Raw genomic sequence first — 57,671 nt, forward strand, 5'->3', positions numbered from 1 at the left:
ACGTATCCGCATCAAGCTCTGATTTAATCAGGTAATTTTCTGCTCCCCGTTTCATTGCTTCTACGGCAATCAGCTCATTACCCTGCCCCGTCATAATGATGATGGGAAGGTGCGGATAAACACTCAGAATTTGCGGAAGAAAGTCAACTCCGGTGGTACCGGGAAGTGAATGATCTAATATCACGCAGTCTGGCAAAAACGTTTCTATCAGTGACAGCCCTTCTTCACCTGAAGAGGCACTCTGATAACGATAACGTTTGGATTTGCGCTTAAGGCTGCGTACACAAAACTCTATGTCATCTGGGTTATCATCTATGATCAAAACATTACACTGAGTTCCCGGTAAAAGGTTTCTCGGAGACGCAGTCTGAACACGGGCAATGGCTTCAGATATCACCTCATGAAGGCGCTGGCCACTGATGCGGGCTTTATTAATGTAATCCTGTGCACCCGCCTTAATCAGGTTTGCAGCTTGTAACTCATTGGCTTGCCCGGTTAACACAACCACAGGCAAACAAACGAACTCCTTCCTGACACTTTTCAGAATTTCCAGGCCAGAGGTTGATGGCAGGTGGTAATCAATGAGAAGGCAATCATAGTGTGACTTTTTAAGGCACTGCCACAGCTCATCAGGTTGGGTTGCAGAGTCGATTTGATAACATAAATCTGCCACTTTCCCGAGTGACCTTTCTATCAGCTCAATATCATCAGGGCTGTCATCTATAATTAGGACATGGCGTTTATCCATTGTTCGCCTCATCACTTTTTGGCAACAGAGCAATACCAAACCAATAATCTTTCATTGTTTGTATGGCCTTTGTTAGCCCTTCAAACTCAACCGGTTTTTGAATAAAGGTGCTTGCACCCAGGGTATAACACTCTTCAATATCTTTTGGGTCGTTGGAAGTGGTTAGAATTATCGTGGGGATCGCGCACATATCCCGATCTGCTTTTAATTCCCTCAATAATTGCCTTCCATCTAACCCAGGCATATTGAGATCCAACAGCATCAGCGTTGGGCGACGCACAGAGTCATCATCTGTGTATTTACCCTGATGATATAAATAATCTCTGGCATCTCCCCCAGACTTGCACCAGTGAACAGGGTTCAGTAAATGGTTTTTACGTAAGCTGCGGAGTGTGGCTTCATAATCATCCTCATTGTCATCCACTAACAAGATCAATCCCAAATTCTGGCTCATTCTAGCGCTCCAGTTTTAATGTAAAGTAAAAGCAAGAGCCGCTACCCGGGGTAGACTCAAGCCACACATGACCGTTGTGCCGCTCCACAATTTTTTTAACATACGTCAGGCCAACCCCTGTGCCTCTTACTGAGTCATCTTCCTCATTTAAGCGCTTGAAAATACGAAATATGTCTTCAAAAAAACGAGATTCAATCCCTATTCCGTTATCCTTCACGTAAAAAATCAGGGGCTCGAAAGTACCTGTTAGCGGATTAATAGCCTGAGTTGCTCCCACTTCAATATGCTTTACTTCACTGTGGTTATATTTAATTGCATTTGAAATGAGGTTACGAAAAAGCTCAGTGACTCTGGGTACATCACAGGTGATTTGAGGCAACTCGGCAGGTAACGACAACACAACATGCTCGCCGATTTCTTCGGGCACGGTGAGCTCTTTAACTTTCGCAACGAGTGTGTTCAGATCTGTGACTTCAATCGCTAACTCTTGCCTGCCCAGGCGAGAGTAATAAAGCAAACTGTCAACGAGCTGCTCCATACGCCCACACAAAAATCGAATGCGCCCTAAGCGCTTTTTACCATCGTCGCCGAGTGTTTCCTCATAATCTTCCTGCAAAAACATGGCATTATTCGCCAGTCCACGAAGCGGCTCTTTCAGGTCATGAGAAGCAATATAGGCAAACTGATCTAATTCCTGGTTACTGATTTTTAGTTTACTGATATACTCTTGGATCTCACGCTCAGCCGCTTTACGTTCAGAAATATCGCGGATGGTGCCCACAAACATCTTTTTTCCTTGCACTACCATTTCGTTCACGCCCAGCTCCATCGGAAACACAGTGCCATCACGCTTCAGTGCTTTGATCTCGCGGCCCAGGCCGATGATCTTTTTTTCTCCCGTTTGATGGTAGTGATGCAAGTAAGCATCGTGCTCTGACTGATACGGCTCTGGCATCAGCATTCGAACATTCTGGCCAACCACCTGGGATTTGGAATAACCAAAAATAGTTTCTGCTGCTAGGTTAAAACTGTGAATGGTGCCTTCAGAGTCAATCGTTATTAACCCATCTAACACCGTATTCATCATGGTCTCAATGTACTCTAAGTAGTAACGGATCGATTGCTCTGCGCTTTTCCTTTCTGAGATATCGCGAATGGTCCCCAAAAACAGTCGACGGCCCTCAAGCTTCATTTCGTTGACGGCAAGCTCCATGGGAAAGCAACTCCCATCTTTACGCTGTGCGATGATTTCCCGGCCAGTACCAATGATCTTTGGCTGCCCAGTCTCGCGATAATTAACCAGATACTGGTCATGTTCATCCTGATACGGGGCAGGCATTAGCATTTTGACGTTTTGGCCCCTCACCTCAGCAGGTTCGTAGCCAAAAATTTTAACGGCCGCTTTGTTAAAACTCTGAATAACACCCTGTTCGTCAATGATGATGAATCCGTCCAGGACCGTATCCATGACGATTTCTAACTCAGGGCTGTGAAATGTCCCTACCATATTTTCTGTAAGCTCATACCTTTTGATTACTAAAAGCTAGTTCAAAACCTGCGAAAAGCAATGTGAAAGCGGCTACTGGTGAGGTTTCTACTAAGATGTGTACTTCAGATAGGTTGGGCTCGGAACCCTTGGTTAGTCTCTAAAATCCAGGACTTTTTCACAGTCAGTTAGTAGTTAACAGCTGATGAATGACTGAAATAAAGTGTCCACTTCCCATAAGCTGAGACACTAGAGTGGAAGTGGACGCTGGTAAAACCGGTTTGTTGTTTCTTCACCGGCTAAGGCTCAAAGGTGCTGAGGCGGACCCTCGAATCTCTACATCAATAGCGCCAACTTCAGTAACAATGGCTTTATTGGAGTAGCCATTTCGGCTGTTTAGAGAAGTCGGTTTACCATTTTTCGATAACTCAAATGCTCACCCAGTTCAGCATTGAGGGCAGCCTGTACCAATATAGTATTAATAACAGGCAGTTACACAGTTTTTATTACAGTATCATGTTTTAAAATAATGTCGTTGCCTTCACTTAAGCTCATTCGAAGTATACTACCTTCGATTAAAGTGCCCTAACTAACCAGCACCATTAAGGCTGAATGCAGAGCACTATCCTTTTATACAATACTTTGGTTTAACCACCAGCAATTTTGGACTTCACTTTTTTGATTAAGTTTTCCTTCGTTAATGAAGAGTCTAATCCGAAGTGAGCTTTTCGATGATCATTAGGACATAACGCAATCACATTTTCATAGGAATCATCACCGCCTTCACTTAAAGGTACAATATGATGTGTCTCTAGGTATTTATCACCACTTTTGGTGGTAAAACCATCTAATGAACAAACCTCACACTTCCCTTTGGCTCTTAGCAATACCTTTCTTCTTATAACGCTTGATCTGGTATATTCAAAACTATGCCTTTCAGTTTTGTGTGTTTTTTCGGCAATACCATCTACTTCAAATTGATCGAAATATCGTTCATCAGACTTGTTAAAACCTCTTTCTATAATACAAGCCCCTGTATCTTGATCATAACCGGTAACAGACCACTTCTCGTTGTCTAGTTCTCTTTTAAGAACCCCATTGGTATTTGCACTTCTTTGACATATTACAACGTTAAGGAGTAACTTCGTCTCATATGCCAGCCTTATTGCATAATCAATTTCAAGCGACCGTTTCTTTCTACCCTTTTCTTGCTCTTCTGCATATTGTCTAAAGCTGTGTTCTTGATAAATCCTACCATGGAGAGTTTCCATTTCTTCGTACCATAAAAAGAGTACGATCACTTTTTTATCATCGCGAACAAACGACCAATTATAGCAATACTTAGGGTTTGATGAGGGACTACGTTCTTTATCGGCAAGTGATTCCGTCCAGTCGGCCATATCAAATTTAAGCGCGTTTAATATATCGTAAACGCGCTGCTTGCTAGATGGCTTGAGTTCTTCCAGGCGAACCATAATACTTCTCTCCTTATTCCAAAAGGTTAGGTACTTCAAGGTCAGGACTTGAGCTTGGCAACATAATTGAGTATTAACATTCTCAAAGTAGCATCTCATCCTCTTCTTTATTTTTCCACTTATTAAGAGTCGGACTGTTGATCTAGGTAATTGCTTATCGATTTAACTGCGATTTCCAGCGCTTGATTAATCTAATTGTCACTTAGCTAAAATCAGGCTGAGTTTTACACACCTATTGTTGTAGTTTTCCCATAAGTGAATTCAAAGCGTATGCATAGCTACAATGCCTCCTACTAACGGAATATCGCTAGCACAGCTTGAAAGCAATCATTCCGGGGCTTCTAGACACTAAATCGCGCAGAGCTTGTTTAGTCTAGATGCTAACCGCACAATTGCCATTCGCAATAAGATGTTCACCGATTGATTCGATGTAAAACCTTACCAGATGGTATACAGGATTAAATTATTTAGAGAATGATTGAGTATCGTATTAAAAATCCGAATTGTAATCTGGATGATATATGAATTTTATGAAGTGAATTCTGACACCGCAAACTTTGGAGTTTGGGTGGCAGTCTTACCAGCCACATCCCGGCACACGAGTCATTCGCTGTGGCTGCTTCCTTCCGGACCTGACCAGGTTCACGAACTATCGTTGCGAGAGGACCAATAAGACTACCATTGAGGGCCTTGTTTGGCGCGGGAGGGATTATCGCGAGTTTCGCGTCTGGTTGCAAGGGGAAATGTTAAAAAGCCCGGCTAACTGCATAGTGAATATACAATTAGACGAGCTTTGCTGTTTTGGTTGGTTTTTTTCTTCGGTTTTAGCTTACTTTGCCAGCGCGACTTTTAGGTCTTGCAGACGTTTCTTCATCTTTTTCATGTTTTCCGGGCCCATGCGCAGGAAAAGTTTTTGCGCATCGGATAATTGCTCCCATTCTGCATAGGCATATTTGTAGGTCACAGACTCTTGTAGCAGCGGCAGGCTGGTTTCCGGGATTGGGGTTTCCAGCAGCTCTCCCAGCGCTTCTTGTAACGTCAGGTCGAATTCGCCGCTGTCGTAGCCTATTTCTTCATAGGCTTCCCCTATCAAGGGTCTGAATTTGTTGTACGTACGCACCAGTTGCGCAGTACTCATGGCATTAAGCATATTCACATAAGGCGTGTAACGTTCGAAGCTGTTTGGATCGGTGATGATGATGTCATCTTCAATAACCATAAAGCTGTCTTTGGGCTTGCTGACCGGGAAGTGCTTTTTAGCCACTTTACCCTGTGCCAGGTTATCGACAAACACCACGCTGCGGCGGATCATGTCTTCGGTTACCACTAAATCCATTGCGGTATCGTTCAGGTAATTCGAAATTTGCTCGCTCAGGGCCACGTCACTGTCGTCCAGTGATGGCAGCGGTGCAACAACAGGTTGCTCAGGCTCACGCTGTGGCAGCGGCTCTGGCTCGGGTTCAGGCATAGGTTCAGGCTCAACAACCGGCGCGGGTTCAATGGTCTCTTCGACTTCCTGCACAGGCTCCGGACGGGCGGTATTAACCACTTCCGTCGGGGTTTTCTCCGGTACGACGACATCCTGTTTAAATTTGGTGTTTTCCTGCTGATTATCCCGGTTTGAAAGCACAAATATGGCCACGATAACGAGGGCTATAACCACGCTCACGGCAAGCAATAAGTGGCTGTTAGACGGCTTGCTTTTCCTTGGTTCTGCTGAGTTGTGCTCTGACATGGAAGCTCCATTAATTTTTCTAAACGAATAAGTTGCACATACGGTGATTAAAATGCCATCAAGGCGTATCACCGCATAGTAAGACAACAAAAATAATCTATAATATACAAAAGATTATAGCTTATTGCTGGCCGTTATTACGACCTTTGCAGCTGCAACCTATGGCATTTTTAGTCTCTTTAAACGCGTATACTCACAAATGCATCCAATATTGGTGAGTATCCATTAAAAGATATCGCATCCGTGACAAGGTGCAATACCAATTCGTGCTTAGTGAGCATATGGACTCAATATGAATCGCCTATGAATTTGGTCACAAGCCGCGATGTATTGCTATTTTACTAAGTTAAACAAATCGTTATAGTAACAATATCCAGCCAGTGCAGGCTGGCAAATAATTCTCAAATCAACCCAAACCTAGTAAGCGGTTAAGGAAGCATATGAGTAAGCATCACAGTTCGCGTTCATGTCCTCGTTCGGCACTGCTGCTAACCGGTGGCGGGGCCCGTGCAGCCTACCAGATTGGGGTGTTGAAAGCGCTGGCACACAGCCTGCCCAGAACCGCCCCGCTGCCCTTTCGCATTATTAATGGTACATCGGCGGGCGCCATTAATTCCGCAGGCCTGGCCTGCTACGCCTCGAATATGCATCTGGCGATACGCAAAATTGAGTCAATCTGGAAGAACTTTCATACCGATATGGTCTACGAGAGCGGCTTTGTGGGAGCATTCGGTCATATTCTGGGTAATATGATGCGCAGCTTTCAGGCTGAATATATCAACCAGCCTCCCGCGAGCCTGCTGGACAACACGCCGCTACGTCAGCTGCTGAATGATGTACTCGACCTGTCCCGTATCGACCGCCACATTCAGCGTGGCTACCTGGATGCGCTGTCGGTGACGGTATCCAGCTACTCAACCGGCCGCTCGGTGGCATTTTATCAGGCGAAAGATGCACGCCCCTGGCAACGTGCCAAGCGCATTGGTGTGCCCGACCACATTACGCTGGACCACCTGATGGCCTCCAGTGCCATTCCCATGGTATTTCCCAGTGTGCGAGTTCGTCACCATTATTACGGCGATGGCTCTATCCACCAGCTGTCACCACTAAGTCCTTCAATCCACCTGGGCGCCGAGAAAATTTTTGTCATTGGTGTTGAGCAACCCAAGATCCCCACGCCCATTGGCTATGAGCCACACTTTCCCGGCATGTCCGTGGTTGCGGGTCATTTGCTCGATAGCGTGTTCAGCGATACGTTACAGTCAGATCTGGAGCGCATGGAGCGGGTTAACCGCACCGTGGGATTACTGCCGGCCAGAGACAAGCACAAAGAGCTTAAACACATCCAGACTCTGGTGGTTAACCCCACGCATAATTTCAATGAACTGGCGCTGCATTATTACGATGAACTGCCGCTGGCCATTAAGCTCTTATTGCGCTCCATCGGGGTTAAACGGCATTCTCCGTCGAGTTTAACCAGTTATCTGTTGTTCGAAAAAGCCTATACCCGGGAGCTGATCGAGTATGGTTATCAGGATGGACTGGCCCGACTGGATGAGATTCGGGCATTTCTGGAGCTGGATTAACTGTGGGCCTGCGTTATGGCAGGCCATCTAACAAAAATTGCTCCGCGCGTTCTACCCGGCGCGGCTTGCCTTTGAGCAGCAATACATCGCTGGCACACAGGGTGATCTCTTCATCGGGCATAGAAATTTCTTCACCGTTGCGCCGCAGCGCTTTCACCACCACCTTATGCCGTGCCAGATCCAGCTCAGCGATTGATTTGTCCACCGCAAAGGCCTCGTCCGGCAAGGCTATGGCGTGCAGGTATTCAAGCCGGTCTGAACTGTAACTTGATCCTTCAGCCCCCGAGTACTCTTTCATTTCCTGGCTGTCCCCGGTGAAAAAGCCGTGCAGATATTCGTAGCGATTTTGCCTTTCAATGCTTACCCGTTTGAGGATCCGCCGCATGGGTACGCCAGACATATACAATACATGCGATACCATCATCAAACTGGCCTCCAGTGACTCTGGCACCACCTCAGTGGCTCCTAGTTCTTTGAGCGCCTCAAGATGGGTATCGTCCTTCATTCTGACCAGAATTTTGACCTCGGGCGCAAAGCGTTTAACCGCATCTATCACCGCCTGCGCTTTATCAAAGTCATTTAATGACACAATTACCAGACGCGCCTCACTGACATTGGCCGACTTAAGCACTTCGTGCTGGGTCGGATCACCAAACACCACAGGCTCCCCGGCGGTCAGTGCCTCCTGAACAATGGCCGGATTACGCTCCACGGCAATATAAGGAATGGCTTCAGGGCGCAAAAAGCGGGCTATGGTCTGGCCGACGCGGGCATAGCCAAAGATGACCACATGATTTTTAATTTTACTGGAGGTAATAAAACCCTGTTCGTGTGGTTCTGGCCGACCTTCGCTGTCTATGCGTAGCAACTTAATGAGCCTGTCTGTTTCGCTGATCAAATACGGGGTTAACGCCATAGACAACACCCCCAACGCTATCAGGAACGACGCCACTTCTGCACTGAGCAATTGGTGCTTGCCGGCCAGAGCAACCAATACAAAACCGAACTCACCCATCTGCCATAGTAAGATCCCGGCTGCAAAAGCGTCTTTGCGACGCTCTCCCATCAATTGTGCCAACAGGAAAATAATGGCCAGTTTAAGAACAATGAGCAGCGCCAGCACCAGCACGATATAAATAAAGGACTGGATCACGTAAGACACATCCAGTTGCGTGCCAACGGTGACAAAAAACAGCCCCATCAAAATATCGCGAAATGGCCGGATCTCGGCTTCCAGCTGGTGCCTGAACTGGCTTTCGCCCAGCATCATTCCCGCCAGAAATGCCCCTAACGCCATAGACAAGCCAAATGCATAAGTCAGTGCACCCGCACACAGCGCCACCACTAAGGTGGTCAGTACGAATAGCTCATCGGTGCGTGCCATGGCCACTTCATTAAATACTTTGGGTAAGACCCATTTGCCGATGGCCCATAACAGCATACACACGAATGCGCCTTTGGCGAGTGCCAGGATCAGGGCACCCACCAGCACCTGGTTATCAGACTGACTTAATAAAGGAATGGTGATCAGCAAAGGTACCACGGCAATGTCCTGGAACAGTAACACCCCCACCGCCAGCTGGCCCCGACGAATATTCAGTATTCCCCGTTCTTTAAGCTCTTTAACCACCACAGCCGTTGAAGACAGCGCAATTAAGCTGGCGATGATCAGTGCCTCTATCCAGTTAAACCCCAGGTACTTTAATATCACCGCCAACACCACAGTGGTGACCAGCACCTGCAAGCTACCCAGACCAAAAACCACGCTGCGCATAGCCATTAATTTAGGAATAGAGAATTCCAGACCAAGACTGAACAGTAAAAAAACGATGCCCAATTCGGCAATCAGCTGGATCTCGTGACTGTTGCTGATCCAGCCAAAACCATAGCTGCCAGCCAGCAGGCCGGTTAGCAGATAAGCCAGGATAGGCGGCAGCCCAACCCGCTTAAATGACCACACCAACACTACGGCGCAGAGTAATAAGGCTATCAACCCGGCAAACTGACCTTCCAGGGCGGCAACTAGCGTACTGGTGACATCCTCACCTAAAAACCCGGCAAAATTTTGCTGCAAACCGCCTCCCAAGCGTCAATAAAATAGTGTTGAGCAATTTTTATTCACTATTAAATATAGCAAGCAGCTGTTTTTCAGCCAGTTTAAATTTTTGGCATGAAACTCGCTTAGAACAGTTCGAATGTTGTACTTTAGGGGAATACTAGATGGAAAATGTCCATATTTTGACTCAACGGGCGCCGACGCGCGGGGATTTTTTGCCGTTTAATGCGCAAATGCAAATGTCGCACGTCCCCGAAAACCCGATGAGTTTGACTGAAAAATTACAAACAACGCTGGATGTTAACGGGCTGCTCGACATCTTTGCAGGTTACATCAAGCGTATTATCAACCTGGCCGGATTACAGTTTCACTCCAGCGAAGGGGTGTTTCAGATGCAGCAGAGCAACAATCAGCTCAGCCCGTATACCTTTGATCTGGAGTTAAACAGCCAGCATCTGGGTCAGATTGTGTACTTCAGTAAATATCGTCTCAGCGAAGCATTGCAGGCCCGGCTTATACAGCTGCACACTTGTTTATTGTATCCGCTGAGAAATGCGCTGATGTATCAAAGGGTGCTAAAACTGGCAACCAAAGACTCACTGACTGGCCTGTCGAACCGTAGCCAGTTTAATGAGTTTCTGGCCAAAAAGCTGGAGCGCAGCCGCCGTCATCACAGCAATTTTAGCCTGATGCTACTGGATCTCGATAACTTTAAACAAGTTAACGACCTCTATGGCCACAAAATGGGCGACAATGTGTTGATTGAATTTGCCCGCATTCTGGAGTCTTCGGTACGTGCGACCGATACGGTCTTCCGCTTTGGTGGCGATGAGTTCGCGATATTGATAGACGACCCGGCGTTTACCACCAATAAGGTAATTGCAGAGCGCATTATGGCGTCCGTCAGAACCTGTACGATTATGAAGAATCATGACGTGACCACCAGTATCGGCTTTACACTGGCAACCAGCAAGGATTGCCCTAATGAAATTTTCTCGCGGGCAGATAAAGGCCTGTATCGCGCCAAGGACGCCGGTCGAAACTGCGCCCGTACAATCTAATCCAGACAACCTCGCCATATTGCGTCCCCTAACGCAATATGGCCTTTATCCTCTCCTGCTTCAGGGGATCAATTACCTTACTAACGATGTCAAAAACCACCTCACAAGGTTAGTAAAAGGATTTCTCCACCTGACATTTGGCGTGTATTGCGGGTAATTTTATTTACGCAGCAAAACCCATTTATACAGCAATAACAATACAGAGAAGCCGCAAAAGAAGCTGTTGATCACCCAGGCAAGTGATAAAAAGTTTGGCAGATCACTGAAAATGATTGCCAGCATGGGCGCACCCAGACCAAAGATAAAAAAGCTGCCACCTTTGCCGTGCCAGTACGCCAGCAGCAATGCAGCACTGAGCGCGCCGACACTCAGACTGAGCGCAACATTACCAATGTTCAAACCACCGTTCATCACCAAAATAAAAAACAAGGCACCACAACCCAGTACTGCCCAGATGGCCTTATTTGCCAGCGATTCACCGATTTTTTGTGTTTCTTGCATCTTCTAACTTCCAGCTAAGTCCCTGAGACGATGCATACGCCTCATTGACGAAAAACCCAACGACCTGCACCAGCTCGTCGTTATAATAAATCAAAGGCACGCGATTGCGCTCCCAGGTGGGCACATCATAGTCTTTGAGCCAATGTTTAAGCGTATTACGGCCACTGCGCCCGGGCGGTTTAACTTTTTCATTCAGGCAATTAAACCGCACTGACACCTGCTCATCTGCAGTCGGGTGACGAACTCCCTGACCTTCAATCACACTTAAGGTTGTATTGTCATCCAGCGCCACCTTTTTCAGGCCAACATTACACAGTACCTGTCGCGGCGGCTGTTCGGTCACCCAATGCAACTGCTCTCTGAAGCGCCGGACCTGCCCGCCAGACAACGAAACGGTCATTTGTGCGTCAGCCCGTGCGTTAAGTGCCTGGCTCAGGATCTGATCAAGTTGTTTCTGCGACGGCATCTGGACACCCTGCTCCGCCAACCAGGCCCGCACCAGATTTTTTTGCCGTAATGGGGCAAACTGTGCAAGGCGGCTGACAGATAAACTCAGCTCACTGCGACATTGCGCCAGATCGGCCTGGGTGATTTCGTCCAGTAAGGCCTGCTGCCCCTGCAACAACTCAACGGTGCGCATAACGCTGGGAATAAATCCCGAAAAACGGGATTTTAGCAAAGGCAGTACCTGATTACGCAAGAAATTGCGATCAAACTTGTCACTGAGATTTGATTCGTCTTCGATATGGTCAATGCCAAATGTTTGCGCATACGCCTCTATGTCGGCACGCTCTGATGACAACAAAGGCCTTAAACAGACGCGCCCAGATGGCAGCATACTGTGCGCGTGCATGGCACCAAGCCCCTGCAAACCTGAGCCCCGTTTCAGACGCAGTAAAAAGGTTTCAACCTGATCGTCACCATGCTGACCCAGCACCAGCGCATTTCCCTGATGCGCCCGTTTGTCCAGCGCGTCATACCGGGCTGCGCGGGCCTGAGCCTCCAGACTTTGGCGGCTTTGTGCCAAGACCTTGACGGAGACGGGGGTAAACTCAACCGCCAGTGCATCACACTGTGTCTGACAAAAGGCCTGCCACTGCAAAGAATTAGGCGACAAACCATGGTCAACATAAATCGCCTGCAGGGCCAGATGAGGATGGAATTGCACATAATGGTGACACAAGTGCAGCAGTACCATTGAATCGACACCACCCGAAAGCGCGACGGTGAGGCCACGTGGTGCCGTATGCGTTACCGTATGCGTTTCTTCACGTGCTACCTCGTTTGCCAATAAGGCGTCTAAGCTGGCAGAAAAACGTTTATAAAGCGGAGTCTGAGTCATAATCACGGACATTGTAGGTACTTAGGCAGTATTATCCCGATTTCGCAGGCACAAAAAAAGCCGCGATGCGGCTTTTTTCGGTGTAGCTGTGTCGCTCTGGTTTAGCAGTAACCAAATGACATCAGGCGCTGGTAGCGTTGTTCCAGCATTTCTTCTGTGCTGAGCGCTTCCAGCTCACCCAGGTCACGCTTAAGCTGCGCCTTAAGGTTTTTCGCCATCGTATCATAGTTACGATGTGCGCCGCCCATAGGCTCGTCAATAATAGTATTGATCAGGTCCAGCTCTTTCACGCGCGTTGCCGAAACACCCATAGCTTCTGCCGCTAATGGGGCTTTTTCAGCGCTCTTCCACAGGATAGACGCGCAGCCTTCCGGCGAGATAACTGAGTAAGTGCTGTATTGCAGCATGTTAACGCGGTCACCCACACCAATGGCCAGTGCACCGCCTGAACCACCTTCACCAATGACAGTACAAATGGTTGGTACTTTCAGCGCAGCCATCACTTTCAGGTTACGTGCGATTGCTTCACTCTGACCACGCTCTTCAGCGCCAACGCCCGGGTAAGCGCCCGGCGTGTCGATGAAGGTGATGATTGGCATTTTAAAACGCTCAGCCATTTCCATCAGGCGTAATGCTTTACGATAACCTTCTGGCTTAGGCATACCGAAGTTGCGTTTGATTTTTTCAGCGGTATCACGGCCTTTCTGCTGACCGATAATCATCACTGGCTTATCATCCAGACGTGCTACACCGCCCAGAATGGCCGGATCGTTTGCGAAGGTGCGATCACCCGCAAACTCATCAAATTCAGTGAAAATACGCTCGATATAATCGCGAGTATATGGACGAAGCGGATGACGCGCCAGCTGAGATACCTGCCAGGCACCCAGGTTGTCGAAGATCTTTTTCGTTTGCTCTACGCTTTTTTCCTTGAGGCGGCTGATCTCTTCTTCAAGGCTGAGATCAAGACTGCCAGAGCGGCTTACGTTTTGTAATTCATTGATTTTTGCTTCTAATTCTGCGATCGGAAGCTCAAATTCAAGATAATTGAGGCTCATGCTCTAAACTACCTGTTTAATTAAATTCTAGTTCTATTTCCTGCGCCGCCATCTTGGATAATCGTCTGAGGAGATCATCACTGGGCGTCACACACCATTGCATACCTAATGTCACTTCCGCTATCGCGTCTGGGCGCTGATATTGGATTTTTACCGGACACGTTCCGAATTTGTACGGTTCCAGTACTTTTTTCAGATTATCTATGAAATTCGCGTCTATTTGCACCATATTCAATGTCATTTTTATCGCACTGATCCGCTTTTCGCGGGCCTGAGCTATGGTACAGACTTCTCTGGCGGTCATTGTAATGCCGCCGGAGAAGTTATCAAAGCTGACCTGTCCGGATATTACCAAGATTTGGTTCATTTGCAGCATATCTTGGTACATTTCAAACTGTTCAGGGAATAAGCGTACATCAATTCGTGCGCTCTTGTCATCTAAAGTTATCAGACCCCAGCGTTTGCCCTTCTTATTGATCAGCACCCTTGCATTGATAACCAGTCCGGCAGCCGTCGATTGCACATCGCGATTCGTCGGCTGTAATTCTACTAGACGACCAGAAGTGTAATTTTTTAACTCTTTTCTGTACTGATTGATCGGGTGACCCGTCAGATACAAGCCTAAAGTATCTTTTTCACCCTGCAACCATTCATCGTCCGACAGCCCAATGGCTTTAACAAAAGCTTGTTCTACTTCGTCGGGTTCAACGGCCAGCAGACCGAACAAATCACTCTGCCCCAGCGATTCTGCCTTGTGATGCTGCTCGGCTGACTTCATGGCATCTTTAAGGCTCGCAAGTAAAGTGGCACGACCTGGCTGCGTCTTCTCTGGTCCCAGCTGATCCAGCGCGCCTGCGTAGATCAGTTTTTCAATGACTCTGCGATTGAGGCGTTTCAGGTCAACCCGGGCACAGAAATCAAATAAGTCTTTAAACGGACCGCCCTGTTCCCGGGCTTCCAGGATGGCTTCTACCGGGCCTTCACCCACCCCTTTGATGGCACCGATACCGTAAACTATCTCACCCTGACGGTTTACAGCAAACTTGTAGACACCCGCATTGACGTCTGGTGGGAGCAGCGTCAACTTCATGTTTTCGCATTCATCGACCAGGGTCACGATTTTGTCGGTGTTATCCATATCCGCCGACATTACCGCAGCCATAAACTCGGCCGGATAATGGGTCTTCATCCACAGCGTCTGATATGACACCAGTGCATAAGCCGCAGAGTGAGATTTGTTAAAGCCGTAACCTGCGAACTTCTCTACAAGATCGAAGATCTTCATTGCAAGTTCGCCATCAACTCCGTTGTCTTTCGCACCGTCTTCAAAGGTCGTTCGCTGCTTCGCCATTTCCTCGGGCTTTTTCTTACCCATGGCTCGACGAAGTAAGTCCGCACCACCCAGGCTGTATCCCGCCAGGACCTGGGCAATCTGCATTACCTGTTCCTGGTATAGGATGATCCCGTAGGTCGGTTCCAGGATGGGTTGCAGGCTCTCGTGCTGGTATTGCGCATCCGGATATGAGATGTCTTCGCGACCATGCTTACGGTCGATAAAGTTATCTACCATCCCCGATTGCAGCGGACCCGGACGGAACAAGGCTACCAGTGCGATCATATCTTCGAAACAGTCCGGCTTCAGACGGCGGATCAAATCTTTCATCCCCCGTGATTCCAGCTGGAATACCGCGGTGGTTTCGGCTCTGAGTAATACTTCAAAACTGGCCGGATCATCCAGTGGGATGGCTGCAATATCTACCGGCTCAATGCCGTCACGCGCCAGTCGCTCGTTGGTCATGTCCAACGCCCACTGCAAAATGGTTAAAGTACGCAGACCCAGGAAGTCGAACTTAACCAGACCGGCCGTTTCAACGTCGTTTTTATCAAACTGAGTGACCGGGAACTTACCTTCTTCATCACAATACAATGCAGCGAAGTCGGTAATGCTGGTCGGCGAGATAACCACCCCCCCTGCGTGCTTACCGGCGTTACGGGTACAGCCTTCGAGAATACGACACTTGTCGATCAGCTCGCGAACTTCCTCATCGCCGTCATACACTTCAGGCAGTCGAGGCTCAACCTCAAACGCCTTGGCCAATGTCATACCCGGGTCACCAGGGACCAGCTTAGAAATTCGGTCAACAAAACCGTAAGGGTGCCCAAGCACCCGGCCTACATCCCGGATAACCGCCTTGGCCGCCATCGTACCAAAGGTGATGATCTGAGATACCGCCTGACGACCATACAGTTTAGATACGTGGTCGATTACTTCATCCCGTCGGTCCATACAGAAGTCGACGTCGAAGTCAGGCATCGAGACACGCTCAGGGTTAAGGAAACGTTCGAATAGCAGGTCGAATTCAAGTGGGTCCAGATCGGTGATCTTCAACGCATAAGCAACCAAAGAACCCGCACCGGAGCCCCGCCCCGGTCCAACCGGAATATCATTATCCTTACTCCACTGGATGAACTCCATTACGATCAGGAAGTAGCCCGGGAATCCCATCTGGTTGATTACGTCGAGTTCAATTTGCAGACGTTCATCATAAGGGATACGCTTTTCGGCGCGATCCGCGTCATCCGGGAATAAGAATAGCAGTCGCTCTTCCAGGCCATCACGGGATACCTTGACCAGGAAGTCTTCAATCTTTAGCTCACCGGTTGGGTAATCAGGCAGGAAGTAGGTCCCCAGTTGCACCGTGACATTACAGCGTTTGGCTATCTCAACGGTATTTTGCAACGCCTCAGGAATATCACTGAATAATTCCTGCATTTGCTCAGGGGTTTTCAGATACTGCTCTTTGGAGAAACGTCTGGGCCGGTTTTTGTCTTCCAGTGTATAGCCGTCGTGGATGGCCACACGAATTTCATGCGGCTCAAAGTCCTGTTCATGCAGGAATACCACTTCGTTGGTTGCAACAACCGGCAAGCCTCTTTGTGTGGCCAGTGCGACTGCAGCATGCAGATATTCTTCTTCTTGCTCACGGCCGGTACGGTGTAGTTCAAGATAATAATGATTGGCGAAATGGGTCTCGTAAAACTCAACCGTATCGGCAACCAGCTGCGGATTACCCTTGAGCAGGGCTTTACCGACATCGCCATCTTTGGCACCAGAGAGTAAGATCAGGCCTTCTTTATACTTAGCAAGCCATGCCTTATCTATAACCGGCCGATGAAATACATGTCCGCGTAAATAAGCTTCGGAGATCAGTAACGTAAGGTTTTTATAGCCTTCATTATTTTTTGCCAGCACCACAATGCGACTCGGCTCATCGGGAAACTGATCGCTCTTCAGCCAAAAATCCGCCCCAACCAGAGGTTTAATGCCTGCGCCATGCGCAGTACCGTAAAAACGGACCAGGCCACACAAGTTCATCTGATCGGTAATTGCAAAGGCTGGCATGCCCAGTTCAGCAGCTCGCGCCACTATGGGTTTAGTTTTAGCCAGCCCGTCAACCATAGAAAAGTCGCTGTGTACTCTTAAATGAACAAACTCAGGTGCTGCCATAACTACTGCTTCTCCGCCAGAATGCGCTGTACAGGTTTAAAGCTGGTTCTGTGATGCGGTGTTGCACCAAACTCACTCAGTGCCGCAAAATGGGCTTTGGTCGGATAGCCTTTGTGTGCGGCAAAACCATACTGAGGATACTCTTTGTCCAGGTCGAGCATTTCCTGATCGCGCGTTACTTTGGCCAGTATAGACGCAGCACTGATCTCTGCAACCAGGCTGTCTCCTTTGACCACGGCCTGCGCAGGGACACTCAGTTCAGGCAAACGGTTGCCATCGACAAACACAAACTGTGCTTTAACGGCCAGGCCTTCAACAGCACGCGTCATAGCCAGCATAGTGGCATGCAGGATATTGAGCTCATCAATTTCACTCACAGTGGCCCGTGCAACATGATAGCACAGCGCTTTTTGCTTAATTTCTTCAGCCAGTAGCAGGCGTTTTTTTTCAGTGAGTTTCTTGGAATCTGCCAGCCCGGCTATCGGGTTGGCCGGATCTAAAATCACGGCTGCTGTTACCACGTCACCTACCAGAGGGCCACGGCCTACTTCATCTACGCCTGCAATATACTGCACATCAGGACGTTCAATTTGCATTCATTAACTCCACTACTGCCTGCGCAGCCTGTTTACTGGCGTCGCGGCGTATATTCTGGTGAATATCATAAAATCTTTGGATCAGGGCTGAGTTATCGCCTCTCAGCAGAGGTAGCAAGGCGTCCGTGAGTGCATCTGGATTACAATCCTGCTGTAAAAACTCTTCAACCAGCGCTTCATCTGCCAGCAAGTTTGGCAAAGAAAAGTGCTTAATGTTGAAAGTAAAAAAGGTATTAAATATCCAGTAGCTCATTGGCTTGAGCTTGTAGCCAACCACCATGGGCTTTTTGTATAGCATGGCTTCGAGTGTCGCTGTGCCAGATGCCAGTAACACCGCAGTGGCCGCGGTCATCGCTAAGGAAGACTGACCATCCAGCAGAATGGTTCTCAGCTCGGGGGCCACCTGCGCTTTGATGGCCAGAAACTGTGCCTTGCGCTTTTCGTTTACCAGGGGCACCAGAATTTTCAGGTTGGGGATCTTTTCTGCCAGTGCTTTGGCTGTGAGCAAATAGGTTTCACTTAGCTGGCTTACTTCGGAGCCACGACTACCGGGCAACAGGGCCAGCACGGTATCAGACTCCTTTAAGCCCAGCTGCGCTCGCGCGGCTGCGACATCCACATCCAGCGGGATCTCATCTGCCAGCGTATGCCCGACAAAGGTGCACGGTACTTCATGCTTATCGTAGAATGCTTTTTCGAATGGCAAAAGAGACAATACCAGGTTGGTCGCTTCTGCGATTTTAAAAATGCGCTTCTGCCGCCATGCCCATACTGAGGGGCTGACGTATTGAACGGTTTTAATCCCGGCTGCTTTAAGTGGTTTTTCCACGCGCAAGTTAAAGTCGGGTGCATCAATACCAATATAAATATCCGGCTTTTGAGCAATGAAGTGTTCGACCAGTTGTTTACGTATTTTCAGTAATCGTGGCAAACGCCCCAGGACTTCTACCAGGCCCATCACGGCCAGCTCTTCCATATCGAATAAGGTTTCACACCCGGCATCGAGCATTTTTGGACCGGCTATCCCGATAAACCGTGCATTAGGATAATGTTCACGCAGTGCATGGATCAGACCTGCACCTAAGATGTCACCAGACAGCTCGCCGGCAACAATCCCTATCGTAATTTCTTTTTCGTTGGCCATGTGATTCTTTTAGAATAAAAAAACGCCATACAGGCTGTATGGCGTTAGTATATCAGATACAGATATGTGATGTAGAAGGGTTATCGACCGTTATATAAATTTAACGTACCAACCCTCTTTCAGAAGTCGCAATAAAGTCGATCATTTGCTGTACGCCAGCAAATTTTGCCGCATCTTCACGCATGGCTTCCAGTGCTTCGTCCAGCTTGAGGCCTTTACGGAATAAGGTCTTGTAAGCACGACGGATAGCCATAATCTCATCTGACTCATAGCCACGGCGTTTTAACCCTTCTGAGTTAATTGCCGCAGGTCGTGCGGGTGTACCGGTCGTTGTAACAAATGGGGGTACATCCTGATTCACGCCGCTATACATGCCAACAAAGGCATGTGCACCAATTTTGCAGAACTGGTGTACACCAGAGTTACCTGCCAAAATCACAAAGTCACCGATGTGAACGTGCCCTGCAACGCTTGCGTTGTTGGCGAAAATCACGTTGTTACCTATGATGGCATCGTGCGCGACATGGGTGTATGCCATAAACAGGTTATTGCTGCCTATCTCGGTAATTCCTTTATCCTGGATGGTTCCACGGTGGATGGTGGCGCACTCCCGGATAATATTGTTGTCACCAATCACAAGCTTGGTTGGTTCATCCTTGTACTTTTTATCTTGGCAGGCCTCACCCACTGATGCGAACTGAAAAATATGGTTCCCGGAACCAATCACGCTAGGTCCTTTGATAACCACGTGAGATTCAATTTTACAGTTGTCTCCGATAACAACATCATTACCGATATAGCTATAAGGTCCAACCGATACGTTTTCGCCCAGCTGAGCACCTGACTCAATAATTGCAGTAGGATGGATCACGCTTAAAACTCTCTTCTTGCACACATTAATTCAGCGCTACAGACGACTTTACCGTCGACTTTTGCAACACCAGAAAATTTCCAGATATTACGGCGCTCTTTAACAAATTCAACGTGTAAATGCATGGTGTCACCAGGCACAACAGGTTGTTTAAAACGCGCATTATCAATCGCTGCAAACAAGTATAGTTCATTATCGCCGCGATTCTCGACGGTCTTGAAACCCAGCAGGCCGGTAGCCTGAGCCAGCGCTTCTAAAATCATCACACCCGGAAAAATAGGTTGATCAGGAAAGTGGCCTGTAAAAATAGGCTCGTTTGCAGTTACATTCTTAACTGCATGTAAGTATTCGCCAGGTTTATGATCAATGACCTTGTCTACCAGCAGCATCGGGTAACGATGCGGCAGTAGCTTGAGGATTTCTTGAATATCGAAGCTATTTAATTCGTTGGCCAAAATAACATCCTTTAGTTATCAGTATGTTTAAGCTGTTCTGTGAGGCTTTCCAGCGCTTTTAGTCGCGCTTTAAAATCCGAAAGGTTTCGTAGGTGAGCAATGTTCTTACGCCACTCTTTATTGGTGGTGTGAGGCATACCTGATGAGTAAATCCCCGGCTCGGAGATCCCTTTTGTCACCATGCTCATCCCAGTAATGACGACTCCGTCACACACTTCATTGTGTCCATTGACAGCCACCATACCGCCAATCTGGCAATATTTGCCGATTTTCACGCTACCGGCCATAACGCTACAGCCTGCAATCGCTGTACCGTAGCCAATTTCAACATTGTGTGCGATCTGAATTTGGTTATCCAAAATCACATTATCATGGATCACTGTGTCGTCTAACGCACCACGGTCTATCGTCGTGCTCGCCCCGACTTCTACGCGGTTACCGATAATGACGCTGCCAAGCTGAGGAATTTTAACCCATTCTCCACCTTCGTTGGCATAACCAAAGCCATCACTGCCGATCACAGCGCCAGACTGGAATAAACAGGATTCGCCAATCACGACTTCATGATAAATCGTGACATTTGCCCACAGCTTAGTTTTTGCGCCAATGCGCGTGTGTTTACCAACAAAACAACCTGGGCCAATCTGTACGTCATCACCCAGCTCAACGCCCGCTTCTATCACAGCATTGGCACCGATACTGACATTGTTGCCAAGCTTCACTGACTCATGGACTGAGGCGCGCTCATGGATCGCCTGAGCTGAGTCAGGTGTGGTATCCATGTATTGCGCAAGTTTAGCGTAAGCAACATAAGGGTTGTCACAGACTAGCTTATTGCCAGAGAAGTGTTCAGCCTCAGAAGGTGCCAGGATCACGGCACCCGCCTGCGTTGATGCAAGCTGGCTACGGTACTTTTTATTCGCCAGGAACGCGATGTCCTGACCACCCGCACTAAGCAAGGTGGCAATTTTCTCAATTGGCTGAGCCGGATCGCCTTGTAATTCGGCGCCCACAGCCTCAGCCAACTGCGACAAAGTGTAGTGTTTGGTCATTACTTTTTACTGACTACTTCAACAATTTTATCCGACAGGTCAGAAACTTTATCAGGGTTGAAGTAAATTGTCGTATCTTTTACGCGAACTTCGTCGTATTTTCCTTTTTTGGCAACTTCTTCAATCGCATCAACGATCAGTTTCTGTACTTTTGCCAACTCCTGATTTTGACGCACTTTGATTTCTTGCTCAAGAGGACGACCTTTTGTCGCTAATTCTTGCTGCATGCCCTGAATTTTTTCACGCAATGCAGCTTGCTGATCTTCACTCATTGTCGCGCTTTCACGCTTGAATTTTTCAGCTTCGAAACGAATGTCACCTTGTAGTTTTTCTAATTCTTGGCGACGCTCTGCGAATTCTGATTGTAAAGTTTGCTCAATCTTGGCCATTTGTGGCAATTTTGAGTAGATGTTTTGCATATCAACCAGGCCAACTTTGTGTGCAAACGCAGACGCAGAAGCCCCCATCATGAGTGTAGCCATCAGCGCCATGGCCGAAGTTTTAAAAAGGTTTTTCACAATTAGCTCCTTAGAACGTATTACTTATGTTAAAGCTGATGAAGTCAGTTTCATCATCTTCTTCTTTTTTCAGTGGGTAGGCAAAACTGATCAGCATAGGTCCCATAGGTGAGATCCACTGAACAGATAAGCCTGTAGATACCCTGAACCGGCTTGGATCAGAGTAATCAGATAATGTTTTATACACATCAGGCGACAAGTTCGTGTAACGATCGGCATCGAACTCAGTATCCCAGACGTTCGCAGCGTCAATGAAGAAGCTGGTACGTACTGAGCTGGTATTTTCTTCTTCCAGGAAAGGTGTTGGTACAATCATCTCAATACCTGCAAGCGCTTTTGCGTTACCACCGATACGACCACCCTGGATCAGGTTATCAAACTGTGGATCGCCGCCAATCGAGCCTGGTACTGTACCATCCGGTAGTGGCGTGCCGCCAATTGAGGAAGGTGAACGCTGCAACGCACGTGGCAGGATCGTATTACGATCAAAGCCGCGTAGTTCCATTTCTGTGATGCGATAAAATTCCTGGAACGGCAAGGTTTGCTCGAAGCCATTGACTTCACCGTAACCGTTACCATAAGCAAGACCGGTACGCGCTGAGAATACCCAACGATGGTCATTACTGATTGGCCAGTAGAAACGCGAGTCGTAATTCACTTTGAAGAAATTCAGATCTGAATTAGGTGTCGTGATCCTGAACGTGGCGCTTTGACGTGAACCGTCTGTCGGGAACATACCACGGTTAACTGTGATCCGTGACCAGCCCACGCTTAGCTCATACTTGGTAAAGTCAAAACCGGCATCCGGGTTTTCCGGGTCGGTAAAGGCCAGTCGCATCACCCGTGACTGTTCATAATCCGGGATACGATCCAGCTCTTCTTCAATCCAGCGTACACCAAAGTTAATGCGGTTAACCGCATCAATTGGGAAACCGAAGTTGGTACCAATACCATAGTTGGTCTGGTCATAATCAATCAGGCCCAGCTTAGAGCCATCAAAGTCGCTGTAGAAAATACTGCTGCCCTGTGACACACCATCTGGCGTAAAGTAAGGGTTTGTGTAAGAAACGGTGTAGCGCTTCGACCCCCGGCCTGTATTAATGTTAAACGCCAGCTGGTTACCTGTTCCGAGGAAGTTAGACTCACTCACGCCCACGTTAAATTGCAAACCACCATATGAACCATATGCCACACCGGCCTGGAAACTACCTGCTGGCTGCTCTTTAACTTTAAAGTCAACATCGACCTGATCGTCAACACCCGGAATTGGCTTGACTTCAAAGTCAACGCTTTCCATATAAGGCAGACGCTGGATCTGTAACTTTGAGCGCTCAAGGCTTTGGTTAGATAACCAGGCGCCTTCAAGCTGTGTCATTTCACGACGAACAACATGGTCAGCAGTCACCTGGTTACCATTGACCGCAATACGGCGCACATAAACACGTTTGCCAGGGTCAACTGCCAGGGTCAGTTTCACTTCTTTGCTTTCGTCATCAATGTCAGGCACGGTACGCACCTCGGCATTGGCATAACCAAAACGCGCGAGGTAACTTTTGATAAATTCTTCGGTGGCAGTCACAATTGAGCCGTTATAAAGCTCACCGCTTCTTAACGGCACTACGCTGCGGATCAATTCTTCCCGACCCAGCAGGTCCCCGATGAATTCAAAGTCTTTCACCATGTACTGCTCACCTTCGGTGAGGTTAGCGGTCACATAGACAGACTCTCGCTCCGGGCTTACAGACACCTGAGTCGAGTCAATATTGAAACGCAGGTAACCACGGTCCAGATAGTAACTGCGGATTTTTTCCAGATCGCCTTCAATGGTTTGTTTCTGGTAGCGGTCGCTCGACAGGAATTTCCACCAGGGTAAATCTTGCTGCGATTCAACCAGTTTCAACAACTCTTCATCGGAGAACAGTTCGTTACCAACCAGGTTGATCTGTCTGACCGACGCCGCGTCACCTTCATCGAAGTCCAGCTTCAGTCTTACCCGGTTACGTGGCAGCTCAACAATGGTCATCTCAATCTTAGCGTTGTACTTACCGATACTATGGAAGAACTCGATAAGGCCTTTCTCAACGCTATCAATAACCGTTCTGTCTAAGGTTTCACCGGCACGGATATTTTGCTGATCTAAGCTTTCCTGAAGCTGCTCATCTTTGATGTCTTTGTTACCATCAAATTCAATTGAGGCAATCGTCGGACGTTCTTTAACCTTGAAAATAACCTGATTACCATCACGATATGCAGCGATATCATCAAAGTGGCCTGATGCAAACAGCGCCTTAATCGTCTTCGACACCGTATAGTCATCAACTTGATCACCCACGTTGATAGGAATGTGTGTTAACGCAGCGCCCAGCGCAACGCGCTGCAGGCCTTCAACTTTCAAATCTTCTACGATAAAGGAGTTTTGCCCAAGAGCAGCAAAGCTCGCGCCCAGTAAACTCGTTACAGCTAAATGTTTTTTTATAGGCATTTTATTATCTTTATCCTTTACAGCTTACGGCGAACAGTGCGCCTCAATTGCTATCGCACCTTGCGGCCTAAAGCCTCGATACATCGTTAAGTAGTGCAAAACAAGTTAGCGCCAGGAGCACAACTGCACCCACCTTGTAGCCTAACTCTTGTGTCTTTTCAGAGACCGGTTTTTTGCGAATAAGTTCAATAAAGTAATACATTAAGTGCCCGCCATCTAAGACCGGCAGGGGTAAAAGGTTGAAAACCCCCAGGTTGACGCTAATTAATGCCAAAAAGCCTAAAAATGCGACAAACCCATAACTCACACTATTTCCGGCCCCAACAGCAATGCCAACCGGCCCACTGAGATTTTTAACCGACACCTGACCGGTCAATAAATTACCAATCATCTCAAAACTGAGCGCAGTTAAGTCGTAGGTCTTTTTAACGCCCAGCACGATACTATCGAATACCCCGTATTGTCTAGTTTCAATATACCCTTTCGGCCAGGGCTCAAGCACAGGGACTACGCCCAGGTAGCCAATTAGTATCCCTTGATTGTCTTCACGACCCTGGGGCGTCGGGTAAAGGTCAACCTCAACACCCGCTCTTTGCACAACTAAATGACTGCGTTGTTGCGCTGAGGTTTGAACGAGCTGAACAAATTGTTCCCAGGAGTCGAGCGTTTCATTGTTATAACGCAGCAGTTTATCCCCAACCGCTAAACCGCCTTGCTCAGCAGCAGAGCCTGACGCTATTTGCGCAATTTCCAGTTTCAGATTAGGACGATACGGTTGGATACCCACTGACGTCAAAGGCGGCACATCTTGCTCATCCAGTCGCCACTCACGGGTATCTAGCTGACGCAAGGCGAGCTGGCCCTGACTGTCCTGAACTTTGAGGATAACTTGCGATTCACCCAGTCCACCCATCAACGCAAAAGTGACTTCCTGCCAGGACTGAACGACCTCGTCATCGACACTGATAATCCGATCGCCCGGTTGTACCTGAGCCTGAGCCGCAATGCTACTGTCGGTTACCTTCCCGACAACGGGCTTGGCATTCTGAACGCCAACCATATACATCAGAGCGAGGGCAAAAATAGCGAAAAGGAAGTTCGCAAGCGGTCCGGCGGCTGAAATGGCAATTCTGGACAGGACGGGTTTGTTGTTAAATGACAGATGGTGTTCTGAAGCCGGCACCTCGTCCACACGTTCGTCCAGCATACGAACGTAGCCGCCCAAAGGAATGGCAGCAATGACATATTCAGTACCGAGCTTGTCATACCAACGGATCAAAGGTTTACCAAAACCAATTGAGAATCTGAGTACTTTCACGCCGGCTTTTCTGGCAACCCAAAAATGGCCATATTCATGTACAGCCACCAAGATCCCCAGTGCGACAATGAAAGAACCCAGGTTCCAGAAAAATTCCAACATAGTGACTCCTACTTACTGATCAGTTCCCTGGCAAGTCTGCGGGCTTGCGCATCCTGTGCCATTATCGCGTCCAAAGAGTGTAAAGGTTCGAGGTGGCAACGTTCAAGCACTTCAGCATTTATGCGATAAATATCACAAAAACCGATTTGCTCATTCAAAAAGGCCGCGACGGCAATTTCGTTCGCCGCATTCAGGGTCGTTGTGGCCGACTGGCCGCTACGACACGCATCGATTGCCAGTTTTAAGTTGGGATAGCGGTTGAAATCAGGTTTGGTAAAGGTGAAATCGACAATATCCGCAAAATCGAGTGGCTTAACGCCCGCTTCGATCCGTTCAGGGTAAGCCAGACCATAAGCAATGGGAGTCCGCATATCAGGCTGACCCATTTGCGCAATCACAGAGCCGTCTATGTATTGCACCATGGAGTGGATCATGCTCTGTGGATGGATAACCACTTCAATGTCGTCAGCCTGGCAATGAAACAGCCACTTTGCTTCGACAAACTCCAGCCCTTTGTTCATCATGGTCGCGGAGTCTACAGAAATCTTCTGTCCCATTGACCAGTTAGGGTGTGCGACAGCCTCAGCCACGGTCACATCGGCCAGTGTATCAATGGCACGATTCAAAAAAGGGCCGCCGGAACCAGTGAGCAGGATTTTACGGATCCCCTGAGCATCAAGGGCCGTGCTAGTGCCCTTTTGCAAGGCATCAGGTAAACACTGAAAGATAGCATTGTGTTCACTGTCAATGGGCAGCAACGTCGCACCGTGGTGCTTTACTTTATCCATAAATAGCTGGCCTGACATGACCAGAGATTCCTTATTGGCCAGCAAGACCTTTTTGCCCTGCTCTACCGCCGCCAGTGTTGGCAACAATCCCGCCGCACCGACAATGGCCGACATCACAATGTCTACGTCAGGATGAGCAGCAATGTCACACATGGCCTGAGTGCCACAGAGCACTTCAGTCTGTTGGCTGTTGAGGGCTGCGCTTACTTCTCTGGCAGCGTCCTCAGCACCCATAACAACATAACGAGGCTGATGCTTCAGCGCTTGTTCGATAACCCGTTGAACATTACGTCCGGCAACCAGCGCAAAAACCTGATACTGTTCGCAATTTCGCTCAACAACATCCAGCGTTGATGTGCCAATAGAGCCCGTAGACCCCAAGATCACCAGGTTTTGCTTGTCACTCATAGTGTCACCGTCCAGGCGTACAACAAGGCAAAAATCGGGGCTGCTGCTGTTAAACTATCGATACGGTCAAGAATACCGCCATGTCCTGGTAGACATTTGCCCGAGTCTTTTAACCCAGCTTCACGTTTAAACATGCTTTCCAGCAAATCACCGACAGCAGAAAACAATGCAATCACAACGGTTAACCCTGCATACAATAGCCACTGGTGTTGCGCTACGTCGCTGCAGTAGCAGAAAATAACCACAAACACGACAGACGTCAGTAAACCGCCAATCAACCCTTCAATCGTTTTATTGGGGCTGACGTTGGGCATCAACTTGTGTTTGCCAAAATTCTTACCGGCAAAGTAGGCGCCTATGTCTGCACTCCAGACAATGCCCAGCACCACCATGATTAACACTGAGCCATATTGCTCTGCCTGATGATACTCTGCACTGCGCAGCACATTCAGTGCCAGCCAAAGTGGAATTAAGGTCAAGAAGCCGGCGATGGTACGCATGATCATACCTTCATTCCAGGCTTTCGCCATACGCGGGTAATTCATAACCAGCACGGTTGCAACCAGCCACCAGGCCGCTGCAAGGGTAAAGACGTAGTTTGCATCGGCGACCAGACGTCCCTGGTGCCAGAGCTCTGTGATTGGCCAGTGGGTATGAAGAACCGCCAGAACCGCGGCCATCATGACAACATAAATGCCTTTATGCAGGCGATTAGTCAGGCCGATAAAGGCCGCCCATTCCCAGGCACCCATCAGGATAATGGCGCCGGCAATCACGCTAAATAAATTCAGCGGTGTAAAAAACACCAATAGTAAAGCCAGTGGCGCCAGCACCACCGACGTCATAACACGTTGTTTTAACAAATTTTGTACCTTTAACTTGTTGTTTTGCTCTCGGCGAGTAATTGTTTTATTTGTTCGCCGGTACAACCGAAACGTCGTTCTCTCGAAACGTAACAGGCAAGCGCTTCAGAAAACGCTTCTTCATTAAAGTCTGGCCATAATGTTTCGGTAAAGTAGAGCTCAGCATACGCTGCCTGCCACAGTAAGAAATTACTAATGCGGTAATCTCCACCGGTGCGGATCAATAGATCAAGCGGGCTTTGGTCCGCCATGGTCAGCTGTGACGAAATCGCCTCTTCTGTAATATCGCTCGCCTGGATGGCGCCTTCAGCGACCTGCTCAGCCAAAGATTGAGCAGCCTGCACAATATCCCAACGACCGCCGTAGTTAGCCGCGATGTTCAACTTGAGTCCCGAATTGTGCTCGGTTAACTGTTCTGCATCGACCACTTTTTGCTGCAACCCGGCTGGGAAGCGCGAGATATCTCCGATGATTGACAGCTTCACATTGTTTTTATGGAGCTTCTTAACTTCTTTACTCAATACAAACAGGAATAATTCCATCAAAGTGCTGACTTCGTCCTCTGGACGACGCCAGTTTTCACTACTGAAAGCGAACAACGTCAATGACTCTATCCCTAGCTTAGAGCAAAACTGCACAGCATTGCGAACTGAATCTACCCCTTTTTTGTGTCCATATGCACGGGGACGCTTACGCGCCTGAGCCCAGCGGCCATTTCCGTCCATAATGATAGCGACATGTTTGGGCAGAGATTGCTGTGAAATTGCGTCAGCGGTTAAAATCATAATGCCTATTTAAGTAAAAAAAAACGCCGTCTAGTATACCTTAGACGGCGCTGCAAACCTAATAAATTTGTGGCTGCTTAGATTTCCATCAGCTCTGCTTCTTTAGCGCTCAGCTGAGTGTCCATCTCTTTGATAAACTTATCAGTTAGCTTCTGGATCTCGTCTTCTGCCTGACGTGCTTCGTCCTCAGAAATCTCTTTATCCTTCAGCAGTGATTTCACGTCACCGTTGGCGTCACGACGAATGTTACGAACCGCAACACGGCCGCCTTCAACTTCGCCACGTACGATTTTGATCAGGTCCTTACGACGCTCTTCCGTCAACGGAGGAAGTGGTACACGGATAACCGTACCCGCAGACATTGGGTTAAGGCCCAAATCAGACGCCATGATCGCTTTTTCTACCGCTTGTGCCAAAGACTTGTCAAATACGCTGATAGCCAGTGTACGTGAATCTTCTACTGTCACGTTAGCAACCTGATTAAGCGGCGTGTCAGCACCGTAGTAAGATACAGAAATGCCATCAAGCAATGCCGGGTGTGCACGGCCAGTACGGATTTTAGATAGCTGGCTTGCCAGCGCAGCTACGCTTTTTGTCATGCGCTCTTGCGCATCTTTTTTAATATCATCAATCACAGTGCTATCCTATTCTTTACTGTATTAATCGGACTCAGCTTGCAGGTTAAGTTGCTGGTGTAGCCAGCCAATGCGCCAGAGCGCTTACTCTGCAGCTGGTTGTGTACTGATTAACGTACCTTCTTCTTCACCCATGATAACCCGCTTTAATGCGCCAGGCTTGTTCATGTTGAATACGCTCAAAGGCATGTTGTGGTCACGGGCCAGCGTAAATGCCGCCAGGTCCATCACCTTTAATTCTCTTTCAATCACTTCATTGTACGTCAGGTGACGGTGTAATTCTGCATCCGGGTTTTTCACTGGGTCATCACTGAATACGCCGTCTACTTTGGTCGCTTTGATAACAGTGTCAGCTTCAATTTCAATACCGCGCAAACAAGCCGCTGAATCAGTTGTGAAGAACGGGTTACCGGTACCCGCAGAGAAGATAACCACACGGCCTGATTTCAGTAAGCTGATTGCTTCCGCCCAGTTATACGCATCACAAACACCATTCAGAGGAATGGCAGACATCAGACGTGCATTCACAAATGCTCTGTGCAGCGCATCGCGCATTGCCAGGCCATTCATCACAGTTGCCAGCATGCCCATGTGATCGCCCACTACGCGATTCATGCCCGCTTCGGCTAACGAGCCGCCACGTAAGAAGTTACCGCCGCCGATAACCAAACCCACTTCTACGTCGAGTTCTACAAGTTCTTTTATTTCTTGGGCCATACGATCCAATACTTTAGGATCGATTCCAAAGCCTTCATCTCCCATCAAAGCTTCGCCGCTAAGTTTAAGAAGAACGCGTCTAAAAACAGGTTTTCGATTGATAGTCATAATTTCCGGGCCAAATTAAAAGTGAGATACAAAATAACCGCGCTTATGAAAGACATAAATGCGCGGTTATTTTAGAGAATTTTGTGCAGTGACGCAAAAGCAAATCTCATCTCGAGGGGGCTTTTGCATCACTTAATCACCTAAGCGTGATTATTCGCCTTTAGCAGCCGCGATTTGAGCAGCAACTTCAGCAGCGAAGTCTTCTTCTTTCTTCTCGATACCTTCACCTACTTCAAGGCGAATGAATGAAGAAACAGAAGCACCTTTTTCTTTCAGGTACTCACCAACAGACTTCTTAGGCTCCATGATGAAAGCCTGACCAGTAAGAGAGATCTCACCAGTGAACTTCTTCATGCGGCCAACAACCATTTTCTCAGCGATTTCAGCAGGCTTGCCTTCGTTCATTGCGATTTCAACCTGAACCGCTTTTTCTTTCTCTACAACCTCAGCAGGTACATCTTCTGGGTTTAGGTAGTCAGGCTTAGAAGCAGCAACGTGCATTGCAACGTGCTTCAGCGTTTCTTCGTCAGCTTCACCAGTTACAACAACACCGATACGGTCGCCGTGACGGTAAGCAGAGATGTTTGCACCATCGATGTACTCAACGCGACGTACGTTGATGTTTTCACCGATTTTAGCAACTAGTGCAACACGCGTTTCTTCGAACTTAGCTTTCAAAGTCTCGATGTCTGTCTTAGCTTCAGTAGCAGCGTCAAGAACAGTGTTTGCAAAACCCAGGAAGTTTTCGTCTTTAGCAACGAAGTCAGTTTGACAGTTAACTTCAAGAAGTGCAGCGAAACCTTCACCTTGCTTGATAAGGATTGTACCTTCAGCAGCAATGTTACCAGCTTTTTTAGCCGCTTTAGCAGCACCGCTCTTACGCATGTTTTCGATAGCTAGATCGATGTCACCGTTAGTTTCAGTTAGTGCTTTTTTACAATCCATCATGCCAGCGCCAGTGCGCTCGCGAAGTTCTTTAACTAGGGCAGCAGTTACAGCCATTAGAATATCCTCAATTCTGAATTCGGTTTTTTGATAAGCGAATTACCGCTTGTAAAGAATATCAAGTCTTCGGAAAAATAAGATGAAGACTTGATGACAGCTTAGTGCGTTACAACCGGCCACCCGCACACATTGTTGCCAGTGGCACGGTTTGTAATCTATTACTCAGCTTCTACGAAGTCGTCGCTTTCAGCTTGAGCAACGATGTTGCTTTCACGACCTTCAGTGATAGCAGTTGCAACAGCACCAGTGTAAAGCTGGATAGCGCGGATCGCATCATCGTTACCAGGGATGATGTAGTCAACGCCGTCTGGGTTAGAGTTAGTATCAACAACAGATACTACTGGAATGCCCAGGTTGTTTGCTTCACGGATAGCGATGTGCTCGTGGTCAGCATCGATGATGAAGATAGCGTCTGGAAGACCGCCCATATCTTTGATACCACCAAGGCTCTTTTCAAGCTTTTCCATTTCGCGAGTTTTCATCAAAGCTTCTTTTTTAGTCAGCTTCTCGAAAGTACCGTCTTGGCTTTGAGCTTCAAGGTCTTTAAGACGCTTGATTGATTGACGAACTGTTTTCCAGTTAGTCAACATACCACCTAACCAACGGTGATTTACGTAGAACTGCTCGCTTTGAATAGCTGCTTCTTTAACTGCTTCGCTTGCAGCGCGCTTAGTACCAACGAAAAGGATTTTACCTTTGTTAGATGCAACGTTCGAAAGGAACTTAAGTGCATCGTTGAACATAGGAACAGTCTTTTCCAGGTTGATGATATGTACTTTGTTACGTGCGCCGAAGATGAAAGGCTTCATCTTAGGGTTCCAGTAACGAGCCTGGTGACCAAAGTGAACACCAGCTTGAAGCATATCGCGCATTGAAACGTTTGCCATTTGTATTTTCCTCTAATTTAAGTAGGGTTAGGCCTCCACATATCCCATAACACCAACAAGTTCGAAAATTCGGTTACCCGATAATCAGGTAAACCGGTTATTAGTCCCGAGCCTGCACCCAAGTGTATGTGTCGATATGTGTGTGTGTTAAAATTAAATTTCGTGTTGTCTTCGTTACAAACAACCTGTGAGCCTCACCAGGCCGAAAGATTTATTTGTAAAAAGACGGCGCGCTTTATACCATATAAAAGAAATTAACTCAACGTTTGGGCTAAAAATCGTTCATAAACTAGCCCGGTGTTGTTGCGTCGAAACTATGACTTGGAGTCTCAATGAGTGCAGTGATCAAAACCCCTGAAGAAATCGAAAAGATGCGTGTTGCCGGTAAGTTAGCCGCTGAAGTCTTGGAAATGATTGAACCTTATGTCAAACCAGGGGTGACGACCGATGAGCTAAACACCATTTGTCATAACTACATTGTAGATGTGCAGCAAGCAGTGCCTGCTCCACTTAACTACCACGGTTTCCCGAAGTCGATTTGTACCTCAGTAAACCATGTCATTTGTCATGGTATTCCAAACGACAAGCCACTCAAAGATGGCGACATCATCAACATTGACGTGACCGTTATCAAAGATGGCTATCACGGCGATACCTCGAAGATGTTTTTTGTTGGCAAACCCAGTATTCAGGGCAAGCGCCTGAGCGAAGTCACTCAGGAAGCGCTGTACATAGGTATTCGCATGGTGAAGCCTGGTGTACGCATTGGTGATATCGGGGCTGCTATCCAAAAATATGCAGAAGGCTTTAATTACTCTATCGTCCGTGAATATTGCGGCCATGGCATTGGCGCAGAATTCCACGAAGAACCGCAAATCGTCCACTATGGTAAAGCAGGCACCGGAGAAGCCCTTGAAGCAGGTATGTGCCTGACCATTGAACCTATGGTCAATGCCGGCAAACGCCACTGCAAACTGCTGAAAGACGACTGGACCGTGGTAACCAAAGACCGTAGCTTATCTGCACAGTGGGAGCATACGCTGCTGGTCACAGAAAATGGTGTAGAGATCCTGACATTGCGCAGCGACGACACCATTGAGCGAGTGATTGAGCACAGCGCTTAATTCTTGCCATACCAACGCCACCATCGCGGTGGCGTTGCCATCCACCCGCTATGCTGCCTTTTCATCCAGTTGAACGCCCTTCGCCAATCACAACCTCGCATTTTTTTGTGACTTAGTGTAAAACTGAGCTGTGAGTTTTGCGCGCAACATAGGGAGCCCAGGTGGCACTACCAAACAAAGTAAAAACGCTTCTCGACGAAGCGCAAACCTTGAATGATTACAAAAACTGCCAGGCCTATTTTTATAAATGGCTGAACAACCAGTTTTCCAAGCAACCCGTCAGACAGCTGATCAATGCCCGGGCCGAGTTTATTGACCGACTGTTGATAAAGCTCTATACCGAAACCGGGCTGGCCCAATTCCCCGATCTGGCCCTAATTGGTGTGGGGGGATATGGCCGCGGCGAATTGCATCCGTACTCTGACATTGACTTTCTGTTGCTGTGCAAGCAAGAGCCCGGACCTAAGCTGACAGAGTCTCTCGAGTCATTCATGACTTTGCTGTGGGATCTCAATCTGGATATTGGCCACAGTGTGCGAACTCATGATCAGGTGCTTGAACAAAAACGCGAAGATGTGCACTTCACCACCAGCCTGCTGGAAAGTCGTTTAATTTGCGGCAATCACGTTGAGTTTGAACGACTGAAAAGCCACATTGTCGAAACGCCCATCTGGCAGTCAGATGAGTTCTTCATCGCCAAAATCAAAGAGCAACGTCTGCGACGCAGAAAATGCCATGGTACGGCTTACAATCTTGAACCGAATATCAAGGAAAACCCGGGGGGCCTGCGCGACCTTCAGACCATTTTCTGGGTTGCTAAAAAGCACTTTCATGCAGAAACACTCGAAGAGCTGATCAGTCATGGCTATCTGACCCACGAGGAGTATCAGGAGCTGCTGGAATGCCTGGAGAACCTCTGGAATATCCGCTTTGCACTCCATCTGGCAGCCGGGCGCAGTGAAAATCGCTTGTTGTTTGATTACCAGCCGCATGCCGCTGAGCTGCTGGGATTTGGCTCCGAAGGCAAGGCGTCCGTTGAGCGCATGATGAAACGCCTGTTCCGGATCATGAGCCGGGTGCGTGAAATGAACCAAATGCTGCTGGCCTACTTTGAACAGAGCATTTTGCCCGATCAAAGCGAACAAACAGTGATCCCGCTCGATAACCACTTTGAGCGTGTTGGTAATAAAATTCGGGTGAAAAATCCGTCGGTGTTCTTTCGCCGGGAAAATCTCATTTTATTGTTTGAACATATTGCGGACAACACGGAAATTACCGACATCGATCCCAGCACCATTCGCACCGTTCGTCAGGTCAGACGACGCCTGCTGGGTGACTTGCAAGATTATGCCGCGTGCCGTGACGCGCTCATGCGCCTGCTAAAGCACCCCAACGGCATGGGCCGCGCATTTACCCTGATGCACAAGCATGGGATCATCGCCGCCTACTTGCCACAATGGCGAAATATTTTTGGGCAGATGCAGTTCGACTTGTTTCATGCCTATACCGTAGATGAGCACACACACAAGCTTATCAACAATATTTATCGCTATTTTAGCCACGAGCATCAGGGCGAATTTCCGCTGTGTACTGAAATCGTCACACGCATGGATAAACCTGAACTACTGTATCTGGCGGGTATCTTCCATGATATTGCCAAAGGCCGGGGCGGCGATCACTCTGAGCTGGGGGCCGTTGATGCTTCTGCCTTTGCACAAATGCACGGGTTCTCTTCCTCAGACTGTAAACTTGTTGCCTGGCTAGTTGAAAATCACCTGTTGATGTCGGTTACAGCACAGCGTAAAGACATCAATGACCCCGACGTGATCAATGAATTTGCCTCGCGCATTAAAAACGAACGCCAGCTCGACTACCTCTATTGTCTGACCGTTGCCGATATTCGAGCAACCAACGATAACCTCTGGAATGACTGGAAAAACACCTTATTGCGAGAGCTTTATTTGCTCACGCAGCGGGCATTGCGCCTGGGTCTGGAAAACCCCATGGATATGCGTGATCAGATCCGCGATAAGAAACAACAGGCAAAACAGCGACTGATCAATAAAGACTATCGCGAAGACCTGATAGACATGATTTGGGCGCGCTTTAAAGCCAACTATTTTACCGCATTCAGCGAGCAGCAAATTTCCTGGCAAACCGAATATCTGCTCGGACGCGATGACTTAAGCAAGCCTTGTGTGGTTGTATCAGAACAGCCTATGCATGGCGGTACCCAGGTGTTTGTTTATGCGCCTTATGAAGCCAGTTTGTTTGCCAAACTGGTGGCGGTCATTGGCTCTAAAAAAGCCCAGATCCAGCATGCTCAGGTACTGACGACCAAAGATGGCTATGTGGTCTTTAGCTTTGTCATTTTAGAAGTAGACGGTCGCCCCATCAGTGGTACCCGCGCTAAAACTCTGCGCCGCAGCCTGGAAGTGATCCTCACCGATCCGAAGAAGAAAATCCGGCTGAAGAAGAACCGCTCGCAGCGTTTTAAAGACTTTAATATTAAACCTAAGGTCGTGGTACGCCCCCACGCCCGTAGTGACCGAAACCTGATAGAGATCCAGGCAGTGGATATTCCCGGCTTATTGACTAAAATAGCCGAAGTTTTTCAAGTCCATTCACTGCACATTCACGCCGCACGTATTACCACAGTGGGCGAACGCGCGGAGGATTTCTTTGTGGTCTCGGACAAAGATTATCAACGTCTCAGTGAAGATGCCAAAGCATCGTTACATCGCTCACTGATGAAAAAACTCAATGCAGAATCTGAATAAATGAGGACACTATGTCGGATTTAAAAACCACAATTGAACAAGCCTGGGAACAACGCGATACCATCACACCCAGTGATGTATCACCTCAGGTTAAAAATGCCATCATTGATGCTCTGGCTTTACTGGATTCAGGCGCAGCACGCGTTGCTGAGAAAGTCAGCGGCGAATGGGTTGTACACCAGTGGCTGAAAAAGGCGGTTCTGCTGTCATTCCGTATTCGCGATAACCAGCCTATGAATGACGGAGTAAACCAGTTTTTCGATAAAGTGCCACTAAAGTTCAGCGACTATACACCTGAGCAATTTCAACAAGGCGGCATGCGTGTGGTTCCCAACGCCGTTGCACGTCAGGGTAGCTTCATTGGCAAAAATGTGGTTTTGATGCCGTCGTATGTCAATATTGGCGCTTATGTCGATGAAGGCACTATGGTTGATACCTGGGCCACCGTCGGTTCATGTGCTCAGATCGGTAAGAATGTGCACCTCTCTGGCGGTGTAGGCATTGGCGGTGTACTGGAGCCATTGCAAGCTAACCCGACCATTATCGAAGATAACTGCTTCATCGGCGCCCGCTCTGAAATTGTTGAAGGGGTCATTGTTGAGGAAGGCGCAGTAATTTCAATGGGTGTATATATTTCACAAAGTACGCGTATCTACGATCGCGAAACCGGCGAGATCCACTACGGCCGTGTTCCAGCAGGTGCCGTTGTCGTGCCTGGTTCATTACCAAGCAAAGATGGTACTCACAGCCTGTATGCGGCGATTATCGTTAAGAAAGTAGACCAGCAAACTCGTGAAAAAGTAGGCATCAACGCCCTGCTTCGCTCAGTTCAGGACTGATCCACAGTCTGATTTCAGCCCGGTGCATGAACCGGGCTTTATTCCCCCAAAGTTAAAATGCCCACTTAACCCCGAACGACGGAATAATCGGCAGCCAGTGTCCCCTCTCTTCCTTTTTGAGTAACTTTCCTTGTCCATCTACTGAGTAGCTGGTTCGGTCAATACAACATTCATTGTCAAAGTTCAGTAAGTTAGAGACTTCAAAGAAAACGGTTAACTCACTGTTTGATAATGGATAGATTTTATGAATTCGCATATCAATGCGTTTGTAGTTACCCAATTCAAGCTGATTACGCTCATTGAGGCTGCGCAGGACTTCGTAACCTCCATTGGATGTATTCTTTACCAGGCGGCCTGACTCGCCTGTCATAGGCCAGCCGGAGTGAAAATACACCAGCCCACTTATCTGCCAGCCACTATCAAACTGATAACGACTCGTCAGCTTAACAGCGTGCCTTTGGTCCCAACTGCGCGGATACCAGCGCCCGTTAATGCTGTCCTGGGCGTTAGACCAGCTGTAACTCGCCTGCCACTGCCATTGAGCAGTAATGTGGTGCTGAAAACTCAGCTCAATGCCTTTAACTCTGGCTGAGTCCGGAGCAACCCGATACCTGTCGGCCTGTCCTTCTGGTAAGAATTCATAAAGATCAAAGGCATTTTCATACCAGGGCCGTAGCTGAGACAGTTTTTTCAGATATGCTTCGGCGCGCCATTGAAAGGTCGGGCTCAGCGCATGTTGATAAGATAAAATGACATGACGCGCTTTCTCAACGCCATGAAACTCAGTGGTACCATCGGCGACCTGCAAGCTGAGAATATCCTCGGGCTGGTAGTACTCTCCGGCACTCAGGGAAACCCGCTGCGCGTCTGTTGGCTGATACAAAAGCGCGACTCGTGGGCTCCATTGCGCTTTGGTAAACCCATAATAATCTTGCTGGTCCCAGCGCAGACCCAGCTCAGCTACCCAGTCAGGGTTAAGTCGCCAACGGTCACTAATGTAGGCACCAAACACATTACCGGATGCGGTTAGCTGTGTTTTTTGCTGGCGGTAATCTTCACCATCATAATTTACCTGGTACCAGGCCTCCAGCCAGTAGTCATACTCTGCATCCAGGTATTTGGCTTCAAAACCGGATTCCAGATAATGACTGTCACTGACACGCCACTGCCAGTCTTGTTTCAGTGAGTAAGCATAAAAAAACTTGTTATCGTCCAGGGTAAGCCACACTTCGGTCGGGTCATATTGACCGCCACTGCGGTCTTCTTCGACTCTGGCGACTGACAACAGCGTCTGGCTGCTAAGACTATCGCGCCATTCTGAGTGCAAAACCGCCCACGCGTAGGCACTGCTGTACTCGCCACTGACCTTTTCCTGGACCTGATATTCCCGGACTCCATCCCATTCAGTAAAGGTGTCATCAAGGATTTCATCATCCCAGGCGTAAAGAAAGTGCCCTGACAAAGACTGGGTATCCGTCAGCTCGTAGCTGACCTTGGCAAACAAATCCGCATATATGGGTTCAAACTTATTCGATTCGTCTTCTACCGCGTCCAGTACCAGATCAAGATAACCGCGTCTGACCGATACCAGCCAACTGCCCTTATCGTCGTCAAATGTGCCCTGCGATCCGGCTCTGGCATTAATGAAGCTTACACCCAGACTGTGTTTGTATTGCGGCATGTCATAGAGGCTTTCAATTGCCATGACACCACTCATTTTGTTGCCATAGCGTGCTGTAAATCCGCCACTGGAAAAATCCATTGCGCCTACGTTGTCCGTGTCGACAATGCTAAACGCACTGTTGAAGCTTTTCATATGAAATGGCCGGTACAATTGCTGGCCATCCAGTAACACGAGTACTTCATCCGAATGCCCTCCGCGCACAAAAAAGTTAGCTGAGTAATCACCAGCGGCGACACCTGGTAAAGCGGGCATAAGCCGAAAAATATCATCAGCAATGTGCGGCATCGACTCGATACGCTCTTTGGAGAGGAAGTGCGTATTGTGCCGGGAAGCCAACGTATACTGGCTGCCAGTCACCGTAATGCGCTCCAGATCAGACGGTGAAGCATTGGCATGTGCCACGGTTGTGTTCAACGCAGTACAAATCAACATAACACTCAGCGATCCGGATGTTTGCGTCAGATACTTAGCTGGCATCTGGGTCGTATTGTTTGATTGTCCGTGATAAGTGCCATGATCTGCTGGCGCACCGGGCAGTAAAAAAGGCCATTGCCGCGGTTGTAAAAGCCTGTCCTGCTGAACGGGTATTTGTCTTGTCATTGTTGTTTTCTCCATTGAAATAACAATGACATCCTTTCGCAGCGAGGACTGTTTGTCGTCCTGACCGACTGATCAGGACATATTTTCTGCCAGTATTTTACTTTGTTTTCGATATGCGCCTGGTGTTAACTCGGTATAGCGTTTAAATGCCCCATAAAACGCTGAGCGGGAATTAAAACCACTGTCCAGAGAGATATCCAGAATGCTTCTGTCTGGCTGAGACAGCAGCAGCTGCTGTGCATGCATCACTCTGAGTTGATTAATAAAATCGAAAAAACTCATGTTTTTACTTTGATTAATCGCCTGAGAAACATGGTGCCGAGAATGACCACATGCACAGGCCAGGTCGTGCAGCGTTAAATCCGCATTAAGAAACAGCTTTTCGTCCAACACCTGCTCTTCAATCAGGTTGCAGAGTTGTACAGCCAGTGATTCCGACAGTGCCGAGTTTAAGTATTTTTCGTTGTTCGGCTTATCAAGTTCAACATATTGATTGTTTTGGATAAATATTTCGGGCTGGCGCAAGCCGTAATAACTCATCAAATAAAAAAAGATGACTACGCCCAGTTCCGAGAAAAAGAACCAACGCTCGCCAATCAACCAGTCATACTCACAGCCAAATCCGTTGTCATGGTCGATACACGCCATGGCATTCACTTCTATCGCTTCGTCAATGAACCACAGTCCATAAAGCGATAGCAACATAATGAGCAAGCGTCTGAGCCAGTTCAGGTTGATCAGTTCAAGTGACGAAAAGTTATTGGCCGACAGGATCTGGTAAGCATTGAGCCTGCGCCACGCAAATAGCAGGTACACTGCAACCTGCACCATAGCACCAAAAATGAAGACATTTTCAAACCCCGTCAGGTACCAAGATGGCAGGTTCGGGGCATACATATCACCATACAAAAATTGCCATTTACTGCGTGCATCGAGTAAAAAGAAAGGAATAGCACAAAGCAGTGCCAGCACAAACGGCAGCAAATGGACGCGATTAAACGGAATATAAGCAGGTGATGTTAGTCTGAGTACGTAGTAGTAAAAACACGGTGCCAACAGAAAGGTCAGCGGCTCCTGAAACCCTATCAGATGAGGCAAATAGTAAAACGCCCCACTTTCATCAAGCAATATAAAAAACAACAGTGCAACAAAGCACTGAATACACAAAGCAAGCATCCTGTTTGCATCATTCGCTGTATTCTTCCGTATCAGTTCGTAACTGAGATACAGACCATGAAGACAACCCAAAGATAATATGACCAGTGTGAACATGCTAATTCTAACCAAGGTGTTAGCTTACGGCGTATACTACGCCATGCGCTTGTGGCTTTATTGTTAATTATTTTTGCCTAGTGTGTTCCCTTATTGGTTAAATTGCAAGACACAATGGATCTGTCCACCTCGTTTTAAACGCCGAATCCAGATGACTCTGTAACCTGACGAGAAAGCGCCACTGCTGCAAACCAAAAGCAAGCAGCAGTGACTGCGATTATCAGGTGTCCACTTTTTCCAGCGTATTGATGCTGATGTGTGGCCAGCGGATCAATTCGCCGGGTCTGTCTTTACGATTGAAAAAGTCCAGGATCACGGTCTGAGAATACTGTAACCAAAGCTTCGGATTGCCGTTTTGGTCGGTCTCCGTTAATTCGTAGATCCAAAATGTGGAGTGGACTTCAGCGGCATTCGCCTGGCGCGTGACAAACGGAATATTGTTCACAGAGCCCGACGCCGCGGTTGTTCGCACTTCCAGCTTAGTGGTATTTTTCACTTTGCCTGCGCTCAGTAAAGGGGCAATGGCTTTTTGCAGCAGTGCATTTGCCTGGGTTGGATCAAACAGGCCTTCAAAAGGCTGATCTCTGAAGTGTTTATAGGGTGCCAGATAAGGGTTGGTGTCTATATCGCCCGATACTCCTATGGGTAAACCATTCAGCGCGGGTATCTCAAAACCAGACTGAGAGTGTGCACTCTTACCCAATGCGATCACCGCATCGCCATGGGGAATACTGGACAGGCGGGCGATATCCAAATCATCCGTTAACTGATCACGCATGTGTAACCACAGACCGGGTTCATGGTGAATTGCCAGTCCAGGTTTACCCTCTAGCCCGGAATGTGGATAGTCTTGTGCAGCTATCTGGTTAATGATTTGGGTGTAGTCGAGCGTGGCGACGGATTGATCTTCCGGAATACCCCGATTTGGCACACCCTTGTCAACCAGACTGAAAGTCAGTTCTTCGTCATATTGGTTCATCAGCAGCCGATAATCCAGCTCACCCGCTGCAAAAGGCAAAGCTATCATATTCCAGCCATGACCTTCGAGATTACCCGTGTTTTTCCACGTGCCAGGAAGATGACACAAAGGACCTAGCTCAGAGTCCTGCTGTTCCCCGATAATAATTTTACGTTGGTTCTGATCAAACCCTAACTGCGATTTAGCTGACGACATAAAATGGTTCCTTATACTTGCTTGATTGCACCCAGTGCACCATGAAAAAAGAAAATAGGTATATTGGGCGTGACGAGGCGGGACCACCAGCTGAAGAGTCTGCTCTTATTAGAAACAGTACACCTTGGCCATTGACCAGAAAAGAATCGCATGAGTCAGGACTCTCGCTCCCAATGGAAAGCTAGTACAAGATCAGCATTTAGACGAATAAAAAAGAAAAGCGGGCACGAGCGTGCCCAGACAACACGATATGTTAGCTAGGAGGCTTACCTGACAGAGACACTGTCAGTGAATGATTGCGTTAGGCCGACTGCTTTTCGTCGACCAGGTCGCCTTGCGCTCCCTGCTCCAGCAAACTCAAAAAGTTTGGCTGGCCAAAAATCATCATAATGTCGAGTAATTGACAGGCAGATAAGTCAGACTTACCGCACTCCCAGTTAGAGATGGTTGCCTGATCAACAGGCGTGACAAGCTTTTTGCCTAACTCAGCCTGAGTTAAGTTCATTTCTCTGCGTAGGCGACGAATAGCAGTTTGAATTTGCTTCCTGGCTGCTATGGTGTGTGCTTTACGCACAGATTCATTTCTTTTAACAGTAGTCATAACATATCCGCTTATTATCAATCACAGTGTCTTACAAACCTAAAGCAAAGTGTTTAAAGCCATAAAATTAATGCGCACCTAAACACAGGTCTGAACCTACACCTGTCCGGAGACTGTTCCGGCTAAGTGTTTAATTTTTCGTCCCGGTTAGACATTTGACTGAGAGTCATGTAGTCTGAACGGGTCAGGTGGATAAATAATTAACCGGATTGGGTCATATGTCAAATACTTTTGCTACAAGATTAAAACAGTTACGTATCAACTTGGGTTATTCTCAGGTTGGCTTTTCAGAAATGCTGGATATTCCCACTGCTTCGTATCGAAAGTATGAGAAAGATGTCAGGGAACCTACCCTGTCGGTAGTAAGCAAGTTCTTTTTGCATCCGGTGACTAAAGACAGCGCATTATGGCTGCTGACCGGAGAGCAGCAACATGTGACCCATACACCCCCAGCCCCTGTAGAGCCGCCGCTGGCTTACCACTCTGACATGGAACAAAGCCTGATCACCAGCATTGCCAATTCCCTTGAATTTATTTCGCATATGAAGTGGTTTACACCTGGCACACAGGCGGGATATCAGGATTACGGACACATTATTTTGCGCGACCTGAAACCCATCCTCCAGCAGAGTTCGGTCGCACACAATGAAAAAAGACGGGCTTAACAAAGCGCGTTATTGAATAAAACAAAAGTAACCCAAAGCGACCACTTTTGTGGTTAAACGGGTCAATCTAAGTAACCGCTCTTACACCAGCTGTTCGTCAGTGTGTTTCATTTGCTGACTCTGAGCCAGTGCTAATGCCAGGCTTTGCGCTTTTTCAAACGCCTGTGTGAGCGACGCCTGATGCCTGTCATCACCAAACTCCTGATATTCACTGACTATTTCATACATGGTTTCACCCCCAAGGTAACGGCTTAACGTGCGTAAATGGGGCATCAGATGATTACTCTTGGCTCTTATCTCAGGCTCTTCAAAGCCAAATTCTCCACATGAGGCTATGGCAACCAATGTTTTACCCGACAGCAAAGGCGCTAACGGAAAGTCTCCGCGCTTGAGATCAAAATCAAATGTTTTATTAACCCGAACAATCTGATCAAACCAGGCTTTGAGTTGTGCTGGCATACCATAATTGTACATAGGTGTTGAAATAACAATAATATCGGCACGGGTTAGCTCATCAATCAGCGTATCGGATAAGGCCAGTAGCTGCTTCTGATCCGCAGTCCTTTTCCCTTGTGGGGTGAATACGGCCCCGATCCAATCCTGAGTGATAAATTGTGGAGGATGTACCCCTACATCACGATAGATATACTCATCTATTGAAGATGTTTCTTGCCAGCTTTCGATAAACTGCCGGGCAATCTGTTTCGACAGTGAATTATGTGATGGGTTGTCATTGTCAATTGCTCTGACGCTTGAATCTATATGTAAAATTGTGCTCATGCTAATTACCTTTTTGATTACTGGATGCGTAATAGTGTGCGTTAAGGCACTCAGCTGAACAAACGATACTCTTACACCTATAGATGAGTTAAAATCATCTATATATAGTTTTTGATTGGATGACCGACATGGCATTATCTGTTTCTTTACAGGCACTCAGGGCATTCGATGCTGCAGCACGCCATGGCAGCTTCAAACACGCCGCAGAAGAGCTCTCCTTAACGCCTACAGCAATTTCTCATCATATCGGTAAGCTTGAAGACCGACTCAACGTGCGCTTATTTCAACGCTTACCCAGACAGGTGCTGCTTACAGAGACCGACTTATTGCTGGCTAATGCGACGTCCGAAGGCTTTGCGACAATTGAAAGTGCGCTGGCAGACATTCAGCAACTCAATGAAGTCGTCCAGGTGAGTACCACTTCTTCTTTTGCGGCGCTGGTGCTATTGCCTGCACAAGGTGCGTTCTCAGCATGTTACCCGGACATCTCGATGCAGGTTTCAAGCGGAGAGCTGCCAGACAACCTGCCCAATTCAATCCCTGTAAGGCTGGGTAACATCAAAGACGTCCCGGTTGAAGACCGTCTAAGCGAGGAGCGGTACAATTTGTTTGGAAACAAGGCGCTTAAGGCATTACAGGACGCTGCAGTCCGGCCGGTACTCTATACAACACGCTGGAAAAATCGCGCGCTGTGCGCGCCACCGCTGGATGACTGGCTGACACACAACGGACTGAGTAAAGCAGACTTTGTAATCCGAGAGTTTGATCAGGAGTTATTTGGTATTCAGCAGGCTGTGATAGAAAACGCCCTGGTGTTTTGCTCAGAGATATTGGCCCGGGGCATGTGTTTAACCGGCCAGTTGGACCCAGTGGGAGAGAGAAGCGTTGCTTCGTCACTGTGTTACTACATTCCAAACAAAACACGATTCAGAACGCACAACGCAGTGAAGTTTATTGAATGGCTCCAGGATTTAGTCAGAATGAAGAGTAGTGATGGGAATTAACCATTGCAGTAAAGTTTGCTCACGTGAGCTTTTTACCTGTCTGAAATCGTTTGATGGAATGGCCAATACCACCGGTAACCCATGTAAACAGCCATACGAAAGCGTGCGGCTTAGCAGTTAGCAGTTAGCAGTTAGCAGTTAGCAGTTAGCAGTTAGCAGTTAGCAGTTAGCAGTTAGCAGACCTATTTAACCACCTTCAGGATGACTCTGTCTTTCTCAACAGCCTGGTTGTTTTCCGCTCTGAATTCTTCAACGCGGTCGTAAATATCTTTCACACCGTAATATTGTTCCAGGTTCTTTTCGGCTGCAAGCAAATCGCCAAACTCCATCACAATTTCGTAAGCTTCGCTGTACTTGTCTTCGACTTCTTCGTCATTGTCTTTTGCAACAGTGATCAGCGCTCTAAAGCGTTGTTCCAAAGGCCTCAGACTGGACCCCTTTACAATCATGGCCAAAACAAAAATCAGCGCCATGATGATTAACATACTACCGATTAAGATGAGTTCCATATCAAATTTCTCCTTTGGCAAGTCTAGATTCCATTATTCTATAAAAAGGGTACTTGGCAAGTGAAACGAATATACAAATATTTCCTATCACTACAAATGGCCCATATACGTCATATAACATATCGTTATCTAAATAACCTCGCAGGACCAACTGGCTAAAATTCAAAAACATCAACATAAACGAGATATAGGATATAAACCGAGTTGAAGCAGAAAAGTTACACCCTCGAATGACATGCAAAAGGAATAATACAGTGATAAATGCCGCACCAGTACACACAAGAGCAAAGTAATAAACTTGTCGCATCTGTGTCGGTTCAAAAGGAAGGCTTAATATATAAGTTCCTAAACTAGAACTGGAGGTGTAAAACACAAGCACTGCCAAAGAAGCAAGAAAGCATGAATGCAGCTCATGGTCGCTTTGTTTTTTCAGGGTCTTTTTCCCCCCAAAAAACAGATCAAAGCGGTGCTGCTTGAAACAATACAGCAAGAATAATACAACGAATAGTTCCAACGCTGTTGTTATCCATCCAGTAACTATAAAAAACTCATTCATGCTCGGCAAAAACCTTACTATTTACCCGCCAAAATAAACCGTTTTAGCCTCAGGGGAAAAGCGCTGCATTTTTGGTTGTGCACCATTTCCAGATCCAGAACCACCAGTAACCAACTGAATAGACTCAACACTCATGTTTGAGGTTCCTTCCAACTGACCCGTTTTTGCTTTCTTATTTAAGCGCTTCATAAAAAATTTCATAATATCCGTCCTTCATTTAGGTTTAAAAGGACCACCCACAAGAAGGTTGCGCACATGTTAACCTTATTGACATATAGTAACAAGCATTAATTGTATTAAATTCACTTCATTGCGGATGATCTTACACACTATGAGGTTGGTCAAAAATGGGTAGTGACCCTCCCACAGTAAGACTTATCATAAGGAAAATTAGAAAAATTGGAACAACAATACGACAAATCGGACATGCGAAAACTATACCTGGTCAAAACTGGCTAGACTGTAAATCTGCTCAACTGTCAGATTTTCTGGCTGAATGGTAGAAAAACCCGTCTGTGTCATCGCTCAAATACAAAAAAGCCGCAGCTAACAAACTGCGGCTATTGAAGTCGATGCAACACTTTAAAGTGCTTTTTGCATTTCTTCGAACTTATCGGTTATTTCCGCGCGGGGTTCTGACGTTGCCAGACTCACGGCGACTATCGCAATGGCGGATGCAATAAACCCAGGTACAATTTCGTAGATAAGCGCACTAAGCGGCTGGCCATCTACCGTTACCGGGCCATAGATCCAGAACAACACAGTTGCTGCGCCCACTATCATGCCCGACAAAGCGCCCGCAAAGTTCATACGCTTCCAGAATAAGCTGAGCAGTACCAGAGGACCGAATGCAGCACCAAACCCGGCCCATGCGTTACTCACCAGGCTTAAGATGGTGCTGTCTCTGTCGTAAGCAAGATAGATTGCAAACATAGAAACCAGCGCCACGCTGATCCGCCCTACCAGCACAAGCTCTTTATCTGACGCCTCTTTACGTAAGAAGATCTTGTAGAAGTCTTCGGTCAATGAACTGGAGCTCACCAGCAGCTGAGACGAAATGGTACTCATAATCGCTGCCAGAATCGCAGCCAGCAAGAAGCCAGCAATCAGCGGGTGGAAGAGCAATTCAGATAAGATCAGGAAAATGGTTTCAGGGTCTTCAACCACAATGCCCTTTTCGTGGGCGTACGCTGCGCCAAACAGACCCGTTGTGATAGCACCTAAAGTGGCCACCAGCATCCAGCTCATCCCAATGCGACGTGCCGTTGGCATATCTTTAACGCTGCGCACTGACATAAAGCGCACAATAATATGTGGCTGCCCAAAATAACCCAGACCCCAGGACATGGCAGAAACGATGCCGATAGCGCCACCAGCGCCAATCCAGGTCAGTAACTGTGGATTAATTTCATTGAGCGTAACGCTCAGCGGGTTATCGAGTAATGAATAGGTCACCGCAGGCACTAAAATTAGCGCCAGGAACATAATACATCCCTGAACAAAGTCGGTCAGACTCACCGCCAGAAACCCACCAAACAGAGTATACAAAACCACCACGCCTGTCGTGATATACAAACCGGCTTCGTAGCTCATGCCAAAGGAGTTTTCGAACAGCTTACCGCCGGAAACCACACCTGCTGAGGTATACAGTGTGAAGAAAACAATGATCACCAACGCCGATACAATACGCAATGCATTGCCTTTATCTTCAAAGCGATTAGCAAAGTAGTCGGGAATGGTTATCGCATCGTTTGCCAGCTCGGTATACACGCGTAAACGTGGTGCCACCAGCAAGTAATTTAAAAATGCGCCAATCAGCAACCCTATGGCAATCCAGGTACTGCTGAAACCGCTTACAAACATGGCGCCGGGCAGACCCATCAGGATCCAGCCACTCATATCCGAGGCACCCGCAGACAGGGCCGCGACACTGGGTGGAAGGCTTCTTCCACCTAACATATAACCCGACACATCGCTGGTTGACTTACGATACGCGTACAGTCCGATACCCAGCATGGCGATGAAATACATGGCAAGAGAGATCATAGTGCCAGTTTCCAAAATTACCTCCTATAGTCGAGCTCCTCTCCACAATATCAGATGCTGTTTTGTTGTTAGCTGAGATTGGGACAAAAGCCATTGAGAAAGGGTCACTATAACATGGCAAAGATCGCCACCCAAGTTACACAAGGTGAAGTGCCTATGAATTGTGCGCAAACAACCTCATACCTTAATACCAAAAGCTGAAACAAGCTGAATTAGTTAATGAAATATGCCTGAGATTACCTTATATTGTTGAACAGTAGAAGTATTCAGTCAGGTGTATCTTTCATGTATTTTTATGCCGCCAGGCAGCCAATCCTAAACAAAAACAAAGAACTCGTGGGCTACGAGCTGCTCTTTCGCGATGGTTTAGACAATGTCTTTCCTGAAATAGATGGCTCAGAAGCGACCTCCAGATTGATCGAAGGTAGTCAGTTTAACTTTGGTCTGGAAGATTTAACCGACAATAAACCGGCTTATATCAACTTCACACTGGACACCTTGCTGAAAGGTTACCCCACCATGATGGGGCGCGAACAACTGGTAGTAGAAATTCTTGAAACCGTGCAGCCGGGCAAACGCCTGCTGGGAGCAGTGCAGGACCTGAAGCAAAAAGGCTACACCATAGTGCTTGATGATTATCAGCATCAAAAAGTGTGGCGACATTTCTATCCCTTCATTGATCAAATCAAGATAGACATGCTGACCACAGATGTCGCGACCATTGAAGAGATCAAAGAAGCCATTGCACCGTTTAAAAACATTGAACTGGTCGCCGAAAAAGTCGAAACACATGAACAGTATCAGCAGGCTCTCGATCTTGGATTCAGCTATTTCCAGGGGTTCTTTTTCGCTAAGCCCGAAGTGGTTCAGAGTAAAACCCTGCCCCCTTCAGAGATGGCGCTGGCCGAACTGCTATACGAAACATCCAGTGTTGACGTCGACTTAAAGCGGATCACACAAGTATTCGAGCGCGACGTTAACCTCAGCTATAAGCTGCTACGCTACTCGAATTCAGCCGCGTTTAAACGTCGTGCCGAGATCTCCACCATTAAGCAGGCTTTAGTGGTACTTGGCAATCAGGAGCTGAAGAAGTTTCTTTCTTTACTCTTCGCCTCTCAGGTGTCTTCAGAGAAACCACTCGAACTGGTCCGCCTGTCTCTGACGCGCGCACGTTTTGCCGAGTTATTAGCGGTTAAACACCGTAAACTAAAAGACACCGGCATGGCCTTCCTGGCTGGTATGATGTCACTGATGGACGCAATTTTAGATGAAAGCATGGACAGTGTAATGAGCAAGCTGCCACTGGCCATTGAAATCAAAGATGCGCTATTGAAGCAAGAAGGTTTGTTGGCCAGTTACCTGGCGCTGATCAAACTCTATGAGCAAGCCGACTGGCAGGGGGCCAATGAACTGGCGCAACAACTGGGCCTTGACCCTGATCTGTTGCCTGATTATTACCACGAAGCCCTGCAATGGTGTGATCAACAGATGGAAGTGATGGCCATATAGGGTGCACTGCATTTTATCATCCAAAAAACAGCTGCCATTTGGTGGCTGTTTTTGTTTTAGGTCAAGGTTTTCGATATTTTTCCCCACATCATGCGCAAGTGCGACAATTTGTCACATCCCAACCTTTTGTCTGACAAGTAAAATTCTTCTCAATAACAACGTGAAAACACTTTGGGAAGAATCATGACCAGAAACCTTATTTGGCTTGCTGTTACGGCCGCTTTTTCTGCACACAGCCAGGATGCACAGCACGACACACACTCTGACAGTTTAGAGCGCATCGTCGTTATCGCGCCTATGCACAGTCCTTTAGATATCAAAACCGACCCTAAAGCCCCAAGGCAACCTTTGCCTGCACAGGATGGTGCAGATCTGCTATCCAGTATTGCCGGCTTTTCTTTGGTTAAAAAAGGCGGCGCAAGCAGCGACCCTGTTTTTCGCGGGATGGCCGGTTCACGTCTGAACATTATTACCGATGGTGGCCAGACGCTCGGCGGCTGTGGCGGGCGCATGGACCCACCTACGGCTTACATCACTCCCCAAACCTACGATACCTTAACGGTGATTAAGGGACCTCAAACCGTCCTTTATGGCCCTGGTAACAGCGCCGCAACAGTCATTTTTGAACGTGAATCAGAGCGCCTGAGTGAAACGGGCTGGCAAGGGTTTGCCAATGCAACCCTGGGCAGTTTTGGTAAGCGTATGATAAATGCAGACGTTAAGGGGGGCACAGAGGATTACTATGCACGCCTTGCTGCCAGTAAAAGCGACGCCGATGACTATGAGGACGGTGAAGGTAACTCCATTCACTCGGCATATGACAAATGGAACCTCGACTCCGAGTTTGCCTACACGCCCGATGATGACAGCCTCTATAGCCTGAGCCTGGGTCGCAGTGATGGCGAGGTCGCCTATGCTGACCGCATGATGGATGGCAGCAAGTTTGACCGTAATCACGTTGCACTCAGCGTTGAGCTGGATGAACTGGCTGGCTTTATCCGCGCGCTGGAAGCCAATGTGTATTACAACAACATAGATCACATCATGGATAATCATAGCCTGCGCACATTTACGCCCACTATGATGATGAAAAACCCGACCTCATCGAACCCAGACCGTCGCACCTGGGGTAGCAAACTGATGCTCACTTCTGCCATCAATACAGAGCACACATTGCGTTACGGAGTGGACCATCAGCAAAACCGCCACCGCATCCGTGTTAGCATGAACCAGCCGATGATGCCGGTGGAAACACTGCCTCGCCGTGACAATGCCGAGTTTAAACAAACCGGGCTATTTGGTGAGTTTGAATACGCAATCAAGACTGAGGGCCCAAAGCGCAGCCAATGGGTCAGCGGGCTACGTATTGATGACTGGTCAGCAACTGATAAGCGCCAGCAACTTGGCTCCATGATGATGCCAATGCCTAACCCGACGGCAGATCAGACGCGTGATGACACCTTGTGGAGCGGATTTACACGCTATCAGGTCCAGCATGAAGACATGAGCTATTACATCGGTGCCGGGCACAATGAACGTTTTCCCGATTACTGGGAGTTGATGGGTGGCGGACGCCGGGGCGTAGAGAGCATGAGTGCCTTTTTACTGGAGACAGAGAAAACGAACCAGCTGGATATCGGCTGGATGCTGCAAAAATCTGGCATGACCACCTCAGTGTCTCTGTTTTACAACCGCATAGATGATTATCTGCTCACCGATAATCAGTACGAAGTGATGGACAAAACGCTGGCAGTAACCCGGAATATTGACGCGCAAACAATGGGGCTGGAAATGGAAACCCGGGTTGCGCTCAGTAAACAACTGAATTTCACAACCAGCATCAACTATGTGCGTGGCAGCAATAAAACCGATCATACGGCACTGGCACAGCAACCTCCCCTACAGGCACGTTTTGCGATGGATTACACGCTGGATAAATGGCAAGTGGGCGGTTTATGGCGTCTCGTAAAAAGCCAGGACCGCGTTGCTATCGGCCAGGGTAACATTGCCGGTCAGGATGTCGGACCCAGCCATGGCTTTGGCACACTGGCACTGAACTTATCCTATAGCCATTCAGATGAGCTGTTATTGAGTCTCGGGGTAGATAATGTGCTGGATAAAACCTATACCGAACATTTGAGTCGCGCAGGCGCTATGGTCAGTGGCTATGCGCAAATCGACAAAGTGAATGAGGCCGGCCGTACACTGTGGGCCAACATCAACTGGCGCTTCTGATTGAACTAATGGGGCTGACGATGTCAGCCCCTGTACCACTGCTTATTCAATCGCCAACTCGATAAGGGGCGGCACCGACTCACCATTTTCGTGATCACCAATCAAATATATTTTGCCATCTTTGACAACCAGATCACTGGGCATAGTCATATCCTCTGGCAGCAGATCGTAGACGGCCACAATCTCACCACTCAGCGTCAACTTGAGCACTTTTGTGAATTGCTCAGATACCATCCACAACGTATCTTCAGCGAAATACAGACCCATTGCAGTATATTCATTGAGACTCCCTTCTGTCTCCCCGGTGTAACTGAGCGGCTGGCGAGATATGAGGTTAAACTGACTATCCAGGGTAAATAACCAGTCCTGCTGTGACGCGTCATCGCTATTGGATACCATGAAGTAACGGTCAGTGAGTGTGTCGTACGCTAAACCTAAGAACTCAAAAGGCAGCTCTCCCTCTTCGTGCAAGGCTACTGGGTACTCTTGCACCAGCTGATACCCCTGCTCTGACATTGTAAAATGCCCAATCAGCTTAGAGTCAGCTAACACAAAGAGCTCCCCGTCTTTGCTTGTTACCGCTTCGGTACAACCCTGTCCACAGTGTATTGAGGCAAACGCCAGTTCAGTGCGGGTCTGGATCTGCAAATCCGCATTCAAAGAGTAGACTTCAGCCTGATCGGTGACGATTTCCCAACCCCCTTGCTGCGTGTACCAAAGTCCGGATGGTTGCTTAATCTCGTCTGGTAACGTGTAACGATTCTGCACCACCAGTTCACCGGAATCTTCAATAGGCCCATCTCCCAGCAACTTGTCCCTGTCGGCCAGCAGTACCAGGTTGTTCTGTTGAGTATTGGTGGTGATCACAACCTGCTCACCAGAAAATATCGTCAAGTCGGTCAGCTCCGCTTGACCAAACCCGGTAACATACCAGCCATTAAGCTGTGTTACCTGCTCTTCCGATACTTCAAACTGCATGACCACAGGCTGTCCGGATTCTGAGGCCAGTATCCAAAGCTGCTGCCCCAGATAAGACACGCCCTGAATAGTCATATTGTCCGACAGCGGGTACAGCAATAGCTGTTCGCCTTCTGGTTTAAATCGGATCACCTGATGGGCATTCGCGTCGTAGCCCCAGATATCACTGTTGTCATCACTGTCCAGGCCTAATTCGGTGAGTGTTAAGCTCGTTTCTAAACGCCAGGCAGTGGTTTCGTCACTTGTCAGACTGCGCTGAAAGATCTCATTGGTGCCGGTGACATACCACAGCTCGTCCTCATACTGCTCTGTGGCCACAATGCTGTCCAGTGCGGTTAATCTCAGCGACAACGGCTGATAAACACGCGGCGAAGCACTGATATCAATGGTCCCCACCTCAATGCCTTGCTGAAACGTATGCAGGTCCGGACCATTGATGTCCAAACTGGTCAGATTGGTGAGCGGTTGCGCGCCCGGCGCATAATCAAGGTATTCAGAGACCGGGAAGTCTTCAACCAGCTCACGTCCGGCTTGAGGTGCAGTGAGCGCCAAATCATGCACAACCCGACCAGGCGTAGGCTGCTCGCCACCTCCACCCGGGGGCTTAATTTTATCATCGTCGCCACAAGCGCTCAGGTTTAATGCAATACACACGGCCAGAAGTGATTTTAAGTATTTCATGTCATAGTTCCTTGTTGAGTGAAATTATACCAATTTGCTTAATTAAGTGATCTATTTTGAGGCGAGAAAATAGGGTCGATAACAAGGCAAAAATTTTGCTATTTAGTTGTTCTAAATAAGAAATTTTTAACGCCGTTAGCGTCCTATTTGCTCCTTCAAATAGACCAGGTATTAAGTGAAATTGGTATTACAGCCACTGTAGCGCTGTGAATGTCAACAAAGTGTCTATGGCCACTCAGGTGGGTTCAGTTTTTATCTCTCTCAGGAAAGGGCGAACTTCAGGTACTCAAAGCCCATGAGGGGTTGGCGACGGTCACAAAAAAGCCGGTCAGTGAATGCTGGACCGGCTTAATAACTGCTTAGAGGTTTTCGAGGAAGTCCTCATCAAACTCCTCTGGCTCCTCTTCGATTGGCGGATTGCCATCGTGGAGTTCGTAAAGCTGACGCTGCAAATAGACATCCTTGAAGAAAATATAAGGGTCCAGTGACTCGTTAAGCAGCTTTTCCTGTGACATCAGGCTAGCCCTGGCCTCCACTGCACGCAATGCAAATACCAGAATGGTTTCTGGTGTTGTGAGTGCAATTTTGGGAATAACGACATTGTCGACGATATCACCGGATAGATTACGTACCGTTGAAGGACCGTAACCCGGGAGCATCAAATACGCGCCGTCACCTACACCCCAGACACCCAGGGTTTGACCAAAATCTTCGTCTTTGTGTTCCAAACCCAGCGATTTGGCGACATCAAACAGGCCGAAAATACCCACCGTTGAGTTAACCAGAAAACGCGCCACGTTGACACCTGCATCACCAGGCTTTGCCTGTAAGGCCGCGTTAACCGCGTCCGTAGGCGCTGACAGGTTAGTGGTAAAGTTTACCAGACTACTGCGGACCGGCGCAGGCGTAATGGCGATGTAGCCTTTCGCAGCCGGGCGCAGGATATAGGCATCCAGTACATCCATATTAAAGTCATACAACGGTCGGTTGAGCGACTGTAGTGGATCGCGCGGATCTTGTTTTTCTTCGGGGACTTGCGCACACCCGGATAAAATTAGCGCCAAAGCGGCGCCAACGAGTTTTTTATACATTTAGCTTCCTGTGCTGGTTATAACACGACTGATAGTAACCGCAACCTGCTGTGCTTCCGGGGTCATCGTAATGGTCTGAGTCGCACCTTCAAGCTCACCGCTCTGCAGAGCCACGTTGCCATCCACTGAAATACGCGCCGTAACAACCACTTCTTTAAACCCTGACAGCTTGAGGTTAGGCATCATCGCCATACTATCGTCCAAATTGACACTCAATGGCAAGTTAAAATCTGTAAGTTTGGCCACCGCAGCCACTGTAGCGCTGTGAATGTCAACAAAGTGTCTATGGCCACTCAGGTGGGTTCAGTTTTTATCTCTCTCAGGAAAGGGCGAACTTCAGGTACTCAAAGCCCATGAGGGGTTGGCGACGGTCACAAAAAAGCCGGTCAGTGAATGCTGGACCGGCTTAATAACTGCTTAGAGGTTTTCGAGGAAGTCCTCATCAAACTCCTCTGGCTCCTCTTCGATTGGCGGATTGCCATCGTGGAGTTCGTAAAGCTGACGCTGCAAATAGACATCCTTGAAGAAAATATAAGGGTCCAGTGACTCGTTAAGCAGCTTTTCCTGTGACATCAGGCTAGCCCTGGCCTCCACTGCACGCAATGCAAATACCAGAATGGTTTCTGGTGTTGTGAGTGCAATTTTGGGAATAACGACATTGTCGACGATATCACCGGATAGATTACGTACCGTTGAAGGACCGTAACCCGGGAGCATCAAATACGCGCCGTCACCTACACCCCAGACACCCAGGGTTTGACCAAAATCTTCGTCTTTGTGTTCCAAACCCAGCGATTTGGCGACATCAAACAGGCCGAAAATACCCACCGTTGAGTTAACCAGAAAACGCGCCACGTTGACACCTGCATCACCAGGCTTTGCCTGTAAGGCCGCGTTAACCGCGTCCGTAGGCGCTGACAGGTTAGTGGTAAAGTTTACCAGACTACTGCGGACCGGCGCAGGCGTAATGGCGATGTAGCCTTTCGCAGCCGGGCGCAGGATATAGGCATCCAGTACATCCATATTAAAGTCATACAACGGTCGGTTGAGCGACTGTAGTGGATCGCGCGGATCTTGTTTTTCTTCGGGGACTTGCGCACACCCGGATAAAATTAGCGCCAAAGCGGCGCCAACGAGTTTTTTATACATTTAGCTTCCTGTGCTGGTTATAACACGACTGATAGTAACCGCAACCTGCTGTGCTTCCGGGGTCATCGTAATGGTCTGAGTCGCACCTTCAAGCTCACCGCTCTGCAGAGCCACGTTGCCATCCACTGAAATACGCGCCGTAACAACCACTTCTTTAAACCCTGACAGCTTGAGGTTAGGCATCATCGCCATACTATCGTCCAAATTGACACTCAATGGCAAGTTAAAATCTGTAAGTTTGGCCACCGCCAATGGCATAGGAGGACCTTGTGCAGCTTTGGCAAAGACAAACAAAGTGGAATTCTCAGGTATTTTGTCAGCCAGCTCGTTTGCCAGGGAAACCGACACTTGCAAGCCATTTTCAGGCATTGCAGGCTGTGCAACTTGCGCGCTGCTCAGCTTTTGGTCTAAATCCGTAATACGCTGTTTGATCATCGCATAACGTGGATCATCCTGCGTCATCGATGCCAGCAAGACTTCGAACGCCGCCTTAGATTCTTTCCAGTCCTGACGCTCATAAGCGATCAGCGCCAGTAAAGAAATTGCATCAATGTTACGCGGCTCACGTTGCAGTACCTGAGACAACATACGTGCGGCACGGTTCATCGCATTCTCTGACCCTTCAACCAATAACGCCTGAGCATAGCTCACCTTGACATTACTGTTGTTCGGTTGCATCTCCAGCGCTTTATCGAATGCCTGCATCGCCATTTCGAAGTCATTGAGCGACATTGCAACACGACCTAACAGCATCCAGGCAACGGCATCATCACCGCTGTTGGCCAGTTTAGTGCGCAGACCCAAAGCAAACGCCTGAAGTTCATTAGGGCTTAGGGGATCGCCAGTTTGCATTACAGCACGCTGGCCGTATTCAGGGAGCATATCAATGGCTTTATACCAGTCTGAGATTTGCTTCTGACTGCCGGTAAAAGAATAAAATACCGCACTGACAACCAATAGAAATGCCACGCCCGTACCCGCCAATACCAGGTTATTACCTCGAGTATCCAGCGTGCGCTCTGGTGACAATTCGTTGAGCAAGCGACGTTTCATTTCCAGTACAGATTCATCGTGACTGCTCTGATCAATGCGCTGATTGGCCAGCTCATCCGCCAGCTCCTGCAAACGTTGCTGATAAATATCAATGCGTTCGGCATTGGCATCATGATCTACCGCAACCAGCTTATCGCGGCGGAAAAACGGCATCACCACGAACAACGCAGCGAGCACAGTCAAGAGCGCAAATAACCCCCACATTTGCATCATTTCATTCATGAAGTACGCTCCTTACGCTGGCTTTGTTTGATAAGCTCCGCCAGCTTTTGCTCATCTTCAGGGCTCCAGCTTTGTTTACGTGCTGCTTTTTTCTGTCTGAATACAATAAAACCAAAACCCAACACCAGGATCACCACAGGCATGACCCACAATACAATCGTGGCAGGTGTGACAGGTGGCTGGTAATGAACAAAATAGCCGTAACGATCGATCATAAAATCAATCACTTCCTGCTTAGATTTACCTTCATGAACCATATCCAGCACACGGTCACGTAAGTCTTTCGCAACCACCGCGTCAGAATCAGCGATGTTCTGGTTCTGACATTTTGGACATCTGAGTTCCTGTACCAGCTCTTTAAAGGTTTGCTCTCTTTCCGCATCTTTGAACTGGTACTTATCTTCAACAGCATTGGCACTGAGCGACCACAGGCCAGCCAGTAATGCCAACGCCAGCATTAGTTTTTTCATGGTTGCAACTCCTGAATTGCCGGAGCAAATTTGCTGCGCCATACCCGAGGATTAATATCGCCAGTGTGGTGCAAAATAATCTTACCGTTTTTATCTACGAGGAAAGTTTCCGGTGCGCCGGAAACCCCCAAATCCAGCGCTAATGTGCGCTCTAAATCCAGAATATTAAACTGGTAAGGGTCCCCTGCCCGTGCCAACATTTGCTGGACATCGGTACGCAGGTAATTGATATCAAACTGATCGCCGAAATCGGGATCATAGGCCTGCTCGTAGTACAAGCCAATGATCCGCACGCCCTGCTCGCGCAGCTCAGTAAGATAACCAAGCTCCGCAATACAGGTTGGGCACCAGGTGCCCCATACGTTTAGCAGGTACACCTCACCCAGCAGGTCCTGATCTGTCCAGCGCTTTTGCTCATCCATCAAATCTGGCAGCTCAAACGCAGGCATAGTCTGGCCCAGTCGGCCGGTTTGCAGCTCTCTTGGGTTGCCAAACAAGCCCTGATACAAGAACACGCACAACAACACAAAAATCAGCAGTGGCACCAGGCCTAAAAACTTCTTGTTCATTATGCATGCTCCACAGAGGTTTGCTTGCGACGACGATAACGTTTATCGGCCAGAACAATAAAACCAGCCAGGGAGATCAGGATACCACCCAGCCACATCCAGCGAACATAAGGCTTGTGATAGATACGCAGTGACCAGGCACCATTACCCATAGATTCGCCCAGCGCCAGATACAGGTCGCGGAAGAAACCATCGTCAATCGCGGCTTCAGTCATAAATTGCATACCCACATCGTACAAGCGCTTCTCTGCATGCAGTAAGGTCACGTACTCACCGTCTTTGAACACGGTGACTTCGCCAGCATGGCCGCCATAGTTAGGGCCACGGATCTCGTTT

Annotated in this window: 51 protein-coding genes and 1 other RNA gene (2 of these 52 only partly in view); 9 read left to right on the forward strand and 43 right to left on the reverse strand. The window is 48.0% G+C overall.

Annotation, left to right across the window (positions count from 1 at the left end; genetic code table 11):
- From PRUB_RS10040 to PRUB_RS10065, 6 genes are all read right to left on the reverse strand, one after another.
- Nucleotides 1-748, reverse strand: the 5' portion of a protein-coding gene (locus tag PRUB_RS10040) for a response regulator (protein ID WP_010385781.1). 1,172 nt of this gene lie to the left of the window's left edge; only the first 748 of its 1,920 coding nucleotides appear in the window; it begins with the start codon at nt 746-748; its stop codon lies off the left edge, out of view.
- Nucleotides 741-1,202: a response regulator gene (locus PRUB_RS10045; protein WP_010385780.1), complete on the reverse strand. Its 462-nt coding sequence runs from the start codon at nt 1,200-1,202 to the stop codon at nt 741-743. Before PRUB_RS10045 ends, PRUB_RS10040 begins: the two co-directional genes overlap by 8 nt.
- Before the next feature lies 1 nt (nt 1,203).
- Nucleotides 1,204-2,709 carry a PAS domain-containing sensor histidine kinase gene (locus PRUB_RS10050; protein ID WP_010385778.1) on the reverse strand — a complete coding sequence of 502 codons (1,506 nt, stop codon included), beginning with the start codon at nt 2,707-2,709 and terminating at the stop codon, nt 1,204-1,206.
- A gap of 626 nt (nt 2,710-3,335) precedes the next feature.
- On the reverse strand, nt 3,336-4,163 hold the full coding sequence (locus PRUB_RS10055; protein WP_010385777.1) for an HNH endonuclease: 828 nt from the start codon (nt 4,161-4,163) through the stop codon (nt 3,336-3,338).
- A 575-nt stretch (nt 4,164-4,738) separates the two neighbouring features.
- Nucleotides 4,739-4,835: signal recognition particle sRNA small type (gene ffs / locus PRUB_RS10060), an RNA gene on the reverse strand.
- A gap of 157 nt (nt 4,836-4,992) precedes the next feature.
- Nucleotides 4,993-5,898 (reverse strand): DUF3014 domain-containing protein, encoded by a 906-nt coding sequence (locus tag PRUB_RS10065; RefSeq protein ID WP_010385776.1) that lies wholly within the window; start codon nt 5,896-5,898, stop codon nt 4,993-4,995.
- Between the two features lie 440 nt (nt 5,899-6,338).
- Between PRUB_RS10065 and PRUB_RS10070 the strand changes: the two genes are divergently transcribed.
- Complete coding sequence (locus PRUB_RS10070; RefSeq protein WP_010385775.1) at nt 6,339-7,484, forward strand: patatin-like phospholipase family protein; 1,146 nt, start codon at nt 6,339-6,341, stop codon at nt 7,482-7,484.
- A gap of 13 nt (nt 7,485-7,497) precedes the next feature.
- Here the strand turns inward: PRUB_RS10070 and PRUB_RS10075 are convergent, their stop codons facing one another.
- Nucleotides 7,498-9,498: a monovalent cation:proton antiporter family protein gene (locus PRUB_RS10075; RefSeq protein WP_040644791.1), complete on the reverse strand. Its 2,001-nt coding sequence runs from the start codon at nt 9,496-9,498 to the stop codon at nt 7,498-7,500.
- Nucleotides 9,499-9,704: 206 nt separating this feature from the next.
- On the opposite strand from PRUB_RS10075, the gene PRUB_RS10080 reads away from it, so the two are divergent.
- Nucleotides 9,705-10,601 carry a GGDEF domain-containing protein gene (locus tag PRUB_RS10080; protein ID WP_010385773.1) on the forward strand — a complete coding sequence of 299 codons (897 nt, stop codon included), beginning with the start codon at nt 9,705-9,707 and terminating at the stop codon, nt 10,599-10,601.
- A 159-nt stretch (nt 10,602-10,760) separates the two neighbouring features.
- Here the strand turns inward: PRUB_RS10080 and PRUB_RS10085 are convergent, their stop codons facing one another.
- From PRUB_RS10085 to rpsB, 19 genes are all read right to left on the reverse strand, one after another.
- A complete protein-coding gene (locus PRUB_RS10085) occupies nt 10,761-11,102 on the reverse strand; it encodes a hypothetical protein (protein WP_010385772.1) in 342 nt (113 codons plus the stop codon).
- Nucleotides 11,077-12,456 (reverse strand): tRNA lysidine(34) synthetase TilS, encoded by a 1,380-nt coding sequence (tilS, locus tag PRUB_RS10090; RefSeq protein ID WP_010385771.1) that lies wholly within the window; start codon nt 12,454-12,456, stop codon nt 11,077-11,079. Before tilS ends, PRUB_RS10085 begins: the two co-directional genes overlap by 26 nt.
- Before the next feature lie 89 nt (nt 12,457-12,545).
- Nucleotides 12,546-13,502 (reverse strand): acetyl-CoA carboxylase carboxyl transferase subunit alpha, encoded by a 957-nt coding sequence (gene accA / locus PRUB_RS10095; RefSeq protein ID WP_010385769.1) that lies wholly within the window; start codon nt 13,500-13,502, stop codon nt 12,546-12,548.
- 16 nt (nt 13,503-13,518) lie between these two features.
- Nucleotides 13,519-17,010, reverse strand: coding sequence for a DNA polymerase III subunit alpha (gene dnaE, locus PRUB_RS10100; RefSeq protein WP_010385767.1), 3,492 nt, complete (start codon nt 17,008-17,010; stop codon nt 13,519-13,521).
- A gap of 2 nt (nt 17,011-17,012) precedes the next feature.
- Complete coding sequence (rnhB, locus tag PRUB_RS10105) at nt 17,013-17,606, reverse strand: ribonuclease HII (RefSeq protein ID WP_010385765.1); 594 nt, start codon at nt 17,604-17,606, stop codon at nt 17,013-17,015.
- A complete protein-coding gene (gene lpxB / locus PRUB_RS10110; protein WP_010385763.1) occupies nt 17,596-18,750 on the reverse strand; it encodes a lipid-A-disaccharide synthase in 1,155 nt (384 codons plus the stop codon). The genes rnhB and lpxB overlap by 11 nt, the downstream gene beginning before the upstream one ends.
- Nucleotides 18,751-18,850: 100 nt before the next feature.
- On the reverse strand, nt 18,851-19,621 hold the full coding sequence (lpxA, locus tag PRUB_RS10115; protein WP_010385762.1) for an acyl-ACP--UDP-N-acetylglucosamine O-acyltransferase: 771 nt from the start codon (nt 19,619-19,621) through the stop codon (nt 18,851-18,853).
- Between the two features lie 2 nt (nt 19,622-19,623).
- Nucleotides 19,624-20,076, reverse strand: coding sequence for a 3-hydroxyacyl-ACP dehydratase FabZ (gene fabZ / locus PRUB_RS10120; protein WP_010385760.1), 453 nt, complete (start codon nt 20,074-20,076; stop codon nt 19,624-19,626).
- 11 nt (nt 20,077-20,087) lie between these two features.
- Nucleotides 20,088-21,128 (reverse strand): UDP-3-O-(3-hydroxymyristoyl)glucosamine N-acyltransferase, encoded by a 1,041-nt coding sequence (gene lpxD, locus PRUB_RS10125; RefSeq protein WP_010385759.1) that lies wholly within the window; start codon nt 21,126-21,128, stop codon nt 20,088-20,090.
- The gene (locus tag PRUB_RS10130) at nt 21,128-21,646 is read right to left on the reverse strand and encodes an OmpH/Skp family outer membrane protein (protein WP_010385758.1); all 519 of its coding nucleotides are present in this window, start codon (nt 21,644-21,646) and stop codon (nt 21,128-21,130) included. The genes lpxD and PRUB_RS10130 overlap by 1 nt, the downstream gene beginning before the upstream one ends.
- A 10-nt stretch (nt 21,647-21,656) precedes the next feature.
- Complete coding sequence (gene bamA / locus PRUB_RS10135) at nt 21,657-24,128, reverse strand: outer membrane protein assembly factor BamA (protein ID WP_010385757.1); 2,472 nt, start codon at nt 24,126-24,128, stop codon at nt 21,657-21,659.
- Between the two features lie 67 nt (nt 24,129-24,195).
- Nucleotides 24,196-25,548, reverse strand: coding sequence for a sigma E protease regulator RseP (rseP, locus tag PRUB_RS10140; protein WP_010385756.1), 1,353 nt, complete (start codon nt 25,546-25,548; stop codon nt 24,196-24,198).
- Nucleotides 25,549-25,556: 8 nt separating this feature from the next.
- Nucleotides 25,557-26,744, reverse strand: coding sequence for a 1-deoxy-D-xylulose-5-phosphate reductoisomerase (ispC, locus tag PRUB_RS10145; protein WP_010385755.1), 1,188 nt, complete (start codon nt 26,742-26,744; stop codon nt 25,557-25,559).
- A complete protein-coding gene (locus PRUB_RS10150; RefSeq protein ID WP_010385754.1) occupies nt 26,741-27,607 on the reverse strand; it encodes a phosphatidate cytidylyltransferase in 867 nt (288 codons plus the stop codon). Before PRUB_RS10150 ends, ispC begins: the two co-directional genes overlap by 4 nt.
- 11 nt (nt 27,608-27,618) lie before the next feature.
- Nucleotides 27,619-28,392: an isoprenyl transferase gene (locus PRUB_RS10155; protein ID WP_010385753.1), complete on the reverse strand. Its 774-nt coding sequence runs from the start codon at nt 28,390-28,392 to the stop codon at nt 27,619-27,621.
- Between the two features lie 77 nt (nt 28,393-28,469).
- Entirely contained in the window at nt 28,470-29,027 is a 558-nt protein-coding gene (gene frr, locus PRUB_RS10160) for a ribosome recycling factor (RefSeq protein WP_010385751.1), read from the reverse strand.
- Nucleotides 29,028-29,111: 84 nt separating this feature from the next.
- Complete coding sequence (pyrH, locus tag PRUB_RS10165; protein WP_010385750.1) at nt 29,112-29,852, reverse strand: UMP kinase; 741 nt, start codon at nt 29,850-29,852, stop codon at nt 29,112-29,114.
- Nucleotides 29,853-30,002: 150 nt separating this feature from the next.
- Nucleotides 30,003-30,854, reverse strand: a complete 852-nt coding sequence (tsf, locus tag PRUB_RS10170; protein ID WP_010385749.1) for a translation elongation factor Ts — start codon at nt 30,852-30,854, stop codon at nt 30,003-30,005.
- A 161-nt stretch (nt 30,855-31,015) separates the two neighbouring features.
- Nucleotides 31,016-31,744: a 30S ribosomal protein S2 gene (gene rpsB / locus PRUB_RS10175; protein ID WP_010385748.1), complete on the reverse strand. Its 729-nt coding sequence runs from the start codon at nt 31,742-31,744 to the stop codon at nt 31,016-31,018.
- 332 nt (nt 31,745-32,076) lie between these two features.
- Between rpsB and map the strand changes: the two genes are divergently transcribed.
- The 3 genes from map (at nt 32,077) to dapD (ending at nt 36,487) form a co-directional block, all read left to right on the forward strand.
- Nucleotides 32,077-32,868 (forward strand): type I methionyl aminopeptidase, encoded by a 792-nt coding sequence (map, locus tag PRUB_RS10180; protein WP_010385747.1) that lies wholly within the window; start codon nt 32,077-32,079, stop codon nt 32,866-32,868.
- Nucleotides 32,869-33,029: 161 nt separating this feature from the next.
- A complete protein-coding gene (gene glnD, locus PRUB_RS10185) occupies nt 33,030-35,648 on the forward strand; it encodes a [protein-PII] uridylyltransferase (protein ID WP_010385746.1) in 2,619 nt (872 codons plus the stop codon).
- An 11-nt stretch (nt 35,649-35,659) separates the two neighbouring features.
- Nucleotides 35,660-36,487, forward strand: coding sequence for a 2,3,4,5-tetrahydropyridine-2,6-dicarboxylate N-succinyltransferase (gene dapD / locus PRUB_RS10190; RefSeq protein WP_010385745.1), 828 nt, complete (start codon nt 35,660-35,662; stop codon nt 36,485-36,487).
- 52 nt (nt 36,488-36,539) lie between these two features.
- Here the strand turns inward: dapD and PRUB_RS10195 are convergent, their stop codons facing one another.
- From PRUB_RS10195 to PRUB_RS10210, 4 genes are all read right to left on the reverse strand, one after another.
- Nucleotides 36,540-38,771, reverse strand: coding sequence for a TonB-dependent receptor plug domain-containing protein (locus tag PRUB_RS10195; protein WP_010385744.1), 2,232 nt, complete (start codon nt 38,769-38,771; stop codon nt 36,540-36,542).
- A 72-nt stretch (nt 38,772-38,843) separates the two neighbouring features.
- The gene (locus PRUB_RS10200) at nt 38,844-40,043 is read right to left on the reverse strand and encodes an AraC family transcriptional regulator (protein ID WP_081694318.1); all 1,200 of its coding nucleotides are present in this window, start codon (nt 40,041-40,043) and stop codon (nt 38,844-38,846) included.
- 220 nt (nt 40,044-40,263) lie between these two features.
- The gene (locus PRUB_RS10205) at nt 40,264-41,217 is read right to left on the reverse strand and encodes a heme-binding protein (RefSeq protein WP_010385742.1); all 954 of its coding nucleotides are present in this window, start codon (nt 41,215-41,217) and stop codon (nt 40,264-40,266) included.
- Between the two features lie 301 nt (nt 41,218-41,518).
- Nucleotides 41,519-41,818, reverse strand: coding sequence for a helix-turn-helix domain-containing protein (locus PRUB_RS10210; RefSeq protein WP_010385741.1), 300 nt, complete (start codon nt 41,816-41,818; stop codon nt 41,519-41,521).
- Nucleotides 41,819-42,036: 218 nt separating this feature from the next.
- Between PRUB_RS10210 and PRUB_RS10215 the strand changes: the two genes are divergently transcribed.
- Entirely contained in the window at nt 42,037-42,483 is a 447-nt protein-coding gene (locus PRUB_RS10215; protein ID WP_010385740.1) for a helix-turn-helix domain-containing protein, read from the forward strand.
- 81 nt (nt 42,484-42,564) lie between these two features.
- Here the strand turns inward: PRUB_RS10215 and PRUB_RS10220 are convergent, their stop codons facing one another.
- On the reverse strand, nt 42,565-43,263 hold the full coding sequence (locus PRUB_RS10220) for an FMN-dependent NADH-azoreductase (protein ID WP_010385738.1): 699 nt from the start codon (nt 43,261-43,263) through the stop codon (nt 42,565-42,567).
- Between the two features lie 128 nt (nt 43,264-43,391).
- Between PRUB_RS10220 and PRUB_RS10225 the strand changes: the two genes are divergently transcribed.
- Nucleotides 43,392-44,267 (forward strand): LysR family transcriptional regulator, encoded by an 876-nt coding sequence (locus tag PRUB_RS10225; RefSeq protein WP_010385737.1) that lies wholly within the window; start codon nt 43,392-43,394, stop codon nt 44,265-44,267.
- A gap of 182 nt (nt 44,268-44,449) precedes the next feature.
- On the opposite strand, the gene PRUB_RS10230 is transcribed toward PRUB_RS10225, so the two are convergent.
- From PRUB_RS10230 to putP, 4 genes are all read right to left on the reverse strand, one after another.
- Nucleotides 44,450-44,776: a hypothetical protein gene (locus PRUB_RS10230; protein ID WP_010385736.1), complete on the reverse strand. Its 327-nt coding sequence runs from the start codon at nt 44,774-44,776 to the stop codon at nt 44,450-44,452.
- A 1-nt stretch (nt 44,777) separates the two neighbouring features.
- Entirely contained in the window at nt 44,778-45,332 is a 555-nt protein-coding gene (locus PRUB_RS10235; protein ID WP_010385735.1) for a hypothetical protein, read from the reverse strand.
- Nucleotides 45,333-45,353: 21 nt separating this feature from the next.
- Entirely contained in the window at nt 45,354-45,533 is a 180-nt protein-coding gene (locus PRUB_RS10240) for a hypothetical protein (RefSeq protein ID WP_040644787.1), read from the reverse strand.
- A 381-nt stretch (nt 45,534-45,914) separates the two neighbouring features.
- Entirely contained in the window at nt 45,915-47,393 is a 1,479-nt protein-coding gene (putP, locus tag PRUB_RS10245; RefSeq protein ID WP_010385734.1) for a sodium/proline symporter PutP, read from the reverse strand.
- A gap of 270 nt (nt 47,394-47,663) precedes the next feature.
- Between putP and PRUB_RS10250 the strand changes: the two genes are divergently transcribed.
- Both PRUB_RS10250 and PRUB_RS10255 read left to right on the forward strand, forming a co-directional pair.
- Nucleotides 47,664-48,887 carry an EAL and HDOD domain-containing protein gene (locus PRUB_RS10250; RefSeq protein WP_010385733.1) on the forward strand — a complete coding sequence of 408 codons (1,224 nt, stop codon included), beginning with the start codon at nt 47,664-47,666 and terminating at the stop codon, nt 48,885-48,887.
- A gap of 183 nt (nt 48,888-49,070) precedes the next feature.
- Nucleotides 49,071-51,122 (forward strand): TonB-dependent copper receptor, encoded by a 2,052-nt coding sequence (locus PRUB_RS10255; protein WP_010385731.1) that lies wholly within the window; start codon nt 49,071-49,073, stop codon nt 51,120-51,122.
- Between the two features lie 42 nt (nt 51,123-51,164).
- On the opposite strand, the gene PRUB_RS10260 is transcribed toward PRUB_RS10255, so the two are convergent.
- From PRUB_RS10260 to PRUB_RS10295, 8 genes are all read right to left on the reverse strand, one after another.
- Nucleotides 51,165-52,781 carry a hypothetical protein gene (locus PRUB_RS10260; RefSeq protein ID WP_010385730.1) on the reverse strand — a complete coding sequence of 539 codons (1,617 nt, stop codon included), beginning with the start codon at nt 52,779-52,781 and terminating at the stop codon, nt 51,165-51,167.
- Nucleotides 52,782-53,140: 359 nt separating this feature from the next.
- Nucleotides 53,141-53,872 carry an MlaA family lipoprotein gene (locus tag PRUB_RS10265; RefSeq protein ID WP_010385729.1) on the reverse strand — a complete coding sequence of 244 codons (732 nt, stop codon included), beginning with the start codon at nt 53,870-53,872 and terminating at the stop codon, nt 53,141-53,143.
- Nucleotides 53,873-54,118, reverse strand: a complete 246-nt coding sequence (locus tag PRUB_RS10270) for a c-type cytochrome biogenesis protein CcmI/CycH (protein ID WP_242065233.1) — start codon at nt 54,116-54,118, stop codon at nt 53,873-53,875.
- A gap of 171 nt (nt 54,119-54,289) precedes the next feature.
- Complete coding sequence (locus tag PRUB_RS10275; RefSeq protein WP_010385729.1) at nt 54,290-55,021, reverse strand: MlaA family lipoprotein; 732 nt, start codon at nt 55,019-55,021, stop codon at nt 54,290-54,292.
- Entirely contained in the window at nt 55,022-56,296 is a 1,275-nt protein-coding gene (ccmI, locus tag PRUB_RS10280; RefSeq protein WP_010385728.1) for a c-type cytochrome biogenesis protein CcmI, read from the reverse strand.
- Nucleotides 56,293-56,766 (reverse strand): cytochrome c-type biogenesis protein, encoded by a 474-nt coding sequence (locus tag PRUB_RS10285; protein ID WP_010385727.1) that lies wholly within the window; start codon nt 56,764-56,766, stop codon nt 56,293-56,295. Before PRUB_RS10285 ends, ccmI begins: the two co-directional genes overlap by 4 nt.
- Nucleotides 56,763-57,335, reverse strand: a complete 573-nt coding sequence (locus tag PRUB_RS10290; protein WP_010385726.1) for a redoxin family protein — start codon at nt 57,333-57,335, stop codon at nt 56,763-56,765. The genes PRUB_RS10285 and PRUB_RS10290 overlap by 4 nt, the downstream gene beginning before the upstream one ends.
- On the reverse strand, nt 57,335-57,671 hold the final stretch of the coding sequence (locus PRUB_RS10295) for a heme lyase CcmF/NrfE family subunit (protein ID WP_010385725.1). It continues 1,619 nt past the right edge of the window; the window shows 337 of its 1,956 coding nt (coding positions 1,620-1,956); the start codon falls outside the window, past its right edge — the gene reads right to left on this strand; it ends in the stop codon at nt 57,335-57,337. Before PRUB_RS10295 ends, PRUB_RS10290 begins: the two co-directional genes overlap by 1 nt.

It is taken from the genome of Pseudoalteromonas rubra, from assembly GCF_000238295.3.
Classification (GTDB): domain Bacteria; phylum Pseudomonadota; class Gammaproteobacteria; order Enterobacterales; family Alteromonadaceae; genus Pseudoalteromonas; species Pseudoalteromonas rubra.

Coding starts and splice junctions, on each gene's coding strand:
- PRUB_RS10045 (WP_010385780.1), bottom strand. CDS start 1,202: ATGAGCCAGAATTTGGGATTGATCTTGTTAGTGGATGACAATGAGGAT.
- PRUB_RS10080 (WP_010385773.1), top strand. CDS start 9,705: ATGGAAAATGTCCATATTTTGACTCAACGGGCGCCGACGCGCGGGGAT.
- PRUB_RS10215 (WP_010385740.1), top strand. CDS start 42,037: ATGTCAAATACTTTTGCTACAAGATTAAAACAGTTACGTATCAACTTG.
- dapD (WP_010385745.1), top strand. CDS start 35,660: ATGTCGGATTTAAAAACCACAATTGAACAAGCCTGGGAACAACGCGAT.
- PRUB_RS10055 (WP_010385777.1), bottom strand. CDS start 4,163: ATGGTTCGCCTGGAAGAACTCAAGCCATCTAGCAAGCAGCGCGTTTAC.
- PRUB_RS10230 (WP_010385736.1), bottom strand. CDS start 44,776: ATGGAACTCATCTTAATCGGTAGTATGTTAATCATCATGGCGCTGATT.
- lpxB (WP_010385763.1), bottom strand. CDS start 18,750: ATGGCCAACGAAAAAGAAATTACGATAGGGATTGTTGCCGGCGAGCTG.
- tilS (WP_010385771.1), bottom strand. CDS start 12,456: ATGTCCGTGATTATGACTCAGACTCCGCTTTATAAACGTTTTTCTGCC.
- PRUB_RS10240 (WP_040644787.1), bottom strand. CDS start 45,533: ATGAAATTTTTTATGAAGCGCTTAAATAAGAAAGCAAAAACGGGTCAG.
- PRUB_RS10255 (WP_010385731.1), top strand. CDS start 49,071: ATGACCAGAAACCTTATTTGGCTTGCTGTTACGGCCGCTTTTTCTGCA.
- accA (WP_010385769.1), bottom strand. CDS start 13,502: ATGAGCCTCAATTATCTTGAATTTGAGCTTCCGATCGCAGAATTAGAA.
- PRUB_RS10205 (WP_010385742.1), bottom strand. CDS start 41,217: ATGTCGTCAGCTAAATCGCAGTTAGGGTTTGATCAGAACCAACGTAAA.
- rnhB (WP_010385765.1), bottom strand. CDS start 17,606: ATGCAAATTGAACGTCCTGATGTGCAGTATATTGCAGGCGTAGATGAA.
- PRUB_RS10285 (WP_010385727.1), bottom strand. CDS start 56,766: ATGAAAAAACTAATGCTGGCGTTGGCATTACTGGCTGGCCTGTGGTCG.
- PRUB_RS10050 (WP_010385778.1), bottom strand. CDS start 2,709: ATGGTAGGGACATTTCACAGCCCTGAGTTAGAAATCGTCATGGATACG.
- PRUB_RS10070 (WP_010385775.1), top strand. CDS start 6,339: ATGAGTAAGCATCACAGTTCGCGTTCATGTCCTCGTTCGGCACTGCTG.
- dnaE (WP_010385767.1), bottom strand. CDS start 17,010: ATGGCAGCACCTGAGTTTGTTCATTTAAGAGTACACAGCGACTTTTCT.
- bamA (WP_010385757.1), bottom strand. CDS start 24,128: ATGCCTATAAAAAAACATTTAGCTGTAACGAGTTTACTGGGCGCGAGC.
- PRUB_RS10250 (WP_010385733.1), top strand. CDS start 47,664: ATGTATTTTTATGCCGCCAGGCAGCCAATCCTAAACAAAAACAAAGAA.
- PRUB_RS10195 (WP_010385744.1), bottom strand. CDS start 38,771: ATGACAAGACAAATACCCGTTCAGCAGGACAGGCTTTTACAACCGCGG.
- PRUB_RS10290 (WP_010385726.1), bottom strand. CDS start 57,335: ATGAACAAGAAGTTTTTAGGCCTGGTGCCACTGCTGATTTTTGTGTTG.
- PRUB_RS10275 (WP_010385729.1), bottom strand. CDS start 55,021: ATGTATAAAAAACTCGTTGGCGCCGCTTTGGCGCTAATTTTATCCGGG.
- PRUB_RS10235 (WP_010385735.1), bottom strand. CDS start 45,332: ATGAATGAGTTTTTTATAGTTACTGGATGGATAACAACAGCGTTGGAA.
- rseP (WP_010385756.1), bottom strand. CDS start 25,548: ATGTTGGAATTTTTCTGGAACCTGGGTTCTTTCATTGTCGCACTGGGG.
- PRUB_RS10265 (WP_010385729.1), bottom strand. CDS start 53,872: ATGTATAAAAAACTCGTTGGCGCCGCTTTGGCGCTAATTTTATCCGGG.
- PRUB_RS10155 (WP_010385753.1), bottom strand. CDS start 28,392: ATGATTTTAACCGCTGACGCAATTTCACAGCAATCTCTGCCCAAACAT.
- pyrH (WP_010385750.1), bottom strand. CDS start 29,852: ATGACTATCAATCGAAAACCTGTTTTTAGACGCGTTCTTCTTAAACTT.
- PRUB_RS10260 (WP_010385730.1), bottom strand. CDS start 52,781: ATGAAATACTTAAAATCACTTCTGGCCGTGTGTATTGCATTAAACCTG.
- PRUB_RS10220 (WP_010385738.1), bottom strand. CDS start 43,263: ATGAGCACAATTTTACATATAGATTCAAGCGTCAGAGCAATTGACAAT.
- rpsB (WP_010385748.1), bottom strand. CDS start 31,744: ATGGCAAACGTTTCAATGCGCGATATGCTTCAAGCTGGTGTTCACTTT.
- PRUB_RS10065 (WP_010385776.1), bottom strand. CDS start 5,898: ATGTCAGAGCACAACTCAGCAGAACCAAGGAAAAGCAAGCCGTCTAAC.
- map (WP_010385747.1), top strand. CDS start 32,077: ATGAGTGCAGTGATCAAAACCCCTGAAGAAATCGAAAAGATGCGTGTT.
- PRUB_RS10225 (WP_010385737.1), top strand. CDS start 43,392: ATGGCATTATCTGTTTCTTTACAGGCACTCAGGGCATTCGATGCTGCA.
- lpxD (WP_010385759.1), bottom strand. CDS start 21,128: ATGACCAAACACTACACTTTGTCGCAGTTGGCTGAGGCTGTGGGCGCC.
- PRUB_RS10200 (WP_081694318.1), bottom strand. CDS start 40,043: ATGTTCACACTGGTCATATTATCTTTGGGTTGTCTTCATGGTCTGTAT.
- PRUB_RS10210 (WP_010385741.1), bottom strand. CDS start 41,818: ATGACTACTGTTAAAAGAAATGAATCTGTGCGTAAAGCACACACCATA.
- tsf (WP_010385749.1), bottom strand. CDS start 30,854: ATGGCTGTAACTGCTGCCCTAGTTAAAGAACTTCGCGAGCGCACTGGC.
- ispC (WP_010385755.1), bottom strand. CDS start 26,744: ATGAGTGACAAGCAAAACCTGGTGATCTTGGGGTCTACGGGCTCTATT.
- PRUB_RS10085 (WP_010385772.1), bottom strand. CDS start 11,102: ATGCAAGAAACACAAAAAATCGGTGAATCGCTGGCAAATAAGGCCATC.
- ccmI (WP_010385728.1), bottom strand. CDS start 56,296: ATGAATGAAATGATGCAAATGTGGGGGTTATTTGCGCTCTTGACTGTG.